The 56192-nt window shown below is 63.0% G+C and carries 54 protein-coding genes, 1 tRNA gene, 2 rRNA genes and 2 pseudogenes (1 of these 59 running past the window's edge); 35 read left to right on the top strand and 24 right to left on the bottom strand.

Annotation, left to right across the window (positions count from 1 at the left end):
- From Q8M13_RS06025 to Q8M13_RS06040, 4 genes are all read left to right on the top strand, one after another.
- Positions 1-395: ribosomal RNA gene (locus Q8M13_RS06025) — 23S ribosomal RNA — on the top strand; the annotation flags it as partial.
- An 85-nt stretch (positions 396-480) separates the two neighbouring features.
- Positions 481-595: ribosomal RNA gene (gene rrf / locus Q8M13_RS06030) — 5S ribosomal RNA — on the top strand.
- A 58-nt stretch (positions 596-653) separates the two neighbouring features.
- Positions 654-730, top strand: a tRNA-Met gene (locus Q8M13_RS06035).
- Positions 731-969: 239 nt separating this feature from the next.
- The gene (locus Q8M13_RS06040; RefSeq protein ID WP_305298879.1) at positions 970-1236 is read left to right on the top strand and encodes a hypothetical protein; all 267 of its coding nucleotides are present in this window, start codon (positions 970-972) and stop codon (positions 1234-1236) included.
- An 11-nt stretch (positions 1237-1247) separates the two neighbouring features.
- On the opposite strand, the pseudogene Q8M13_RS20975 reads toward Q8M13_RS06040, so the two are convergent.
- The 4 genes and pseudogenes from Q8M13_RS20975 to Q8M13_RS06055 form a co-directional block, all read right to left on the bottom strand.
- A pseudogene (locus Q8M13_RS20975) lies at positions 1248-2273 on the bottom strand (recombinase family protein); the annotation flags it as partial.
- Position 2274: 1 nt separating this feature from the next.
- The gene (locus Q8M13_RS06045; protein WP_305298880.1) at positions 2275-2490 is read right to left on the bottom strand and encodes a hypothetical protein; all 216 of its coding nucleotides are present in this window, start codon (positions 2488-2490) and stop codon (positions 2275-2277) included.
- A 25-nt stretch (positions 2491-2515) separates the two neighbouring features.
- The gene (locus Q8M13_RS06050; protein ID WP_305298881.1) at positions 2516-3349 is read right to left on the bottom strand and encodes a hypothetical protein; all 834 of its coding nucleotides are present in this window, start codon (positions 3347-3349) and stop codon (positions 2516-2518) included.
- 103 nt (positions 3350-3452) lie between these two features.
- On the bottom strand, positions 3453-3677 hold the full coding sequence (locus Q8M13_RS06055) for a helix-turn-helix domain-containing protein (protein ID WP_370869963.1): 225 nt from the start codon (positions 3675-3677) through the stop codon (positions 3453-3455).
- A gap of 73 nt (positions 3678-3750) precedes the next feature.
- Here Q8M13_RS06055 and Q8M13_RS06060 point away from each other — a divergent pair, with 73 nt between their 5' ends.
- A complete protein-coding gene (locus tag Q8M13_RS06060) occupies positions 3751-4347 on the top strand; it encodes a hypothetical protein (protein WP_305298883.1) in 597 nt (198 codons plus the stop codon).
- Positions 4348-4776: 429 nt separating this feature from the next.
- Here the strand turns inward: Q8M13_RS06060 and Q8M13_RS06065 are convergent, their stop codons facing one another.
- On the bottom strand, positions 4777-5085 hold the full coding sequence (locus Q8M13_RS06065) for a hypothetical protein (RefSeq protein ID WP_305298884.1): 309 nt from the start codon (positions 5083-5085) through the stop codon (positions 4777-4779).
- A gap of 254 nt (positions 5086-5339) precedes the next feature.
- Here Q8M13_RS06065 and Q8M13_RS06070 point away from each other — a divergent pair, with 254 nt between their 5' ends.
- Positions 5340-5645, top strand: coding sequence for a hypothetical protein (locus tag Q8M13_RS06070; protein ID WP_305298885.1), 306 nt, complete (start codon positions 5340-5342; stop codon positions 5643-5645).
- Positions 5646-5915: 270 nt separating this feature from the next.
- Here Q8M13_RS06070 and Q8M13_RS06075 read toward each other — a convergent pair whose 3' ends face one another.
- Genes Q8M13_RS06075 through Q8M13_RS06095 form a run of 5 tightly spaced genes read right to left on the bottom strand, consistent with a single transcriptional unit; the run spans position 5916 to position 13370 of the window.
- Positions 5916-9371 (bottom strand): DEAD/DEAH box helicase family protein, encoded by a 3456-nt coding sequence (locus Q8M13_RS06075; protein ID WP_305298886.1) that lies wholly within the window; start codon positions 9369-9371, stop codon positions 5916-5918.
- On the bottom strand, positions 9371-9883 hold the full coding sequence (locus tag Q8M13_RS06080) for a hypothetical protein (protein ID WP_305298887.1): 513 nt from the start codon (positions 9881-9883) through the stop codon (positions 9371-9373). The genes Q8M13_RS06075 and Q8M13_RS06080 overlap by 1 nt, the downstream gene beginning before the upstream one ends.
- A gap of 3 nt (positions 9884-9886) precedes the next feature.
- The gene (locus tag Q8M13_RS06085) at positions 9887-11065 is read right to left on the bottom strand and encodes a restriction endonuclease subunit S (RefSeq protein WP_305298888.1); all 1179 of its coding nucleotides are present in this window, start codon (positions 11063-11065) and stop codon (positions 9887-9889) included.
- The gene (locus tag Q8M13_RS06090) at positions 11062-12597 is read right to left on the bottom strand and encodes a class I SAM-dependent DNA methyltransferase (protein WP_305298889.1); all 1536 of its coding nucleotides are present in this window, start codon (positions 12595-12597) and stop codon (positions 11062-11064) included. Before Q8M13_RS06090 ends, Q8M13_RS06085 begins: the two co-directional genes overlap by 4 nt.
- A gap of 5 nt (positions 12598-12602) precedes the next feature.
- On the bottom strand, positions 12603-13370 hold the full coding sequence (locus Q8M13_RS06095; RefSeq protein ID WP_305298890.1) for a WYL domain-containing protein: 768 nt from the start codon (positions 13368-13370) through the stop codon (positions 12603-12605).
- 247 nt (positions 13371-13617) lie between these two features.
- Here Q8M13_RS06095 and Q8M13_RS06100 point away from each other — a divergent pair, with 247 nt between their 5' ends.
- The 8 genes from Q8M13_RS06100 to Q8M13_RS06135 all read left to right on the top strand — a co-directional run bounded on the left by Q8M13_RS06100 (position 13618) and on the right by Q8M13_RS06135 (position 25898).
- Entirely contained in the window at positions 13618-13884 is a 267-nt protein-coding gene (locus tag Q8M13_RS06100) for a DUF3892 domain-containing protein (RefSeq protein WP_305298891.1), read from the top strand.
- Positions 13885-13967: 83 nt separating this feature from the next.
- Positions 13968-15473: a DNA recombination protein RmuC gene (locus Q8M13_RS06105; RefSeq protein WP_305298892.1), complete on the top strand. Its 1506-nt coding sequence runs from the start codon at positions 13968-13970 to the stop codon at positions 15471-15473.
- A gap of 160 nt (positions 15474-15633) precedes the next feature.
- Positions 15634-17586, top strand: coding sequence for an anti-phage ZorAB system protein ZorA (gene zorA, locus Q8M13_RS06110; protein ID WP_305298893.1), 1953 nt, complete (start codon positions 15634-15636; stop codon positions 17584-17586).
- Complete coding sequence (locus Q8M13_RS06115) at positions 17583-18335, top strand: OmpA family protein (RefSeq protein ID WP_305298894.1); 753 nt, start codon at positions 17583-17585, stop codon at positions 18333-18335. The genes zorA and Q8M13_RS06115 overlap by 4 nt, the downstream gene beginning before the upstream one ends.
- A 125-nt stretch (positions 18336-18460) precedes the next feature.
- A complete protein-coding gene (locus Q8M13_RS06120) occupies positions 18461-19729 on the top strand; it encodes an EH signature domain-containing protein (RefSeq protein WP_305298895.1) in 1269 nt (422 codons plus the stop codon).
- Positions 19726-23361 carry a DEAD/DEAH box helicase gene (locus tag Q8M13_RS06125; protein WP_305298896.1) on the top strand — a complete coding sequence of 1212 codons (3636 nt, stop codon included), beginning with the start codon at positions 19726-19728 and terminating at the stop codon, positions 23359-23361. Before Q8M13_RS06120 ends, Q8M13_RS06125 begins: the two co-directional genes overlap by 4 nt.
- Positions 23362-23494: 133 nt before the next feature.
- The gene (locus tag Q8M13_RS06130; protein WP_305298897.1) at positions 23495-24601 is read left to right on the top strand and encodes a DUF4268 domain-containing protein; all 1107 of its coding nucleotides are present in this window, start codon (positions 23495-23497) and stop codon (positions 24599-24601) included.
- 169 nt (positions 24602-24770) lie between these two features.
- Positions 24771-25898 carry a hypothetical protein gene (locus tag Q8M13_RS06135; protein ID WP_305298898.1) on the top strand — a complete coding sequence of 376 codons (1128 nt, stop codon included), beginning with the start codon at positions 24771-24773 and terminating at the stop codon, positions 25896-25898.
- 33 nt (positions 25899-25931) lie between these two features.
- On the opposite strand, the pseudogene Q8M13_RS06140 reads toward Q8M13_RS06135, so the two are convergent.
- Both Q8M13_RS06140 and Q8M13_RS06145 read right to left on the bottom strand, forming a co-directional pair.
- A pseudogene (locus Q8M13_RS06140) lies at positions 25932-26805 on the bottom strand (IS21 family transposase); the annotation flags it as partial.
- 182 nt (positions 26806-26987) lie between these two features.
- Positions 26988-28190, bottom strand: a complete 1203-nt coding sequence (locus Q8M13_RS06145) for a hypothetical protein (RefSeq protein WP_305298899.1) — start codon at positions 28188-28190, stop codon at positions 26988-26990.
- A gap of 101 nt (positions 28191-28291) precedes the next feature.
- Between Q8M13_RS06145 and Q8M13_RS06150 the strand changes: the two genes are divergently transcribed.
- The 7 genes from Q8M13_RS06150 (at position 28292) to Q8M13_RS06180 (ending at position 35407) form a co-directional block, all read left to right on the top strand.
- Positions 28292-28624 (top strand): DUF3164 family protein, encoded by a 333-nt coding sequence (locus Q8M13_RS06150; RefSeq protein WP_305298942.1) that lies wholly within the window; start codon positions 28292-28294, stop codon positions 28622-28624.
- The gene (locus tag Q8M13_RS06155; RefSeq protein ID WP_305298944.1) at positions 28605-28979 is read left to right on the top strand and encodes a hypothetical protein; all 375 of its coding nucleotides are present in this window, start codon (positions 28605-28607) and stop codon (positions 28977-28979) included. The genes Q8M13_RS06150 and Q8M13_RS06155 overlap by 20 nt, the downstream gene beginning before the upstream one ends.
- A gap of 765 nt (positions 28980-29744) precedes the next feature.
- Entirely contained in the window at positions 29745-30449 is a 705-nt protein-coding gene (locus Q8M13_RS06160; RefSeq protein ID WP_305298900.1) for a hypothetical protein, read from the top strand.
- A gap of 593 nt (positions 30450-31042) precedes the next feature.
- Entirely contained in the window at positions 31043-32803 is a 1761-nt protein-coding gene (locus Q8M13_RS06165; protein WP_305298901.1) for an ATP-binding protein, read from the top strand.
- The gene (locus tag Q8M13_RS06170) at positions 32797-33636 is read left to right on the top strand and encodes a hypothetical protein (protein ID WP_305298902.1); all 840 of its coding nucleotides are present in this window, start codon (positions 32797-32799) and stop codon (positions 33634-33636) included. The genes Q8M13_RS06165 and Q8M13_RS06170 overlap by 7 nt, the downstream gene beginning before the upstream one ends.
- Positions 33637-34072: 436 nt before the next feature.
- Entirely contained in the window at positions 34073-34543 is a 471-nt protein-coding gene (locus tag Q8M13_RS06175; protein WP_305298903.1) for a hypothetical protein, read from the top strand.
- A gap of 45 nt (positions 34544-34588) precedes the next feature.
- Entirely contained in the window at positions 34589-35407 is an 819-nt protein-coding gene (locus Q8M13_RS06180) for an acyl-CoA thioesterase II (protein WP_305298904.1), read from the top strand.
- Between the two features lie 3 nt (positions 35408-35410).
- On the opposite strand, the gene Q8M13_RS06185 is transcribed toward Q8M13_RS06180, so the two are convergent.
- Complete coding sequence (locus Q8M13_RS06185; protein WP_305298905.1) at positions 35411-35881, bottom strand: hypothetical protein; 471 nt, start codon at positions 35879-35881, stop codon at positions 35411-35413.
- 93 nt (positions 35882-35974) lie between these two features.
- Between Q8M13_RS06185 and Q8M13_RS06190 the strand changes: the two genes are divergently transcribed.
- The gene (locus Q8M13_RS06190; protein ID WP_305298906.1) at positions 35975-38032 is read left to right on the top strand and encodes a carbon starvation CstA family protein; all 2058 of its coding nucleotides are present in this window, start codon (positions 35975-35977) and stop codon (positions 38030-38032) included.
- A gap of 4 nt (positions 38033-38036) precedes the next feature.
- The gene (locus Q8M13_RS06195) at positions 38037-38243 is read left to right on the top strand and encodes a YbdD/YjiX family protein (RefSeq protein WP_305298907.1); all 207 of its coding nucleotides are present in this window, start codon (positions 38037-38039) and stop codon (positions 38241-38243) included.
- Between the two features lie 52 nt (positions 38244-38295).
- On the opposite strand, the gene Q8M13_RS06200 is transcribed toward Q8M13_RS06195, so the two are convergent.
- On the bottom strand, positions 38296-38571 hold the full coding sequence (locus tag Q8M13_RS06200; RefSeq protein WP_305298908.1) for a hypothetical protein: 276 nt from the start codon (positions 38569-38571) through the stop codon (positions 38296-38298).
- A gap of 382 nt (positions 38572-38953) precedes the next feature.
- On the opposite strand from Q8M13_RS06200, the gene Q8M13_RS06205 reads away from it, so the two are divergent.
- The 5 genes from Q8M13_RS06205 (at position 38954) to Q8M13_RS06225 (ending at position 43771) form a co-directional block, all read left to right on the top strand.
- Complete coding sequence (locus tag Q8M13_RS06205) at positions 38954-39223, top strand: hypothetical protein (RefSeq protein WP_305298909.1); 270 nt, start codon at positions 38954-38956, stop codon at positions 39221-39223.
- A 68-nt stretch (positions 39224-39291) separates the two neighbouring features.
- Positions 39292-40272, top strand: coding sequence for an aldo/keto reductase (locus Q8M13_RS06210; RefSeq protein ID WP_305298910.1), 981 nt, complete (start codon positions 39292-39294; stop codon positions 40270-40272).
- Between the two features lie 206 nt (positions 40273-40478).
- Positions 40479-41045, top strand: a complete 567-nt coding sequence (locus tag Q8M13_RS06215; protein ID WP_305298911.1) for a sigma-70 family RNA polymerase sigma factor — start codon at positions 40479-40481, stop codon at positions 41043-41045.
- Between the two features lie 766 nt (positions 41046-41811).
- A complete protein-coding gene (locus tag Q8M13_RS06220) occupies positions 41812-42399 on the top strand; it encodes a sigma-70 family RNA polymerase sigma factor (RefSeq protein ID WP_305298912.1) in 588 nt (195 codons plus the stop codon).
- Between the two features lie 55 nt (positions 42400-42454).
- A complete protein-coding gene (locus tag Q8M13_RS06225; RefSeq protein WP_305298913.1) occupies positions 42455-43771 on the top strand; it encodes a transporter in 1317 nt (438 codons plus the stop codon).
- Here the strand turns inward: Q8M13_RS06225 and Q8M13_RS06230 are convergent.
- The 5 genes from Q8M13_RS06230 to Q8M13_RS06250 form a co-directional block, all read right to left on the bottom strand.
- Positions 43768-44349 (bottom strand): hypothetical protein, encoded by a 582-nt coding sequence (locus Q8M13_RS06230; protein ID WP_305298914.1) that lies wholly within the window; start codon positions 44347-44349, stop codon positions 43768-43770. The two genes, Q8M13_RS06225 and Q8M13_RS06230, sit on opposite strands and share 4 nt — an antisense overlap.
- A complete protein-coding gene (locus Q8M13_RS06235; RefSeq protein ID WP_305298915.1) occupies positions 44346-45074 on the bottom strand; it encodes a C39 family peptidase in 729 nt (242 codons plus the stop codon). The genes Q8M13_RS06230 and Q8M13_RS06235 overlap by 4 nt, the downstream gene beginning before the upstream one ends.
- The gene (locus tag Q8M13_RS06240; protein ID WP_305298916.1) at positions 45071-45442 is read right to left on the bottom strand and encodes a hypothetical protein; all 372 of its coding nucleotides are present in this window, start codon (positions 45440-45442) and stop codon (positions 45071-45073) included. Before Q8M13_RS06240 ends, Q8M13_RS06235 begins: the two co-directional genes overlap by 4 nt.
- Positions 45443-45533: 91 nt before the next feature.
- Positions 45534-46310: a hypothetical protein gene (locus tag Q8M13_RS06245; RefSeq protein WP_305298917.1), complete on the bottom strand. Its 777-nt coding sequence runs from the start codon at positions 46308-46310 to the stop codon at positions 45534-45536.
- A gap of 134 nt (positions 46311-46444) precedes the next feature.
- The gene (locus Q8M13_RS06250) at positions 46445-46654 is read right to left on the bottom strand and encodes a hypothetical protein (RefSeq protein WP_305298918.1); all 210 of its coding nucleotides are present in this window, start codon (positions 46652-46654) and stop codon (positions 46445-46447) included.
- A 69-nt stretch (positions 46655-46723) separates the two neighbouring features.
- On the opposite strand from Q8M13_RS06250, the gene Q8M13_RS06255 reads away from it, so the two are divergent.
- Positions 46724-46879: a hypothetical protein gene (locus tag Q8M13_RS06255; protein WP_305298919.1), complete on the top strand. Its 156-nt coding sequence runs from the start codon at positions 46724-46726 to the stop codon at positions 46877-46879.
- 102 nt (positions 46880-46981) lie between these two features.
- Here Q8M13_RS06255 and Q8M13_RS06260 read toward each other — a convergent pair whose 3' ends face one another.
- The 3 genes from Q8M13_RS06260 to Q8M13_RS06270 form a co-directional block, all read right to left on the bottom strand.
- Entirely contained in the window at positions 46982-47569 is a 588-nt protein-coding gene (locus Q8M13_RS06260) for an arylamine N-acetyltransferase (protein ID WP_305298920.1), read from the bottom strand.
- A gap of 33 nt (positions 47570-47602) precedes the next feature.
- Positions 47603-48823, bottom strand: coding sequence for an LLM class flavin-dependent oxidoreductase (locus Q8M13_RS06265; protein ID WP_305298921.1), 1221 nt, complete (start codon positions 48821-48823; stop codon positions 47603-47605).
- 83 nt (positions 48824-48906) lie between these two features.
- Positions 48907-49947: a DNA topoisomerase IB gene (locus Q8M13_RS06270; protein WP_305298922.1), complete on the bottom strand. Its 1041-nt coding sequence runs from the start codon at positions 49945-49947 to the stop codon at positions 48907-48909.
- A gap of 106 nt (positions 49948-50053) precedes the next feature.
- Between Q8M13_RS06270 and rlmJ the strand changes: the two genes are divergently transcribed.
- From rlmJ to Q8M13_RS06300, 6 genes are all read left to right on the top strand, one after another.
- A complete protein-coding gene (rlmJ, locus tag Q8M13_RS06275) occupies positions 50054-50878 on the top strand; it encodes a 23S rRNA (adenine(2030)-N(6))-methyltransferase RlmJ (protein ID WP_305298923.1) in 825 nt (274 codons plus the stop codon).
- A 77-nt stretch (positions 50879-50955) separates the two neighbouring features.
- Positions 50956-51333, top strand: coding sequence for a hypothetical protein (locus Q8M13_RS06280; RefSeq protein WP_305298924.1), 378 nt, complete (start codon positions 50956-50958; stop codon positions 51331-51333).
- Positions 51334-51401: 68 nt separating this feature from the next.
- Positions 51402-51962 carry a sugar transferase gene (locus Q8M13_RS06285; RefSeq protein WP_305298943.1) on the top strand — a complete coding sequence of 187 codons (561 nt, stop codon included), beginning with the start codon at positions 51402-51404 and terminating at the stop codon, positions 51960-51962.
- A gap of 53 nt (positions 51963-52015) precedes the next feature.
- Complete coding sequence (locus Q8M13_RS06290; RefSeq protein WP_305298925.1) at positions 52016-54055, top strand: AsmA family protein; 2040 nt, start codon at positions 52016-52018, stop codon at positions 54053-54055.
- Between the two features lie 100 nt (positions 54056-54155).
- Positions 54156-54626 carry a cytochrome c gene (locus Q8M13_RS06295; protein WP_305298926.1) on the top strand — a complete coding sequence of 157 codons (471 nt, stop codon included), beginning with the start codon at positions 54156-54158 and terminating at the stop codon, positions 54624-54626.
- Positions 54627-55298 carry a cytochrome b/b6 domain-containing protein gene (locus Q8M13_RS06300; RefSeq protein WP_305298927.1) on the top strand — a complete coding sequence of 224 codons (672 nt, stop codon included), beginning with the start codon at positions 54627-54629 and terminating at the stop codon, positions 55296-55298. It abuts the gene before it with no gap.
- On the opposite strand, the gene Q8M13_RS06305 is transcribed toward Q8M13_RS06300, so the two are convergent.
- Together Q8M13_RS06305 and Q8M13_RS06310 are read right to left on the bottom strand one after the other, a co-directional pair.
- A complete protein-coding gene (locus tag Q8M13_RS06305) occupies positions 55295-55915 on the bottom strand; it encodes a DsbA family protein (RefSeq protein ID WP_305298928.1) in 621 nt (206 codons plus the stop codon). The two genes, Q8M13_RS06300 and Q8M13_RS06305, sit on opposite strands and share 4 nt — an antisense overlap.
- 65 nt (positions 55916-55980) lie before the next feature.
- Positions 55981-56192, bottom strand: partial view of a hypothetical protein gene (locus tag Q8M13_RS06310; protein ID WP_304806100.1) — the 3' portion only. It continues 121 nt past the right edge of the window; only the last 212 of its 333 coding nucleotides appear in the window; the start codon falls outside the window, past its right edge; it ends in the stop codon at positions 55981-55983.

The following is a 56192-nucleotide window of genomic DNA, read 5'->3' on the forward strand; positions in this document are numbered from 1 at the left end:
TTGGCACCTCGATGTCGGCTCATCACATCCTGGGGCTGGAGCAGGTCCCAAGGGTTCGGCTGTTCGCCGATTAAAGTGGTACGTGAGCTGGGTTCAGAACGTCGTGAGACAGTTTGGTCCCTATCTGCCGTGGGTGTACGAAGCTTGAGAGGATCTGTCCCTAGTACGAGAGGACCGGGATGGACACACCTCTGGTGGACCTGTCGTGGCGCCAGCCGCGCAGCAGGGTAGCTAAGTGTGGAATAGATAACCGCTGAAAGCATCTAAGCGGGAAACTAACCTCAAAACAAGGCTTCGCCGAGAGCCGTGGTAGACCACCACGTTGATAGGCCAGGTGTGGAAGTGCCGCGAGGCATGCAGCTTACTGGTACTAATCGCTCGATCGGCTTGATCGTTCTTATCAAAACTTATGTTTGTGCTTTGTTGATCTGCTTAAACTAGCAGATCTGATGTCTTCTCGTTTTTCATCCGTTTCGTTGACCTGGTGGTTTTGCCGAGAGGTCCCCACCCGATCCCATTCCGAACTCGGTCGTTAAGCCTCTCTGGGCCGATGGTACTTTGTCTTAAGGCACGGGAGAGTAGGTCGCCGCCAGGTCTACCAAACGGATGAAACGTCCAACCCTTCAATCACGATAACTAACCCATAGCTTTGCCGCGGGGTGGAGCAGCCCGGTAGCTCGTCAGGCTCATAACCTGAAGGTCACAGGTTCAAATCCTGTCCCCGCACCCACTACAACCTCACACGTTGAGGATCTTGAGGCCCTCTCGGTAACACCGAGCAGGGCCTTTAGTTTGCCGTGCACCTCGAGATCGAATTTTCCGACGCCGGCCAACGGCTTGAAGTCGACGCGCTCAATGAGCTTCCGAACTTCGCCGACAATCTCCTCCCCATCTTCCCCTTCAAACACTTCATGCAGCCGCTGCGAAAGCAGGCCATAAACCTCCGCGGCCGCTGGATGCGGCACGACCTTGCTCGGGGTCTCGACGGACGCCAGCTTCCGCTCGAGCGCGGCCTTCCGGGCCTTCAAGCCTGAGGTCAGGGCCTCCAGCTCGGGCATCTCCATCATCTCGTTCATGAACATGTCGCGGGCGCGGGCCAGTTTGCGCTCGATCTCGGCCAGTTCGCGCTCGATCGGCGCGCGACTGGCCAGGATCTCCTTGCGCTCGGCGTCGGCCTGTTGCTGGAAGTCCCGCAGCGCGCCCGCCACCGCCCGCGGCGCCAGCAGATGGTTGTGAATACCTTCAATCACCCGGCGCTCGACCGTTTGCGCCGCGATGATCTTGCCGTTGCTGCAGGTCCCGCGCTCGCGATTGCCGCTGCAGGCGTACTTGCCTCCGTTCAAGGTCATGGCGGAGCCGCACAGGCCGCACTTCATCAGCCCCGACAACAGCCGCTTAGGCTTGCGGGCGTGCGAGGCAGGGGCGGCGGAAACCTGGGCCTGGCGGGCCTGGACCTCGGCCCACAGCTCGTCGTCGATGATCCTCAGCTGCGGCGCCGGCTCGCGGATCCACTCCGACTGCGGGTTGAGGACCGAGCTGCGGCGGCCGGTCTCCGGATGCTTGCGATAGCGCCGACGGTTGAACACCCGCGTACCGACATAGAGTTCTTGGCAGAGGATGCCGTCCTGGGCGCGGCGATCGCCATAGATTGCAGTCGGCGACCAGGCGCCGCCGCGCGGCCCGGCTACGCCCTCGGCGTTGAGGGCGTGGGCCAGGGCCTTGGGCGACGCGCCGCTCGCATAGGCGCGGAAGATCCGCCGCACGACCTGCGCGTGTTCTTCGTTGATGCTGAGCACGCCGGTCTCGACGATGTCGTAGCCGTAGCAGCGGCCGCCTCCCGAAAAGCCCTGCTTCACCCGCGCCACCAGCCCCCGGCGGGTCTTCTTGGCGAGCTCGACCAGGAACATCTGGTTCATGGTGCCCGAGAGGCCGACGTGGAGTTCCGAGATGCGGCCTTCGGAGAGGGTGTGGAGCTCGACGTTATGGAAGCTGAGGCGCTTGAAGATGTGCGCCGTGCCCTCCTGGTCGCGGGAGATCCGGTCGAGGGCCTCGGTCAGCACCACGTCGAACCGACCCCGCTCGGCGTCGCTGAGCAGGGTCTGGACGCTGGGCCGGTTGGCGAGCGCCGCGCCGGAGATCCCGCGGTCGGCGAAGGCGGCGACCTCCTGCCACCCGCGGGCCTGGACGACGCTGCGCAGCGCCCCAAACTGATCCTCGGCCGAGCGCTCGTTTTGCAGGTCCGACGAGTAGCGGGCGTAAAGCGCGACGCGCATCTCAGATCTCCCCCCAGGAAATGGTCGTGGCCGATAGACGTTTCGCTGCCAGCCTGGCAAGCGCCGAGATCAGCGGCTGCAGGATCGCCAGCTCCTCGTCGGTGAGATCCTGGGCGGGGAGGGCGGCGCCGACGTCGGTGACGCAGGCCTCGCCGGCGGCGGCGTTATCGTTCGCTCCGCGGATGAAGCGGTCGGCTTTCTTCGGCGGCGGTTGCATGGGCTGGCCGGCGCTATGAAACGGTTTAGCGGCCACCGCGCACCACAACCTTGACGTTGTGCTTGGCCAGAACATGCTGGGCGTCGCGGTAGATCTGGTGCGCTTTGGAACTCGGGACGTAGAGCTGGTTAGGCTTCTCCATCCAGCCGCAACCCTCCAAGTTTGAGGCCGCCCAGTCCTCGCCGAGCGCCTGGATCAGGTCCGTCCGCAGCCACTCCGGAACATCAGCGGTATGGGGTTTGGCAGGCGGCGGAATGCGAATGGGCCCGGCCGGGACCGCGCGGGCCGCCCGGGAGTGTTCGCGGGCCTCGACCTTTTGGACGCCCGGCCCGGCGTTTCCGCCGCTGCGGGCCGGGGCGTCCGTTTGAATATCAGTTTGGCTTCTAGAGTTATTCTTATATGCGCGGCTCATTTTGCTGGGCTGATCGCCTGGGCTGCTGACCTGGCCGGCCAAGTTGCTGGCCTGCCCGGCCTTCCCACCGTCCTCCAGATCCGCAGGATTTTCCGAGCCCACCACCAACATCGTGATGATGGTGTCGTTGGGCGCGAGCCGATACAGCGGCAACCGCGCGCGGGGCATCACCCTGCGATCCTCGGTCTTCACGATCAGCTCCTCGTCCTCGAGTTTGCGCAGATAGTTCGTGATGGTCCGCGGGCTCGCATTCATGAGCTTCTGGAAACGGGGGCTGAAGACGTACACGCGCGCTTCTTCGTCAGCGTAGCTGGTCAGAAGATTGAGGAAGGCCTTGGCGCCGAGCTTGAGCTCGGTTTGGGCCTCGCCCCAGCGCCAGAGCTCCTTTTTCAGCTTGGTGGGGCCGTCGTCGTGCCCGCTGAGCGAACGGCGGTTGGGGTGGGGCATGTCGGATCTCCTCGGCAAAATGTGCTGAGAAACTGATCACGACTGTCTCGGCGTTCGCGATGGCCTGTGGTTGTGCCGGGCGGCCCGCACAACAACTGGACTGTCAGTTTTGTCTAGCTGGCGTCACTAGGTCGGCCGGGGTGACCCCAAGCGCTGCCGCTAAGCGCCCGATCACCAGTAGGCTTGGATTTCGTCGCCCCCGCTCGATCCCGCCCACATAGGTCAGGTCGATGTGCGCCTCGAACGCGAGCTGCTCCTGCGTCATGGCCCGGTCGCGGCGAAGCCTCCGAACATTCTCGCCAAAGACAGTGCGCCAATCCATTGCCATAACGGCGCTGATCGGGCCTATAGGCTCTAGGGAATATAGTCCCTATTTGCGTTGCGCCGTGAGGAGCGGGCCTATGGTTGGGATGTACGGTCGGCTGTTGAGGGTGCTCGATCAGGAAGACGAACCGCGGTTGGCAGCTCGGAACGCGCTCGCGGCGCTAAGGGAGCCGACCCCTGAGGTGCTTTCGGCTGGCATCGCCGCAGATCAGTGGATCGCCGCCATCGAAGCAATGCGCTCCGCCGCGGAGGCCGATGAGATTGGAGAACAGTTGGCTATCGCTGCCCAGCGAAAGCGGCAGTGGCCACAGGTGCGGCGTCAGCTTGAGGCGCTCGGTTGCCAAGTGACTCCCACCGACGTGGACGGTGATCGATGGGAAGTCACAGGTCCGTCGGTCAACGTCGAGGTGGACCTCCACACCGGTGAACTATGCGGGCTCGATGGCCATGTCATTGGGACCGACCCAACGATCCTAGCTGGCGGCTTCTATCGCGTTGAATGGACGTTTGACGACGTCATACACGCCGTCGAGGGACAGATCCGCACCCTTCGGGTGAACAGGGAGAGGCGGGCGCGGCTTGCCGAAATGCGGAAGGCTCATGTGTGGGTGCAGGGCGAAGGCTGGATCAAGAAGGGGACCTTTTTGGCCAATAATCTCGGTCAGAATGACTAGAATGGCGCGTGCCCTCTAGCTCAGTCCCACGACGCCTGACCTATATTGCGCTTAGAGGCTCAGGACGCCGACGACTTGCTCGTCTGTTCCCCTGACATCCCCGAGGCGATCACCCAAGGGGGGCTGGATGAGGCGACGGCTCAGGCCGAGGGCCTCAGCCGAGTTTCTTTGGGTCGCTTAATGGGTGGCGACGAGAAGGCGGTCCGCCGGATCCTCGGCGGCAAGCATATTAGCCTCGAGCTTGAGTTGCAGAGGCTAGCTGCCGTGGGGATAGACCCGCACTGGCGTTCTAGATTGGCACTCTGGTGGCTGCCCCGCGGGGGCGCGGGACCGCCGCAGGTCTCTCGAGCGATCGAAAGAAAAGGCGCTCGCAGAGCATGCCTCTGCGAGCGCCTTTGGTCTCAAAATGGAAGTCTACAGGTCGGCCGCTCAGATGAGCGGCGGCTCACCGATAAAGACGGCATATTCGAGAAAGAAATCACGACATTCGTACTCGAGAAAATCCCTCGCTTCGTGAGATTTTGGACGGAGGGTGTCAGTCGGAATGCAGATCTTCGAACCGACGAGATGATCATAGAACGCCTCCACCCCAAACTGTTCGCGAAAGTCCTCAAACATTTCGCGCGGGAATGCTTCAAAGATGCAAACGGCTTCGGTCGTCACGGCCTGCGCCTGCGGGCTGAACGAGAGCCTGCCAAAGGCAAGGTGATGCTGAGTAAATTGCGGGAAAGTGAACATTTGAGGTCCTTCTGGTGAGGCCCATGATTTGTGCGAATTCTCGATCAATCGCGACGAGAGCGTGTTGTGCCGGACGGGCTACACAACAACCTGCAGCTGCCTAAATGTGGTGAGGCACCGGCAGGCCGCCTGTGGGTCGAACTTCAGATGCGCGCCGCTATCGCCGCGAGCGTACGCTCCGATGGGGCGCTATTTGCCAATCGCATGGTACGCCTCAACCCAGTCTTATGTGCTGCCTCGCCTCGGAGAATGTCATGACGGATGAAGCCGGCCGCGCTCGGAAGCCCCACTCAGAGCCGCTGAAGCATGCCATGTGGCGTCCGATCTCTGAGGCGCCGTTCACTGGAAACCAATGGGGAGATCAGCCCCACCAAACCTTGCAGGAACTTGATGACTGGTACCTGTTCGCGCGGCAGGACGAACATGGCTGGGTGATCTGGGTCGGCACGCTCGACGCTGAGGATTGGATCGGCCGCGATGATCAGCGCGCCTGTTGGGGGAGCGAGCCGCCCACCCATTTCATGCCGCTGCCGCCGCCCCCGACAACTGCAGAAGTCTGATCTTGCCGCGGGTGCGATGCGTCGTCGAACCCGCTGCGCGCCGCACTTATCCCCCCGCCTCGCCTGGTGGCTTCGTGCGTTAGATACACCGCGATCTCTGAAATCAACGCAGCCATTGCGGGCAAAGGCGCTGCCGCGTGCATTTCCTCGCTGTTGGAGACGCAAAACTACTCGTCCGTTACAGCCGCAGCATCAGAGACAATTGACGTGGCGAACCGAGCTTCCCCTACCCAGGTGCTCATCTGAAGGCAGTCGGCACCTCTATTGCTCTTAGGCGGCCGCCCGTTTCTTCACATCGTCCAGAATTGCGATAACAGCGTCAGTATCGACGAGGCTGAAAAGCCCCGACACTCCGAGTGGATTGAAGTCGGTGAACGGGCTTTCGTAGAGCAGGCCTGGGTCCATCTGCCCCCGCTCCGTGAGGTGGTCGATGACCGTGTTTAAGAACTCGATCTGGCTCGCTGAAAGGGCTCGCCCTTCCATGAATGCGGCAAAGGCTTCCTTGGCGGCCTCACGATCCAGGCCGACCAGAGACCGGATAAATAATCCAAGACCGCCCTCAGATTGCAGCCTGACGATATCCTCGGGTTCGGCGACGCCGGCCTGGACAAAGATGCGTTCCAGCTCCAACAGATCCGTAGGCGTCAGGGGCACGTTGCGGCGCAGCTTCAAGATGGCGAGGTGGCTGGCGTTCTCTTGCAGGAAGTGCTGCGCCTTTCTTCTGAACCGATCCATGTCAGCGCCGACACTGGTGCCGCGCAGTTCGATCTCGGTCCCTGCCCCGATCTCATCCTCGAAGTCGGTGCGAATGATCGGTCGCTTCTTGATCTCGATCAGTTTGATCAGCGCGCGCAGTCGACGGCGCACGACTTCAAGCATCGGCGCGGTCACGTCCTGCCAGTAGTCGTCGGATTGCACCTCCTGGATGAACGCCAGTTCCTTGGCCACCATCGGAATGTTGCCCTTCTCCTCGAGCAAGTTCGCGATCGCGACGATCTTGTCCCGCAGTCCGGCGAAGCTCGCCTCCGCCCTTAAGACCGAGAGCTGAGTTCTTAAAATGAGGGCGTCGAACTGTTTAGCGGCGATGTCATCATCAGAAACACTTGACGGCAAACCAGCCAAGTCATGGATCAGCTCTGCCTGGTCATCAAGCCCGAGCCGAGACCAAGCCTCGGGAGCGGCATACTTCTCGACGAGTCGCCGCTTTGGCCGAACCAGGAAGTTGTCCAGGCTCATGCCGCCGACGATGTCGCGTAGGCCACTAGCGAGATCTTCGCGCAAGGTTCGAACTTCATCGTGCAGGCCATCACCCTCCGCAACCGATAGCACCCAGCTCTGGCCCTCGGGGAAGACGCCCGCGCGCCCAGGAGGATGCAGGCCGTCGAGCGCTCCGATCAGTTCGACGCGCGCCGCGAACAAACGTTGGCTCAGCGATGCGCCGAGCGCCCCATCGGTCACGTCGGGGTTCTGGTTGAAGAACTCCAGGTTCTGGCAGAAGTCGAAAACCGAGAAGTAGGCCTTATCCACGCCAGGCCCGAACAGGTCGGGGCAAAGCCGGGTGCCGCGGCCGATCATCTGCCAGAACTTGGCCTTTGAGCGAACGATCTTGAAGAAGACCAGATTGACTACCTCGGGCACGTCGATGCCTGTATCCAGCATGTCGACAGAGACGGCGATGTGCGGCGCTTTGTCTGGCTGGGAGAAGTCGTCTATCAGCGTCTGGGAGTAGGAGTCGCCCGAGATCACCACTCGGGCGAAGGAGCCCTTCAGGTTGGGGTAGGCGAGGTCAAACCGCTCAACGATGAAGCGGGCGTGGTCCTGGTTCTTGGCGAAGATGATGGTCTTGCCCAAGCGGTCGCCGTCCGCCACGCGCTGACCATGGGTCATCAGGTGTTCAAGCACCTTGTCGACCGTGTCGGCGTTGAACAGCCACTTGTTGACGGCGGCGGGCTCGACCACGGCGGGAACGTTGCCGTCCTCATCCCACTCCACAGCGTCCCAGGCTTCCTGCTCGTCTTCGGGAAGGTCATCGTAGCGAATGCCCTCGCGCTCGAACCGCAGCGGCACGGCAACGGCCTTCGGTGGAACCAGGAACTTGTCGCCCACCGCCTCGTCCAGGTCGTAGGCGTCGGTTGGCACGCCACGTTGCAGGTTGAACAGGCCGTAGGTGTCGCGGTCGATCTCGTTCTTGGGCGTGGCCGTCAGGCCGACCAGCAGGCTGTCGAAATAGTCGAAGATCGCGCCATACTTCCGATAGACTGAGCGGTGGGCTTCATCGATGACGATTAGGTCGAAATGACCGGGGCCAAAGCGCCGCGCCTCACCACCCTCCTTGCCGTCGATCAGCCCCATCATGGTGGGATAGGTCGAGACATAGACGCGGCCGGTCGAGGTGCGATCCGAGATCAGGTTCACCGGCGAGGCCGAGGGCAGGAACTTCTTGAAGGCCCCCGCGGCCTGGTTCACCAGCGCTTTTCGATCTGCCAGAAATAGGATGCGCCGCGCCCAGTTGGCCTTCATCAAGAGGTCGGCCAGGGCGATAACCGTCCGAGTCTTGCCTGACCCCGTCGCCATCACCAGCAGCGCGCGGCGTTGCTTGTCCTTTTCGAAGGTCTCGGCGACCCGGCGGATGGCGCGGGTTTGATAATAGCGTCCTGCAATCTCAGCATCGATCGCGGCGCTGGAGAGCGGACGCAGGGTCGTTCGGCGGCGTATCGCCAGCTCCAGCTCGTCCTTGGTGAGGAAGCCTTGGATGGCGCGCGGTGGATAGCGACGATCGTCCCAGATCCAGTGCTCGTAGCCGTTGGTGTAGAAGACGATCGGGCGTTGGCCGGACTCGGCTTCCAGGCAATCGGCGTAGAGCTCGGCCTGGCGTTGGCCGACGCGCGGATCCTTCTTGGTGCGCTTGGCCTCCACAACGGCCAGCGGCTTGCCATCATCACCCCGCAACACATAGTCGACGAAGCCCTGGCCGGGGCTGTTGGGCATTCCGGTGACAGGAACTTCTAGTTCCAGATTGCCCGCGCTGACAGACCAGCCGGCCTCGCGGAGGAGCAAGTCGATGAAGAGGTCGCGGGTGGCAGCCTCGTTATAGTCGTGGTCGTCGGCGCGCGCCGTGTTGGCGGCCTTGGCGGCAGCGACCTCCGCACGAAGCTGGGCCAGTTCGGCTTCCAGCGTGGCTCGGCTCTCATCGCTGGCGCGGGCCTGCGCTTCGGCGGCCTCACGCGCCCGGACCGCCTCGACGAAGCGCGCGGCGGCCGCGTTCAGTTGATCCAGCCGCTCGGCCGGCACGGCCAGGTTCAGCGGCAGGGCGTCGGCCGAGAAGGTCAATGTCCCTGATGGCTTCTCGCCCCGTGCGTAGGTGCGCACCAGCCAGTAAGACAGGTGGAACAACTCACGCGCCGCGGCCACACCGTCGGCGGCGGGAACGGTCTTCGACTCGTGCGCGGCGCGGTTGCCCAGGTCCTTGAGCGCGCGCGCCTTGGTCAGGAGGGGCGCGCCGACCAGCGCCTTGAAGGTCGGTTCGTGGATGCGGGCGGATAAGGTCGACTCATAGGGCGACCGCAGGTTGGCCTCATGGCGATAGAGCCAGTCGACCATGGTTTCCAGAGTCAGGCGAGCATAGAAACACGCTCCTCGCGCGTCGCTGCGCGCCATGCCCTCAACACGGAGCGCCAGCGCATGAATCTGTAGAAACTCGGCGGCCAGGAAGGCGAACTGGGACATCAGGCGACCGCCTTCAGGCTAATCTTCGGGAAGTGCTCGGCGAACGCCGCACGCACCGGCGCCCAAAGGGCGGGGGCCAGCGGCCACTTGCAGTTGACGGTGTTGAGCACCGCGTAGCCGGCGGCGACGAGGTCGTCGGCCAGGGCCTTTTCCATGGCGCCGACAATGTCGCGCAGCGGCACGTGCGCCGCCATCAGGGCCTCGCGGGTCGCGCCGTCGGCCTTGGCCACCTCGTCATAGAGCGGACCGTGGCTGACCAGGTGGAAGGTACAGGCATCCAGCGCGATGCTTCGCTTGTCCAGGTGTTTGCGAAGGGCGTTCTGGGTGGTGACCTTGCCCAGATGCTGGCCCATGCGGGTATAGGGCGCATTGGCGTGCGGGCTGGAGTTGTCGCCGGTGCGGCCGACGTAGAGCAGCTCGCCCGTCGGCGTCTCGACCCGCCAGACATACAGCCAGAAGCCGCGACGCAGCATCGGGCCTGGCAGGGTCAGGACGTGGGTCGCGGGCGCCATGACTTAGAGTTCCCCCCGGAAGGCGCGGTGCTGGAGGGAGGCAAAGAGGGCGTCGAGGTATTTCAAGCTTTCCCGAGACTGCATTATCAAGGCGTCGATACGAGCCACGTCTTGAGAGAAGCGCTCCTGATCTCCGCTTGCCGGGAGCGGAATAGGTGTCTCGGAGAGCTGCTTAATATTGAGAGTTGGCTGCGCTACTGTCCTCGTTTCAGAAATAAAGTAGCGCTGACATGCTTCGCTCTTAAGATATTCCGAGAGATATTCACGATTGATCTTCATTGGATCAGATGGGATTCGAGCCACCGCGCGCGCGATATTTGCCCCGGCGAGCTCCGGAGATGCAATTGCAACTGATCCAATAGAGCCGACACAGGCGACGAGTATCTCATCGCCTTTCAGGCGAGAGCGTTGATATTGGGCTTCGATCTTCGGGTCGATTTGCTTCATGCTGCCCGATCGGAAATCTCCATCGACGATGTTGCCCACCCTAACGAGGCTGACGCCGTCTTGGAAATCATCGCCTGGCTGAACTACGCCATAGTTTATTTTATCCCCTCGTCTAACGAGTTCGGCGAGGAGAACAGAACTGCTCTCTAGATGGGAGATGTGGTTTAGCATACATTCAAGAAGCGCTTGTTTGAGCGTTCCTGCGAACGCAAGCGCCTCCCGCCGCTTGCGGCGCAGGGCGTCGGCTTGGTCGAGGATCGCCGCGATCCGCCGTTGTTCGTCGAGTGGAGGGAGGGGGATTTCCACACCCCTGACCAGATCGATATTCAAGTTCTTGACCGTGGCGCCTGAGGCGAGACGTTCAAATTTTCGATAGGTGTAGGGACTGCTCAGAACCTGAAACAGATAGTCGGGGTCGGTGCCCGCTGTTTTCGGGCTGAGCGAGAGCCATCCATCGTGTATGCAGCCTGAGGTCGCCATAATATAGGGTCGCCCGAAGCTCATCGAGTTTGTTAGCAAGAAATCACCCGGCGCTACGACGCGTGAGCGCGACACTCCTGCTGGTTTGATCTTGCGCTTAGTTGACCGGATGTATTTCGCGCTATCGGTTGCGTCGCTGATCGATACCCAGTTAACCCCGTCGTCCGCTTCTGTGAGATAGTTTGCAATTGGACGGGGCGAACCACCCCGCGCGATCTCAAATAGATCCCCGAGCGCTGCCGAGGTCCAGCTCACCTCACCATCTCCTCAAGCTTGACCAAGCCCTCGGCGATCTCCGCCTCCAGCTTTCTTAGCTGCGCGATGATCACCGCCGGACTGTCGTGCTCGACAGCCGCGTGCACCGTCTCCTTGTAACGGTTGATCGACAGGTCGTAGCTGCCGTCGCCGGCGATATCGGCCTTGGCCACGCAGAAGCTCTGGGCCGTGCGCGGGCGCTCCGACTCGGCGGCGTCGCGGTCCGCCCAGCGCGCCAGCAGGTCGGGCAGGTTGTTCTTGTCGTGCTCGGCCTGCGCCAGGTCCACGGCCGGGGCGACGCCCAGCCGGTCCTCCGCTAACAGCGGCTGGCGCTTGTCGTCCAGAGACCAGCCGTCGGCCTTCATGTCGTAGAACCAGACGTTCTCGGTCCCACCCACGCCGGTCTTGGTGAAGATCAGGATGGCGGTCGAGACACCTGCGTAGGGACGGAAGACACCCGAGGGGAGGGAGATCACCGCGTCCAGCTTATGGTCCTCGACGATCATCCGACGCAGTTCCTTGTGCGCCTTGGACGAGCCGAACAGCACGCCGTCGGGCACGATCACCGCCGCCCGGCCGCCCACCTTCAGCAGGCGCAGGAACAGGGCCAGGAACAGCAGCTCGGTCTTGCGGGTCTTGACGATGCGCTGCAGGTCGGCCGCCGTCTGCTCATAGTCCAGCGAGCCCGCAAACGGCGGATTGGCCAAGATCAGATCGTACTTGTCCTTCTCGCCGGCGATGTCCTCGCTGAGGCTGTCGCGCGCCTCGATCAGCGGATTTTCGATGCCGTGCAGGATCATATTCATCGAGCCGATCCGCAGCATGGTCGGGTCGAAATCGAAACCGTGGAAGGCCTTGTCGTGGAAGTGCTGGCGCGCGGCGGCGTCGCGGAAGATCTCCGGATGCTTGTCGCGTAGATATTCGCCCGCCCCGACCAAGAAGCCGCAAGTGCCCGCGGCGGGGTCGCAGATCACGTCGCCGGGCTTGGGCTCCATCAGAGCTACCATCAGGTTGATGATGTGGCGCGGGGTGCGGAACTGGCCATTCTGGCCGGCGCTGGCGATCTTGCCCAGCATGTACTCGTAGACGTCGCCCTTGGTGTCCCGATCGGCCATCGCCACGTGGTCGAGCTTGTCCACCACCTTGGCCAGCAGGGCTGGCGTCGGGATGGCGAAGCGGGCCTCCTTCATGTGCCGGGCGACCGCGCCCTCGGCGGCGACCTTTTCGCGGATGAACGGGAAGACGTGCCGATCTACGATCCGGTACATCTCGCGCGGCTCTAACCCCTTGAATCGCGACCAGCGCAGATTGTCATAGGGCTCGCCGTCGTCATCGGCGCCTTCGGGGAAGATGCGTCGCTCGATGGGCTTCTTCAGCGCCTCGGCCCTGCGCTCCTCGACCGTCTGCAGCTCGTCCAGGCGCTTGATGAACAGCAGATAGGTCAGCTGCTCCATGACGCTGAGCGGATTGGAGACGCCGCCCGACCAGAAGTCGTTCCAGATGCCGTCGATCTGATTTCTGATCTCGCCCACCAGCATCAAATGCCCCCACGCACTTCGCCCTTGGCGCTGGCCAAGGCGATTTCAAACTCATCTCGATTGGCCACTACGACCGGTGTCTCGGCTGGCGAATCGGTGGCCACGTCCAGACGCAGCCTCTTCTTCAAATAGTAGAGTAGGGCTTTGCGCACCGACAGCGCGCTGCGCCCTTTGGGCATATCGTACTCCCAGGCCACCGCCTCCTGTTGGCTCGCGGACAGGGCGGGATTGGGCCGCAGTTCCACGCTGAAGGTCTCGGTCCAATCCTGATCAGCGGCGGCCGATGCGCCAGCCGAAGCTTTGTCTCGCAGGGCCCGCCAGCGTGATAGGATGAAATCCTTGAAGTCGCCGTCTAAGTGGCAATAGCCACGCACGTGCCACCGCAGACCGTCGGAGCCAAAGGCGTGCGGTGTAATCCGTCGCCACAACGAGTCCGGCCGGCGTGGGCTCATTGACTGATACTGGACTTCGATCGATGCGCCTTCTCGCATCACTGTCAGCAGATCGCGAAACAATAGAGGATCAACTCGCCGCGCAGGCACGGGCATCGCCTGGGCGTCGGGCGCGACGCCGATCCAGGTCTCGTCCAGGCTGATGACACCCTCGGCCTTGGCTCGGAGTTGCGACAGGTAGCGATCCGCGCTGAGAGCCAGGAAGCGCGGCGCGAATTCCGGCGTCGCCACATAGCGCTTGGCGCTGGCGTCGTAGTGCAGATTCGCAGGCGCAAGCTCGCGGTACTGGCTCAGATCGTTCGACGCTTGAGGCACTGAGACCCCAAAGCGGTCAGTGATCTCCGAACGATTTACGCCCCCTTCCCAGAAGGCCCGAAATTCAATGAATTCAAGGCGCTGCTCCGCCCCCCACCGCATCTTTGCACCATCGCCAGCCATCATCGTGCGCACCAAACCAGAATAGAAACTTGACGGGTATAAAAACTATATCCATAAAAATACTATTCCCACCGACCGCTGCGGTCAATTCCGCAACGGCTCCATCGCGAAAGGCGAATGCGAAATGTCTGATCTTCAAGTCACCTGCATCAACAAGACTCCGCGCAATGACCCCCACCAGGGCATCACTTATCTCGGCGGGGCGGGGTTCAAGTACAGCCGCCAGCAAGTCGTCGATTTCATCAATGGGCGTATCCACACGTTCTACACGAAGACGAATGGGGTCCGCGCTGAGATCGGCGTCAACGGCAATGCGCCTAACCAGTGGGTTCAGACCTACGCCGACAAGCAGTGGAACAACAATCTGTTGGCCCTGCCCGAGTGCCGTTGATCGATCAAAAGCCGTGGGGGCTTTGCGCCCCCGCGGCCGTCGCTCGCCACTTCTAAGACTTAGCCGGTCAGGACGCCCCCCAAATGCTCCCTCTCATGATCATCACCACCATCGCGGCTGTGTTGGCCTGCTTGTTCGCGACGCTCAGCTTCTTCCGACGCCAACCGGGGCCGAAAGCCGACCCGGAAGTCGTGGCCAAGCTGGCCGTGCTTGAAACGGGAATGCGGGACATCCCCAGCACCGGGCGTGAAGAGGGCAAGCTGCTGCGCGACGAACTGCGCAACGCGCTATCGACGCATCAACAAGGCCTCGATACTCGGTTGGCGACTTTCGCTCAGGGGCAGGGCGAGCAACTGTCGGCGATGCGTCAGGAAGCCTCCGACGGTCGGGCCAAGCTTGAAGAGGCGCTGGTCGTCGCCACCGACGCTTTCGCTAACACCCAGACCACGCGGCTTGGCGAAACCAACCAGGCTATGAAGGATCTCGCCGAACGGCTCCAGAAGGCTCAGGACACGGCGCGGGAGCTGCAGAAGCAGGCGCTGGACGGCATGGCCATGAAGATCCAGGCCCTCACTGAAGCCAACGACAAGAAGCAGGATGCAATCCGCGAAGCGCTCGTCCTTAGCCTGGACCAGCTTCGCAAGGAGAATGAAGCCAAGCTTGAGCAGATGCGCGCCACGGTCGACGAGAAGCTGCAGGGTACGCTGGAGGCCCGTCTGGGCGAGTCCTTCAAGCTGGTCAGCGACCGGCTGGAACTGGTCCATAAGGGCCTTGGCGAGATGCAGAGCCTCGCGACCGGCGTAGGCGATCTGAAGCGCGTCTTGACCAATGTGAAATCGCGGGGCGGCTGGGGCGAGATGCAGCTGGGCATGCTGCTGGAAGACATGCTGACGCCCGAGCAATATGAGAAGAACGTCCGCATCCGGCCTGATTCCGGCGAAATCGTCGAGTTCGCCGTCCGGCTGCCTGGCAAGAGCGATGACATGGCGCTCTACCTTCCGATCGACGCCAAGTTCCCGCACGAAGACTATGACCGGCTGCTGGTCGCTCAGGACGCCGGACTGGCGGAAGACGCAGAGAAAGCGGGGCTGGCGCTGGAGCGGGCCGTTCGGGCACAGGCCAAGGTGATCTCCGAGAAGTACGTGCATCCGCCGTACTCGACAGACTTCGCGATCATGTACCTACCGACGGAGGGGCTCTTCGCCGAGATCATCCGCCGACCGGGTCTGTGCAGCGAGCTGCAGGCTCAATACCGGGTCATGCTGACGGGACCGACCACCTTGGCGGCCTTGCTCAATAGCCTGCAGATGGGTTTCCGCACTCTGGCGATCGAAAAGCGCTCCAGCGAGGTCTGGCAGGTGCTGGGCGCCGCCAAGGCGGAGTTCAAGAAGTACGGCGATGTCTGGGACAAGCTGAGCAAGCAACTCGCGACTGCGCAGAATACGGTCACCGAGGCAGGCAAGCGGACGCGCGCTGTTGAGCGCAAGTTGCGTGATGTAGAGTCGGTAGAGTTGCCTATCGGGGCCGATGTCTTCGAGGCATTGCCAGACCTTGGCGGTGAAGAAAGCGACGAAGACGTCGCCGCGTAGGGCGAGCCAACTGGAGCTCCTACATCAGGTACGGGCGCCTCGCCCTAACTACAAATTATAGTTGAGCTTTTGCTGTAAATTTGATCACTGGAGGGAAGTCGGAGTGTGGGGGCGCCTCGACGCCATCCGTCCGGCTCGCCCCCAGAGCGTGGGGGCGTAAGTGGAACAGATTCTGGATCTCATTCTGGCGGGGTTGGAGGTTGTCTACGGGCGACCCTGGCTCGCGCTCTGTGTTCTGATCCTGATGTTTATGTGGGCGGGCGCACTCGTTTTCCGAGCGCACCGGCGGGTCGGGCCCTATCTCAAGTCGGCGAGATTACGGGTGAGCGCGCTGCGGACCGCCCTAGGCGATTCAACGGAAGTCGTCGATCAACGTGAGGCCTTCGGCCGCAACTACCTCGATGTGGCGGCGGCTCTCGACGTTGAACAACCAGGGGCACATGCGCTGGTGCAGGCTTGGCGAGAGTTCCATGAGTCAATCATCGACGAAAACGTTTCGCCGATCCGAAACACCATCCGCCCCGGCACCTATTTTCATCGCGCTGCGCCCCGCCTGACTGACCTGGCCTTTGCGTCGAACGTCTTCGTCGCCGTCGGCCTCATCCTGACCTTCATCGGGTTGGTGGTGGCGTTGCATACGGCCGCCGGCAACATGGGTGATCCGAGCAAGGCGCAGATCGCCTTGACGCTCTTGCTAACCGTCGCTTCTGCGAAGTTTCTGACCTCGATAGGCGGCATCGGCGCGTCGTTGTGGCTGCGGTTCGCGGAGCAGGGCCTGGCGCGCAAGGTCAACGCTGAAACAGAAGAGATCTGTGCATTACTCGAGCGCGGTTTGCTTTATGTGCCGCCGCAGCGGCTGGCGGCCGAACAATTGACCGAGCTGCGCGAGCAGACCGCGCAACTGAAGTTCTTCAATCAGGATGTCGCTTTCCAGCTTGCAGACCGGATCAACGCGGGCGTTACCCAGGCCTTCGCTCCGATGGCGTCGTCGTTGACGGCCCTGAATGAGAACATGGCCGCGGTGACTCAAGGCATCGGCAGTGAGGCGGCCAAGGCCATCGCGGACGTCAGCGGCCAGCAGCTGCAAGGCCTGAGCGATACCCTCGCAAGTCTCAGCCAACGACTTGATGCGATGACCACCTCGGTTGGAGCTTCGGGTGATCATGCGGCGGAACAGATACGCGCTGCGGGCTCGGACTTTGCTCAGGCGGCCACAGTTATCCGCGAGGCCTTCGACAGGTTGGTCGCCAACGTCGATGGCATGGGCGGCAAGCTCGCAGAGCAAGGCGAAGCGGTCGCGCGCACTCAGGACGAAGCGCTGACACGAGTCTTGAGTGGCCTCGAGAGCGCTCAGGCGAGGTCAGCCGAGGCCGTCGGCGACGCGGTCAAGGCTTTGCAATCAGCTGGCGCCCAGGCTGCGGAGACGATGCAGCGGGAGGTCGGTGCCGCACTGGCAGAAGGCGTCGCTGAGAGCCAGCGCACCTTCCGCACGGCCCTGGAGGAGGGCGGTGATGCACTCCGTGGAGCCGCGTTAGGGCTTGCGCAGGCGGTAGGGGAGGCGGCCGAGAGTATCGAGCGCGCCTCAGCAGGCTTCGTTCGTAGCGGCGACAGTGCTGCCCGGACGGCCGAGGCAATGGACGGGGTAACCGGACAGGCGAAGACAGCAGCGACGTCGCTAGGCGACGCCGTAAAGGGCTTCTCCACCGCAGCGGCACCCGTTGCGCAGGCCGCCCTGGCCGTCAACGAAGCGGCGTCAAGCATAGCCCGCGCCATCACCACGAGCCGCGACACCAACGCCGACACACTGCGCGGTCTCAGTGCTCTGGCAGATGGCATCAAGGAAACGCAGTCGGCCGCTGAGACGGCGTGGCGCGACTACCGCGCACGGTTCGAAGGTGTCGACAAAGCTCTCGCTCAGACAGCAGAGAAGCTCGGCCAAACGCTCGGCGATAGCTTTGACGAGTTCCGCCGCTTCGCCCAGAGCTTCGACTCCGAAATGGCGGCTGCGGTGTCAAAGTTATCGACCACCGCGACTGCGATTGAAGAATATGCTGGCGCACTCGACGAGTATGTAGATGAAAGAAAAAAGTCGACGCTGGAGGCCGCTGAATGAATGCGGAGGAGGCGTATGAGCATACCGTCGAGGAAGAGAACTATTTCGTGTCCATGACGGACATGATGGTCGGGATGATATTCATATTTATCATCCTCCTCATGTACTATGTGCTCCAATTCAGCACGACTATTTCACGCTTTGAAGACGTCAATGAAGCGCGTGCCAAGATCGCGATTGAATTGAAGGAGGAGCTTGAGAGACGCGGTGTCGCGGTGACGATCGAGGAAAACAGCAGCGTCCTGCGGCTCAAGGACAACGTCCTGTTCGACAGCGCCCAATCCGACGTGAAGGTGGAGGGCTGGCCAAAGGTTGTCTCCCTCGCGGAAAGCCTGCGTGCGGTGCTCCCCTGCTACACCGACGAGGCACCGACGGTCATCCGGCTCACAAGGGGCGTCTGTAGCCCCAGTCCGCACAGGATAGAATCGCTGTTCATCGAAGGGCACACGGACACCGACGGCTTCAGCGGTCTTGGTATGGTCGACAATCTTGATCTCTCCGCCAAGCGCGCTGCCAATGTCTATCGGCGCCTGAAGGGTGCCGACGGCGGACTGGCCCAGGTTTGCACCAAACGGGAAACGGGCCGTTGTGTGCCGGTCCTGAGCGTCAGCGGCTACGGTTCAGACCGGCCCGCCGATGGTGATTTCGCGGCCAAGGATAAGAACCGCCGCATCGACCTGCGCATCGTGATGCGCACGCCGCCGACAGAGGAATATCGCAAGGTCGAGGCCGGGATGGCTGGCTCGTGACCGTCCTAGCCAGACTTCTCGCCGATCCGGCTCACCTGCTTGGCAGAGCAAAGGCGAAGGCTCCCGAGCCGCTCCGCTTGAGACGGGCCGTTGCAGCTATGAGCGACGGGGGCGGAGCCTCGATCGTGGCGGACAACACCGAGGTAATCCAGCTCCGCATTGCCGCCGCGGTGCGGGATGGCTCCGCAGGCCTGAATCGCCTCTCTCGCCGCGACCTGCGTGAAGGTTGTCGAGTCTTTCTTCATCCGCCGCAGCCGCCCGGGCGGATTCATGATGTCGGTGCGCCTTTGATCGAGGAGGTCGTACGGCTTCAGCGACGGGCGGCTTATTTGGCTCTGATTGACGCTTATTTGGACGGGTTCGCCATCGACGATCCCGATGTCTCTCGCCTCGCCGCAGCGTTGGCGGCGACCGGTCGGAACTGGCCCTGGCGTTCAACGGACTTCTGGCCCCAGCGGGTCAAAATCTTCAGGCTCTTCGAACCAACAGAAGCGCCGGCGCGGCTTGCCGCCGCTGTCCTCAACTCGGAAGCACCGCCTCGCGCCATTCTCGACAGCGCGGGTCTCCACTCTGAAGGTCGCCGCAAGGGAGGACTGGCGGAGGCGGCGTTTCGCACGGCCTGCGTCCAGGCTGCAAGCAAGGTCGGAAGACCGGCCGTGTCGATGCAGGAGCGGATTGTAGCCTGGGCGCAGGATGGCGGCGGCGCATTGGCTTTCCCGAGGGCATGGCCCGATTTCACCGCTGCTTTGTTCATGCCCTGGCGGAGGGACGATCCATCAGCCTCGCATAGGAGCCTCCTGATCGAGGCTGCGGTCGGCTACGGTGGCGATCCGCGGGTGAACGAGAGCCGCTGGAGGCCCGTGCGGCAGTCCGTCGGAGACGCCTATGACGTCATCGTCCGTTGGCTCACTAAGGCTTCGGTAGAGCAGTTTTTCGATATCGTCAGTGAGACGATGACTGATCGCCCAGACATGTGGGAGCAGCGCCGTAAATTCTGGACTGCCTACTTGAAGGCCGACATGATTTCGGCTGCGTGGGTGGCCTTCGGTGCCGATGGCGCCTTGCGCGCGAGTCAGGCGGCCCGTCGCAGTTCCGACAGTGGCCTTTCGATGTTCGGCCGCCTCTCGTCCGGCGGGGGTCGGAGTTCCGAACATGCAGCTCTCATCATGCGGATCGGCGATCTCACCGTGGTCGAATGGAGCCACAACGGTCGATGGAACATCTGGCGTCGCAGCGACAGCGGTGCGCCAGGTCTGTTTAGGCACAATTCAAGGGGGCTGCCCGATTACGCCCCACCGGATCTGATGAACGCACCCATGAATGGCACGCATCAAGGCTCCTGGGAGTGGAAGCTGGCTGAAACCATCCGTCAGGAAACGGGATTGCGACCTTGAAAAATTGGTTCGGCGGCAAGTCCACCGCGAAATCCGAGGCACGCTTTCTACATGCTGTGGAAGGCGACGACCTGATCCTGACCTTGGTGAATGGGCTGGACGCCGCGCCTGCTTCTTCATGGCCAGGACTTAAGCCTGAGGCGGCGCAGGCCATCTGGTCGTTGCAGGCCGCGGCCGAGGATGCTCGGACGGGCGATGACGGGCGCGTTCTGGTCGAGGCCAATGAGAGCTCCATTCGCCTGAGACCGTCCTATCTCGCGGCGCTGGATACGGTCAGCGCATCGGCCTTCTCACTGCCTCCGCCGACGAATCTTGGGTTGGATCTGAAGTCCATAGGACGGATCGACCAGGACGACTTTCACCTGCAGGTACGTTGGGTGCGCCCTGGCGGTCAGCCCGCGCGCGCAGATCTGAACGGTGCACTGCTCACCACTCTCGATGGGCTGCGTCGCCTCCCGGAACCGCTGTGGTCGCTCCACAATGCCGCCACGCGCCTGGCTTCGCCGCTGGAGAAAGCTGAACGTTTCAAGGCTCTCGCCGACCTTCGGGCTCACTGGCCGGACGATCCGGCCGCGCCAGTCGACAGTGATCTGTTTCTGCGGGATCTTCGCGTTCACTACGCGTCCAGCTTATCGCTCCGGCTTCGTACGCTGACACCGAATTGCACCGAGTTTGACCCCGTCCTGTTCGGTGCCCGCTCGCTAGCGGATGCCGAAGATTTGGGCCGAAGTCTGGACGAGGAACTAGACAACGTCCTCACGCCCGCCGCGCAGAAGGTGTTTGCGGAGCACCGCTTCCGCAGAGAGCCGGAAGCTCGCCCCGTCTACCTTTTGCGCGATGGCGAATACGTCTTCATCGATCCCGGGCTGCAACCTGCGCTCAACGTCGTTCGGAAGCTTCAGGAACGGCCCGAAGCGGAACGGCGAGCTTTTGTACTCAATCCTCGCCGCGTGTTGCGCGAGCATCTGGGACACGCGCTGTCCGAAGAGATCGGCCTGGATGCCCTCTTTGTCGAGACAGATCAGTTCTCGGGCCGTGTTGCGGGGGTGGACGTCTGGCGTGCGCCGGTCCTGCCTTGGTTGACACCAATCGGGAAGAATCAATGGCTTCCGGAACGCTTCGGATTGCGCATCGGCGAGGACTATTTCTCGCTGCCGCCCGAGAATGTTCTCGCGGTGATCGAACAGGTGGAGGTCGCAGCGGCCGCGGGCCACGCGACGGCGCCAATCGGCGATCTTCTGCGTCCTGCCTCTGACGATGGTCCTCCCGCGCCTCGGGATTTGCCAATCAATGAGCAGACAATTGACGCTGTCAGAAGCCTTGCGCCTTTCGCTCTTGGAGCCTCGCCTCCGTCGGCCGGTCTGGAGGAAGCGCCTGCCATCTGGGACGGGGAAGTCCAGGGCAAACTATTCCTGGTGGTTCGGGAGAACTTCGAAGAGGTCGAGTACGCGCCGCTCGACGCTGCGGGAGAGCCCACTCCTTCGACAGATCAGATATCCATCCCCGATCGATTGCGCGCGTCCCTGAAACTTCACCAGCGACATGGGCTGATTTGGCTGGCGCAGAACGCCAGGGCGAGGCGGCCGGGTGCGCTGCTCGCCGACGACATGGGGCTGGGCAAGACGCTGCAGGCCATCGCGTTCATGGCCTGGCTCCAGGATGAAGCTGCCGCGGGCCGCAGGCCAAGTGCGCCCTTCCTCATTGTGGCGCCGACGGGCCTTCTTGGGACGTGGCGAGACGAAATCGCCAAGCACTTAGATGTTCCCCGTTTGGGCTCTCTAGTACCCGCCTTCGGTTCTGACCTGAAGTCACTGCGTGACGAAGATACCTTCGGTACCCGGGATATCGAGACGGGTCGCGCGTCGCTTAAGGCCGAGTCCTGGCGCGCCGCCGGAGTGGTGCTAACCACCTACGAAACGCTTCGGGACTATCACTTCAGCTTCGCTCGAACGCGTTTCGGCCTGATCGTCTATGACGAAATCCAGAAGCTGAAGAACCCCACCAGCCAGATGACGAGGGCCGCCAAGGCGCTCAACTCGACCTTTACGCTCGGGATGACGGGTACGCCGGTCGAGAACCGACTTCAGGATCTATGGTCCATCATGGACGTGCTGGCCCCGGGCCTGCTTGGCGCCAGTCGGGACTTTGAGCGACGCCATCCCTCAGGTGATTCCGCCGCGTTGGCCCGTTTGAAGGTGCAACTCACCGAGGGGCGGAGTGGCCAACCCGCCTATATGTTACGCCGTCTGAAGAGTGAAGCTCTCGAAGGTATGCCTCAGAAGCACATCCATACGATGTCAGTGGATATGCCGCCAGTTCAGGCCCAAGCATACCGTGATGTCGTAATGAAAGCAGCCGCGGCGGCGTCAGGCGGCAATATGGGGAAGGGTGGCATGCTTTCGACGCTGGCGTCGATGCGCGGTGTCTCCCTTCATCCTCTCGACCCCCGCCAGGCCCCGGCAGACCTCGACATCTACGCCCGAGATTCTGCGCGCTTGTTTCATACGCTGAAGGTTCTTGATGAGGTCGCCGCCGGGCGGGAGAGGGCGCTCATCTTTGTCGAAGACCTCGCCATGCAGGAACGTCTGTCTGGGCTGATTCAGGCGCGGTTCAAGCTTCCAAGTCCGCCAATGCGCATCAACGGCTCGGTGCCTGGTCATAAACGACAGGGAATGGTGACAGCCTTCCAGCAGAACCATGACCGGTTCGACGTCATGATCCTGTCCCCCAAGGCCGGTGGCGTTGGGCTTACTTTGACCGCCGCCAATCATGTCATTCACCTGTCACGGTGGTGGAACCCGGCGGTGGAAGATCAGGCGACAGACCGGGTGTTCAGGATCGGCCAGACCAAAGACGTGCATGTGTACCTACCGTTGGCGGTGCATCCTGACCCGTCGATCCGTGAGGCCAGTTTCGACCTACGCCTCAATGCGCTCATCGAGCGCAAGCGCCAGTTGACGCGGGATCTGTTCCTGCCGCCGGATGCCAGCGACGCGGAGCTCTCCGACTTGTTCCGGGAGGTGTCTCTGGGGGCGGAGGTGCCGAGTGACTCGCCAGCGCGCCAGCCGGATACGGTCGCTGATGCGGGGCGTGCAACTGTTGAGCCGCGAGCTGTGCTTAGCCTGCCCAAAGTTCTGGTCGACGCTGGGGTCCGCCATTGGCGCTGCGAAGCGGGCGCGGCGCGCCCGACCGAGGCTCTGGTTGCTATGTTCGCCGGTAAGGACATCGTTCAAGTGGCTATTCGGGATCCGTATGCGCTCGCTCGATCAAGCGCACGCCAAGCCCAGGTTCGATTCCTCGTGGCGCTCAAGGAAGTATCCCGCTCGCTGGGGGCCGTCACGATCGAGTATGCTCCCGAAGCCGAGGGTGATGCTGATGATGGGGGTGCCCGTCGGGATCTCGGCGCGATTTACTCGCGGGCATTCGGCGGCGGCGGTCCTAGACTGGCGCTGAATCGACGGAGCAAGCGCTCTCGCGATGACGACTTTCATGATCGTTTCGTCGAAATCGATGTCCGCCATGCCGGGGGTGCGATCCGACGGTACGAGGTGACGATTGGTCGAGGTGTCGAGGCACTGTTCGACTCCACCAAGCAATGCACGGTAACTTATGCCCCCCCGTCGGCCGTATGACGCGAGTGCACACCACTGCATGCCCCGCTGGTGGTCGCATGGGCACTGATGGCGTTAACTTTCTGACCTCTGCCTTGCGCTACCTAGGGTCGATCTGCCGGAAGCGATCCGGCGTGCACACGTCAGGGGCGATATGGCGCTTTTTCGAGTAGCGGGCGATGCTCTTGAGCGGGTCCATCAGACAACTTTCGCCAAGGAAAACCTCCTTGAGCGCAGCGACCTGCAGCGGCTTCTGAAAGCGGACATCACGGCCTTGGCGCCGGACCTAATGGTGATCGCTGAGGAATTCGGTGACTGGGAAGACAGCCATCGGCGGATCGATCTTCTTTGTGTGGATCGGAATGCTCACCTTGTCGTGGTGGAGCTGAAGAGGACGGAGGATGGAGGTCATATGGAGCTCCAAGCGATCCGCTATGCGGCCATGGTGTCCAGCATGACCGTCGATCAGTTGGTGGGAGTCCATGCCCGCTTCATCGGCGGTGACGATGCCCACGCGCGGGCCGAGAGCTCCATTGCAGCCTTCCTCGGGTGGGACAGCGTGACCGGTGGGCAGCTTGCCGACGATGTTCGGATCATTCTGGCCGCCGCCAACTTCTCAGTTGAGCTGACAACAGCGGTGCTGTGGCTCAACAAGCAGGGATTGGATTTTACCTGTTATCGTATTGTGCCTCATCGTCTCGGCGAGACCGTGCTCATCGACGTCCAGCAGCTCATCCCGCTCCCTGAAGCCGCCGACTACGAAACCAAGCTGCGAGCTCAACGTCAGGAATCTCAGCGTGTAGAGAGTGCGAGAGGCGAAATTTTCCGGCGTTTCTGGGCCCAGCTGATAGAGCGTTCAAAGGCCAGAACTCAGGTGGTTGCTGGTCGCTCAACCAGCCCCGATCACTGGCTCAGCGGTCCCACAGGGCGAACGGGTTTCACCCTGACATTCAGCATGAAGCAGCACAGTAGCCGGGTGGAGCTCTACATCGATTTTGGCAAAGGGACTGAGGCCGGAACGCTGAAGGCTTTCAGAGGCCTGGAAGCGCGTAAGGCGGAGATCGAAGAAGCCTTCGGCGAGCCATTAATCTGGCAAGATCTGCCGGAGAGCCGCGGGTGCCGAATTTCGTACGAGCAGCCGGGCGGGTGGCGCGCTTCGGAAGAGACGTGGCCAGAACTCCAAGAACGGATGATCGAGGCGATGGTCAAACTCGAAAAGACCATTCGACCTGAACTCGCTCGACCGGCTGTTAGTACCTAGCGCGGTCTTGTGCTGGGGGCTTGCACGGCCTAGCCGACTACACAGCGGTAGAGCTATCCTTGGAGATTGACGTTTGACACGGCAACACGCCACGCCGCTTTTCATTCCCGCGAGTGGGACCGCCGTCACGTTAACTCCACTCACTCTTCAAGGCGGCGCTGGGGCGGTCTTGGAAAACGCCATCCAGTCCCTAGTCTATGCGCATCCGAGCATTCTGCCCATTGGCGAGATCGACCCGACCTTTGCAGGCCCGATCTCAATCTGTCGCGAGCTCGTCACGCCCGCCGGACCGATTGACAATTTTCTTGTCACGCCTTCAGGTCTGCCGATCCTCGTTGAATGCAAGCTCTGGCGAAATGCTGAGGCTCGTCGCGAGGTGGTGGGGCAAATCCTCGACTACGCCAAGGAACTCGCCAGATTTACGGTGTCTGACCTCCAACGCGAGACGAGCCGACGTCTAGGATTGGGGCCGACCGCCCTGCTTGACCTCGTGCGTGCAGCGGATCCCACGGTCGACGAGATCCAGTTCAACGATGCGTTGACCGCCAACCTGAGGCGCGGGCGTTTCCTGCTGCTAATTGTGGGAGACGGAATCCGCGAGCGCGTAGAGAGCATCGCCGAATACCTTCAAGCCCACGCCGGTCTCCACTTCTCCTTCGGCCTCGTGGAGATGCCGATCTACGCTTTGCCTGACGGCAGCCAACTGGTCGCTCCGCGGGTGCTTGCCCATACCCATGTGATCACCCGTAATGTTGTCGCCTTGCCAGATGGTCACACGCTGCTCGCCGAAGACGCGGAGACGGTGGCAGAGATCGATTCCGAAACGGCCGCGCTAGGCGACGCTCGGCAGCAGTTCTGGACGGAATTTATTCAGCACCTGCGCCTCGACGATCCCGAACAGTCCATTCCGAGGGCGCCGCGTCAGGGCTACGTGACCTTCGCACTTCCGGCCCCTGCAGGAACGTGCTGGCTCACCGTCTACCGTGAGATGCGAAACAATGAGGTCGGGTTGTTCCTTTCATCTCAACGCGACACTGCGGGCGAATACGCCGCGAAAGTTATCGCAGAAGACTGGGAGGCGGTCGGTCCGCTCCTCGGTGCCACAGCCAAATGCACTCAGAAAGATGGGCGGCCGCGTATCATCGACACCTTCCGAGCGGGTCCGCTCGATCAGCAGGCGAACCGTGATGCCGCTTTCGCTTGGCTCGCCGAGCGGACCAACACCTTCGTCAATGTTCTTCGCCCACGAGTGAGGTCTGCTGCTGCGGACTATACCCTTAAAGCCCAACTGCCCTAAGGCTTCGATCATCTCATGCCGCTGCATGGAGCCTCATAAGTGGTCATAACGGGCGCAGTCGGCGACCGGCGGATATCGCAGCTGCAACGCCTCAGATGTTGTGATCCCTGGAGGCTTAGGCGGCTCGCGCCGTCTGGCCAGGATGTTCAGGATTAGATCGTCGCTGGAGACGCCAGCGTCCAGGGCCTCGCGCAGTGCCTCGTCGACCGCCTCCAGGGCATCATCGAGCACCGCGGCCAGCACCCGCGCGAAGCGTCGGTCGGCCTCGTCGCCGGCGGGTCAGGGCCGACTGCAGCGACCAGGCCCGGAACGGCGCGCCGTTGCGCGGCGCTCCCGGCTTGCGCGCTAAGACCGGTAGGTATTGCCACGGATCGTAGATCGTCCGGTCGCGGCCGAGTCTGCGCGGGTGCTCGGCCACCAGTTCGCCGTCGCAGAGCACCACGATCCTGTCGGCATAGGCGCGGATCTGCACCGCCGGGCGCGCCGCCCTGGCCGCCACCGAGTAACGGTTGCGGTCGAAGCTGATCAGGCAGGTGGCCTGGGCCACGGCCTCGATCTGGTGGAAGCCGTCGAAAGGGCCAGCAAACGGCACCAGGAACGGCTTCTCGGCCTCAAACACCTCCCAGACCGTCCGATTGGGCTGCTCGGGATGCCGATCGCTCCGGGCCCAGCGCTCGCACTCGGCCACCAGCCAGCCGTTGAGCTCCTCCAGCGTTCTGAATCGCAGGCGCGGCTTGAAGATGGTGTCGCGGGCGTAGCCCACCTGGTGCTCGACCTGGCCCTTCTCCCAGCCCGAAGCCGGCGTGCACGTCACCGGCCCGATTAGATAGTGCGAGCACATCTGCTCGAAGCGCCGGTTGAAGCGCCGCGCCTTGCCGGCGAACACGGCGTCCACCGCGGTCTTCACCCTCGGGAGCCCTTCTGGCCAACGCCCCGTCTGCAGGGCGTGCTTTCGCACGCCCACTGAGAGGCTCAGCGTGGCCAGCGCTGCAAAGAGGCTTGGCGGCGGCCGTGAGCGCGGGCGCGTGCCGGGGTTAACAGGGGGGCAGCGGTTTCGATAGGTTCAGCAGGTCGACAGTCGCTTGGAATCTAGCTGGCTGCGGTCTGTCGCCCGTGGTGCAGCCACTGCCATGCGGCGAGCCGGACCACTCGCATGAGGCGGCTGCCCAACGACCACTCTTCTGCCCCAAGATGATCCGTGGGGGCCAGGCCCATATCGCTCAGCAGGATCCTGTCGCCGTGGGCGATGGCCGAACGCACGGAGTAGAGCTCTGATTTCACGGCAGCGGGAACGTAGCTGGGAAGGTGTTCCTCAATGAACGTTTTGAAAAGCGCGGTCGGCCCGGGTCCAATCGGCTTGCCACACGCATCGCAGGGTTGGCTCTGCACAGGGGCGAACAATGCCTCGATCGCGCTGACCAGAGCGACGTGGGCGGTGGATGACGATAGATGCCAGATGAGCCCTGCGGTCTGCAGCCAGTAAGCCGCGCGGACAAATTTCGCTCGTTTCAACGGGTCTAGTTGATGAACGCGATCAAGCGATGCTTCGAGGTCATCTGGGAGATGGGCTGGACCCAATGGCCGCCGGCCGCCGTAGACTTCATTGGCCGGCGCTCTTCCGAGGACCGGTATGCCGACGTTAGGTGAGAACTGTTGCCCGAAGCCATCTCCGGGGTAGTGGTAGCCGAGTTGGAGAAATTCGCTCGCCGCTATCGCATTGTTGGCGAACCTGCCCAGCACCCACTCCATTTGAATGCTGTGTGAGCCGGCGCTCTTAAACGCGGGCACCAAGGCGCATAGAATTAGCTCTAGTTCGCGAGCTCGCCGTGCATGGCGGCTCGCTCTCACCGCTGCATCGACGCTTCCAGTGTACGTGAACTCTAACGCGAACGGGTGGTCGCCATGTCCAAATGGCGGACGCGGCGCGTCGACTGGTAGTGGGAGGATTGCGAAGTCCCGAGGGCGTTCGAAGTGGCCTTCGACGGCATCGTGGGCAAAGAGGATGCTCCGGCCGACCATCTCTTTGCCTGGAGCCAACAAGAAGGATTCAATGCCGTTCCCGATGGCTCGGATGTCCGTCTTTGTGAGCTCGGCTGTCGTAGAGATTTCGAGGAGTTTTCCCGATTTTGCATATGATAGGCGCAATAGGGGCCGATCATCTCGAGTGTAGTCCACGACGCGCGACGTCGATTGTGTTGAGCTTCCGAAATGATTGAGCAAGAAACTTTGAAGTTCCGCTGAGTCAGTCTCGTGAACCCGCCACTCTCCCATCAACTTGTTGTTTTTTATCATTCTTGGCTCCCCAATCGGACAGGAGCACGATTCCGGTAGCGAAACGGTAGGCCTATGCGGCGGCTCTTGGACCCAGGATTGGGACCAGGTCGACCAAGGCTCTGGTCGACGAGTGTGTGCAGGAGTGGTCGGCCGACAGCCAAGCCGAGATCCGCGTCATCGTCATGAACGCCTTCCGGGCCGAGAAGGATGGCCAGGTAAACCGCGGCGCACTCCTTAACCTTCGCAAGCTGGACATCAAGGATTCGCGCTGGAAGCGGGCGATGGAGGCGGTCGACGATTCCATCGAGGTCCTGGGCACCAAGCGCTACATCCGCTTCTATCCGCGGCCCAACCACCAGGCCGCATGGTCGTCGTTGTCGTTGGACGTGGCGACGGCTTCGCTCCAAGTTTCCGACCTGAGGGGGAAGTCGAATGCAGCTACCAAAAATTGAGATCAGGAAGAACCCGCAGAGCGACGCTGCCTTACTGGAGCCTCGTCTGGGGCCCCTTATCACGGCCTACTTCGAGTTCCTGAAGCGCGCTGCGATAGTTGCCGCGCTCACGGTCGTCGGCGAGTCGATCCCCTTTGTGAAGGCGTTGTCCTGGGTTTCCGGGCTCTTCCTGGTTATGTCGGTGACTTTGATGGTCAACAAGTATGAGCTCGGCTTCGTCATACGCGCCGGCGCGTCGCCTCGCATGCTGAAGGTCGCTTTCTGGGTAGCGACCTTGTTCAACCTGGTCATCGGTTTGAGCCTGCTGATCGGCCTGAACTATGTATCGCTGACGCTCGTGGACGCGTGGGCTTAAAGCCCCAAACCTTAGGCCCTCCAATAGGGAAGCCGAAGTGCATGGGGCGGGATCAGCGGAGCGCCGAGGCTCTGGCCTGGCGGCACCCCTATGACGCTGCCGCGTGGGATGTGCTCCGGTCGGTCCAGCTAGCCAAGCAGCCGCTATGTGAGCGACGAACCTGTCGATCGCCCGCAGCATGTGGTCGGCTGGCACGTGGCGCTCGAGCGAGAACTCGTAGAACAGCGCCGACTGGTCGACTCGACGATCACCCATCATGGCCATCTCTCCTGTCGTCAGGAGAGTGAACCAGGCCCTAGTCATCGCTTCAATCGGCCTTTTTCAACACAATCGGCGCGTTGAGGACGTGGGCGTCTTGGGGTGCTAACCACTATCCGGCGAACCCGTTCACGCCATCGGTCGAGGGCGCGTTCTTCGTAGTTGAAGATGCACGGGGCGCCGCCTCGTCGGCAGTACTCGTCCTCGCGGGGGCAGGTGGGCGGTGGGGGGACGCTTCCGGCGGTCGTCACCGTCGGAGTCTAGCTGCCCTGCCTGCGAATGGCCAAGCCGCGCCGCTCTTTCGGGGGCTAGCCGCGACAACGCACCGGGGCTGGCGCCAGGACGATTCCACTATATGGTAAAGGCTGAGCCGGTCCCCACGGCTCGGCAGCTGCCTTGCGAAGGATCCAAGGTCCACGGGGAGTTTTGAACGTTCGCGACCGTCCCTCATCAAACGGCCGTTGAAACGAGCAGCACGTTTCGTCAGGCCGGCTGAGGAACGAGTGCATGTATTCGACCTATGACGGTGCCAAGCGGCGCGCCCAGACTGTGGCTGCGGTGCTGCAGGGTGCCGAACTTCCTACTCCGCTTCACGTTTGCCAACGCGCCCTAGCTCTGGCAGGCGGCTACCGAGACTGGGATCACCTGCGGCGCACCCTGGCCAAAGGCGTTAGCCGGCAGGCCCAGTTGGATGGGTTTCTCCGACGGCTGGTCTTCGCTCTACCCGACCAGGCCGTTGGGCCGGCCTATCGCTGGGCCGAAACAGTGCTTTCGGATCTCGAAGATCGAATGCGCGGAAAGCCAACATCTGATCGCGAGACCCTCGATTGGTACACCCGGGTCTATGAGTTCGTGTCAGCGATCGGAGTGATCCATCGCTCGCGCACCCCCTTATTGACGCCAGGGTCAGGCGCCGGCCAACGGCTGCGTCAGGACATGGTCTTGGGGCTCTGTATCGGCCCGGCCAAACCGCGTTTCGACCCGGAGAGTTACGTGCTCACGTTCGAGGGATCGCTGGAGGAGCTGATGCCCGAAGACGTGGGGCACCGAAATTTCGGCCGCGAGTTCGAGCGCCTCTGCGCAGCGGGCATCTTCGAATGGAATGGCGAAGCCCAAATTTTGCGGCTCAACCCGCCGCCGGTTGATCAGGTCCGTGCCCACATCGCCAAGTGCCGAGGGTTCGACGCCGAATACTGGCGCGAGGCGGCATGAAGTTGGGCGGGCGTGCTGCCGAAGCTCGATAGTGCGACGCCCTAGTGCTCGCGCGCCGAACTTGTCTCGCGACCTCTTCACGCCGCCCGTACCGGGGGAGCGCTATCTCGTCCCCCGGGCGAACTGGCCGTCGCTCAAGCTATGGCCAGGCCCGAAGGGCCACCAGGACCTTCCAAAGGGGAGCGCCGTCGCTCGGGGACATTCGGCGGGCATAGGCATCGAAGACCCTGCGCAAGCTGGGTGCGGAGGCCGGCCAAGCGGCCGCTATGGCGAGGCCGAAGCTCGCCAGACGTTCGAGGGCGCGGGAAATGTCGTCTACTTCTGCCCCGCGGGCGGCCGCCTCGATAACCTGGTTCCAGCCCAAACGACTGTGAGATTCTGGTCAGATTCAGTACGCACGCCCAGCTCCTGGACCTCTCGTGGCCTCAAGTTGAACGCACTGGCAGCCGGGGCGAAGGAGCGGGTGGCGCGCGCCGTTCCCGGGAGGCCGACAATGGGGGCTTCAACAATCACTTGACCGGGGACCGCCTAAGGTTCGCCTTTTGAGTAGAAGCAAATATCCGGTCGTGGTGCGCAGAGAATGAACCTTAACGTTGCCTGCACAACTGGAAGATGCGAAATGGCCGCGTTGGTTCTCGGTGGGTGCAATGAAGATCGTTTATCTCGGGCGGCAGAGCCGTCGCGCAAGGCCCGAACCCCAGCTGGAAGGTGACGTTCTCGAGTTGCTCGCCAACAACTGGGATGACTTCGGAAATAAGACGACCTTCATGACGACTTGCCGCATCGGCGGCCAAGCCGTCGAGCTCGGCAATGTGAAATTGATGGTGGATGGTGCAGCGACCAGCGAGACCTATCTCGACAGGCTGCGGGAAGCTGGGTGGGATGGCGTCTTCCCCATTCCACAATCCCGCTATTTGTCCCTACCTGGTGAAATCACCCTCTATGAGCAGTTGCTGGATCGCCTTGGGCCTGACGCCGCTCGTGCGGCAGCCGTTAAGCTGCGCGACGCAAGCTATCTTGTGCACATCGAACAGGACGCCGAGGCGCTTGATCTCATCGACAGCGACGCCTTCCGAAAATCGCTTCAGCGTGAAAGGGGCGAGATCAAGTCCTATTTGGACGGATGGAAGCTATTCGCGGCGCAGGCCATGGCCGTGCTTGATCTCGGCTTCCGCTTCCGCGACGTCTTTGACAACATCTCCACGCTAGAGCTGAAATTCAGCTCGCGCGGGATCCTCCCGCACGGCGTCAATGTTCTGATTGGTCCCAACGGCGTCGGCAAGTCGCAGGTGCTGCATCAGATCGTGCGGGACTGGCTCGACGCTTCTGACGAGGAGGATTCGGATTGTGGATTCGTCGAGAAGCCCAACCTCAGCCAGATCGTGGTGGTATCCTACAGTCCCTTCGAACGCTTCCCTGTGGATCTGCTGGCCCACAAGCTTCAGGACAAGGAAGTCTACCGCTATTTCGGGTTCCGCGACCGGTCTGTCAGCAAGACGCGGGGCAAGCTGGGGAGTATCAACCTGACCCATCAGGCGCCTAAGCGGAATGCGGCCGGCTCCCTGCTCGATTGCCTAGCGGATGACCGGAGATACCGAGGTCTCCGGAGCTGGGCAAAGAAACTTGAGACCGCTGAGCGTGTGCTCAAGACGGCATTTTCCTTCGACTATGCGGCCGTAAATGTCGGAGAGGTCAAAGGTCGAGCGAGCGCCTTCTACACCGACACCTCTCTAATTGACCCTCTCGCAATCGACCTGAACGACGAGCGCTATATTCCAGTCAGTTCCGACCGCATCGACGAACTCAATATCGAAAAGCTCCGAAGCCACCTGAATGCGGCGGACGGCGTCACCTTCTTCCTCGACGGTCATCCGGTTGAGTTGAGTTCTGGCCAGAAGCTCTTTTCATTCATTGTCATCAACATTCTCGGGGCAATCCGGCGAGACAGCCTCATCCTGATTGATGAACCTGAACTGTTCCTGCATCCAACACTCGAGATCCAATTCGTCGATATGCTGAAGATGATCCTGGATCGCTTCAACTCGAAGGCGCTTCTTGCGACCCACTCGTTGGTCACTGTGCGCGAAGTTCCAACGGACTGCGTCCACGTCCTTGCCCGTACAAAAGATGGCCTCTCTATTACGGCACCGCCGTTCCAGACTTTCGGCGGCGACATGCAACGGATCAGCTCCTACGTCTTCGGTGATAGCGAGACGTCCAAGCCGTTCGAACGCTGGATCGCTGAACAACTCGAGGCGTTCGGTGATGCCGACGCCCTCATCGCCGCGCTCGGGAATGACATCAACGAGGAACTCGCTGTCCAGATTCAGGGGATGGAGCGCGAAGGATGGTGATGACCCTCATAGGGCCGACGACCTGCAGCCTCGACCTCGTGGACAACGTCGTTTCGGAGCGCACTCGAGAGCCCAACCGCAGCTTCTTTCGATCGATCGCCGGCGAATGGAGGCAGCGCGTGGCCGTGTACATCGCCCAGCGCGGGTCGCCGGGGCATGTGCCGACTTGGCCCGCAATCGCCAGCAAGGCCACATCTTTCAAAACGCTCTATAGCCATCCTGCCGAAGGGTCGTCGCAAGGGGCGATGCTCGCCACGTTGCGAGACCACGAATTAGACCTTTGTCCGGCCTGTGGATCCCCGACTGTCCCCGAAACGCTCGACCACTATCTGCCAAAGGGGAAGTATCCACATTTCGCAGTGACTCCCTTCAATCTGACGCCGATGTGTGATCCATGCCAGCGCCGGAAGAGTGAGAAGACGGGCGATCACCTCACGCCGCGCTTCTTCATCCATCCCTACTTCGACACCTTCTCAATCGATCAGATCGTCCAGCTTAGGATCGCCCCTCCATTCGCTACGCCCACGTTCATGCTCTCCGCTCATTCCGCGCTGACCAATCCGGAGGCTGCGCTAGTCACCACGCACCTACGTGAACTGGAGATAGCGCGCCGATATGTCCGCTTCTTCCGCAACGAGCATCGGCGCTTGATCCGCAATGTGACCAACATGCGCGTCAAGGGGCTAGCGGTACTTGAAAACCTCGAGAGTTGGCAGGCCGGGCACGCTGATCCCACGCCGAACGGATGGCACCACCTCTTCTATGACGCTGTGACGAGCAACGCGGACCTTGTCGAATATCTTGTGAACGATCGTCTCCCGCTCTACCCATGAACGGGCTTGCCGGATGTCTCAGCTGAACCCCAAGTCGACGTCGGAACTAGGCTGCGAACGCCACAGGAATGTCTGTGAGGTTCTGGTTAGATCCAGTCCCCGCACCCAAGCATCCCATAAAGCCCCCAGCTCAACCGCTGGGGGCTTTATGCGTTCCGGACCCGAGAAAGGATGCTCCGAGCACCCCTTAGCTGCCGATGGCCCCCCAAACTCCGTTCATGTGGGCCGAATCTATACTCAACTGATCTATCGTCGGCCGCTTTTGCACTTCGCGACTGACTGTCGTGACGCGGAAACGCCGCCGTTTGGCAATGCGCCATAGGCCGCACCGCCGATTGGCCGAACGCCTTCGTTTCGAGCCGCAATCGCTTTAGGTCCGGCGTAGAGTTGGCAAGTCCGGCGGATTCGGGCGCGCGTTCTGCAATTGGAGGCTTCGATGATCATCGCTGGATGGATTCTTGCGATCCTGGGGCTCGCCCAGGTCGTGTTTTCGGGCACGATCGAGGTCTCGCAACTTACCGAGGGCAATCGCCTGATCGGCCTCGCGCCCAGCGTGATCGCGAACGCCGACTTGGTCGCGCAGCGGGCGATGATCCATCAGGGCGGATGCGCCACGTTTCTTGCCGGCGTTATCTTCATTGGCGCGGCCTATCTGAAGCCGGCGCCTCCCGGACAGCAGTCCAAGGCCTGGACCGGCATCGCGGCCATTGCTGCGATGGTCATGACAGTCGGCGCTGTGGGGGGCTTTGGCGCCTTCCTCTATGCGCTGCACGAACAGAACGCCGACCAGCGGCTGGTGGACGAAATCCGTGTTCGAGAAGCACGCAACCAGTCCACCGATGCGCTGATGCAGGAGGCTGATCGCCGTCTTCGCAACGAAGCGGAGGCCGCTGCGGCCTCCCGTTAGGGAAACTAGCTTGCACCGAAGCGCGGCTCTTTGCATGAGAGCGCCATGAGCGATCCCCTGTTTTTCGACCTGCGCGCGACGCACAATCCTCACCGCTGGTACCTGCCGCTGACTCCCTCTGTCTGCGTTGGCTCGCGGGACAATCTCTTCATGTTCGGCGGCGTCGGCATGGCCTCGGCCATCGTCGCGCTGGAGCGGACCTGCGGGCGGCCGGTGATCTGGGCGACCGCCCAATATCTCTCCTATGCGCGACCGCCCAGCGTCGTGGATCTTGATGTGCGCGTGCCTGCGGCCGGCAAATACAACAGCCAGGCGCGGGTCATCAGCCATGTCGGCGACAAGGAGATCTTGACGGTCAACGCGGCGCTCGGCGCGCGGCCCAGCGACATCTCCAAGCAGTGGCTGACGATGCCTGACATTGCGCGGCCTGAGGACTGCGAGCCCGCCGCTCATTGGCGCGGTGGCGGCGATGATCTGCACAGCCGGATCGAGGTCCGGGTGGCCAAGGGCAATTATGGGGGCACCCAGTCGGGCGGCGAACCGGCCGATGACGGGCGACTTCTGTTGTGGATTCGCTCACGCGAGGGACTGCCGGCCGACTCCAGCCTGCTGGCGATCATGGCCGATTTCATCCCAGGCGCTATCGGCAATGCCTTGGGGCTGAACGCAGGCGGCAACAGCCTCGACAACACCATCCGCTACCGCCGGATCGTGCCGACCGAGTGGGTGCTTTGCGACATCAGGATCACGGGCGTCCACGGCGGCTTTGGGCACGGGGCGATGTATCTGTTCGCCGAGGACGGTGAACTGATGGCGACGGCTAGCCAGTCGCTGATCGTGCGGGTGCGCGAGGGGCGCGACTAGCCTTCAGCCGAGCGCCTGAAGCGCATCGATACGGAGAAGGTCCTTGGGGCGGCCGAAGCGGCGACAGATTTCCGCCTGCTCGGCCGGCGTGGGGATGAAGATGACGCCGGCGTTGAACGCGGCGATCTGGCGCGTGGCTGGCCGGACGGCCGACCAAGCGCCGCTTTCGCAAACCTCAAACCCGGCCATGATCTCGATCGGCAGCGGCGCGATTGTCGTTCGGGCGAAAACCTTCGACCGGAAAAGCGGTGAGGGCGCTCCGGTTTCGAGTTGTGCTCTCCAGGTGATGATCAGGGACGCCGCATCCCGTTCACTGACAATCAGGTCGACGTCGGGCGGGCAAAGACCCTGCACGCCAGCCAGCGCCATGGCCGCGCCGCCGAACACCCACCAATCGTCCTGCAGGGCCGCGCAGCCGGCCGCTACGACCTTGAGTGTCGCCCCCAGATGGGTGCCGATCGCTGATTTCACCATCCTGAGGGTCGTAGAGAGGTTCCCGTTCGGGCTCAATCGGATGTAACCAATGGAGCCGGCCGGGTGGGGCGGCTGGAAGTTGGGGAGTGCGGAATGACGTGGGTTCGCAAACACGGTCCTTGGGCGGTGCTCGCCCTGATCGGCGCCGTGGCGTTGTCGGTCGTCGCGACTGCACGCGGTGAGAACGTCAACGCCCTCTGGATCCTGGCGGCGGCGCTGTCGGTCTATCTGGTCGCCTACCGCTACTACAGCCTCTACATCGCCAAGAACGTAATGCGTCTGGATGGCTCGCGGCCGACGCCGGCGGTAACCCGCAATGATGGCCTGGACTATGTTCCGACCAACAGGAACGTCCTCTTCGGACACCACTTCGCGGCCATTGCGGGGGCGGGGCCCTTGGTTGGGCCGGTGCTGGCAGCTCAGATGGGCTACTTGCCGGGCGTGCTGTGGATCCTGGCGGGGGTCGTGCTGGCCGGCGCGGTGCAGGACTTCCTGGTCCTGGTGATTTCGATGCGCCGCGATGGCAAGTCGCTTGGAGAACTGATCCGTGAGGAGATGGGACCGATCCCAGGCGTGATCGCGCTGTTTGGCGCTTTCATGATCATGGTGATCATCCTGGCGGTGCTGGCGCTCATCGTCGTCAAGGCGCTGACCGGCAGTCCGTGGGGGACGTTCACAGTGGCGGCCACGGTTCCCATCGCCATCCTGATGGGCGTCTATATGCGCTACATCCGGCCCGGCCAGATCGCCGAGGTTTCGGTCGGCGGCTTCGCCTTGCTGATCGGGGCCATCGTGCTGGGCCAGCATGTCGCGGCCTCGCCGACCCTGGCGCCCCTGTTCACCCTGACCGGCATTCAGCTCTGCTGGATCTTGATCGGCTATGGCGCGATCGCCGCCGTGCTGCCGGTCTGGCTGCTGCTGGCGCCGCGCGACTATCTTTCGACCTTCCTAAAGATCGGCGCGATCCTGGCCCTGGCCATCGGCATCGTGATCATGCGGCCCAACCTGCAGATGCCGGCCCTGACGCCCTTCATTCATGGCGGCGGGCCGGTCTGGTCCGGCACGCTGTTCCCGTTCCTGTTCATCACCATCGCCTGCGGCGCGGTCTCCGGCTTCCACGCGCTGATCGCCTCGGGCACCACGCCCAAGCTGATCGACAACGAGGTCAACGCTCGCTTCATCGGCTACGGAGGGATGCTGATGGAGAGCTTTGTGGCGATCATGGCCTTGATCGCCGCCTCCATCCTCGATCCCGGCATCTACTTCACCATGAACAGCCCCGCCGCCGTGGTCGGCACGACGGCCGAAAGCGCCTCGGCCGCGGTTGCGGCGATGGGCCATCCGGTTTCGCCTGAGGTGATCGAGCAGACCGCCAAGGACGTGGGCGAGACCACCATCATCTCACGCGCGGGCGGCGCACCCACCCTGGCCGTCGGCATGGCGCACATCTTCTCCCACGTGTTGGGGGGCAAGGCGATGATGGCGTTCTGGTACCACTTCGCCATCCTGTTCGAGGCGCTGTTCATCTTGACGGCGGTGGACGCGGGCACCCGGGCCGGGCGGTTCATGCTGCAAGACCTGCTGGGAACCTTCGCGCCTGGGTTCAAGAACACCGCGTCCTGGCCGGCCAACATCACCGCGACCGCGCTCTGCGTCGCGGCCTGGGGCTACTTCCTGCACCAGGGGGTGACCGATCCGCTGGGCGGGGTGAATACGCTGTGGCCGCTGTTCGGGATCTCGAACCAGATGCTGGCGGCGATCGCCCTGATCCTGGCGACTGTGGTCATCTTCAAGATGAAGCGTGAGCGCTATGCCTGGGTCACGATAGCGCCGGCGCTTTGGCTGTGCATCTGCACCCTGACGGCCGGAGCCCAGAAGGTGTTTTCCTCCGATCCGGCCATCGGCTTCCTGGCGCACGCCAAGCGCTATGGCGACGCCCTGGCGGCCGGTGAGGTGCTGGCCCCGGCCAAGGACGCCGGACAGATGGCCAAGATCGTCTGGAACGACCGTATCGACGCGGCGCTCTGCGTCCTGTTCATCGCGGTCGTACTGAGCATGATCTGGTTCGGGATCAAGGCCTGCATCAAGGCCTATCGCGCCGACGGCTGGACGGCCCGTGAAGCCGAGCCTGCCATGATCGCGGCGGAGTAGGGCGATGGGCCAGTCGAACCCCTTCGCCGATTTCGCCCGCTGCCTGTGTGACGGGGCGCGGCTGATGGTCGGGGTGCCGAACTACGAAACCTATGTCGAGCATGTCGCGCGGACGCATCCAGGGCAGCCGCCGATGACTCGCGCCGAGTTTTTCCGCAACCGCCAGGATGCTCGATATGGCGGCGGATCGGGCGGCTTCCGCTGTTGCTAGACAAGCGAAAGGCCGGCGTCGCCGCCGGCCTTTGCAAGCTTACTGGGATTTTTTAGTTCGCGGCCATGGTCGAGGACGACGGGATCTGGGCGGTCGACAGGGTGCCCATCGCGACTTCAGTGGTCGCCTTCACGCAGCGCGTATAGGCCTCGAGCGCCAGGGTTTCGCTGCGGGTTTCGCGGAAGCAAACGGTCTTGGCGGCCTTGGTCACTTCGGCTTCGACCTGGGCGGGCGACTTGCCGGCGAGGGCGACGCGGACCGAGCCGGCGTGGGCGGGAGCGGTGATGGCCAGAGCAGCCACGGCGGTCAGAATGGCAGTGCGGATCATAATTTGTATTCCCGGAAAGGGGGTTGAGAACAACCACCTCCCGGCGTTTCCCTCTCGGCGGCGGTTCAATCTGGTCGTGACCGCTTCACCTGGATTTCTTCCTGCCCGCGCCGGCCTGGCTATTCAAGTTAAGATTTTGCGTCGCAGCATTCGCCTGCTGCATTGCAACCTGCGTGGGCGCCGCCGCCTGATTTCGCGGCGTTTTCCTGGTTGGCGCCGCAGAAGGCATCCTCGATCAGCCCTTGGTGTCTGGCCTAGCGGCCGCGGGGCCCTGCTGATGGGCACGGCGATTGCGGTGGAAAACGCCGACGGCGCCGAAATGAAACACTTGCCTTCGGTCGGCCTTCACCTTTGAGTAACCTTCGTTAACAGCCGAGGCCCCATGTTCCTGATCGTTCTCGCCGCCACCACCGCGCTTTCAGGTTCTTATGCCTCAGCCCCGCAAACGACGTCCGTCGTTGAGGCGGTTTCACAAGCGGTTCTGGTTGATTGTCAGGTCACTGGTGCGAACCTGACCGATTGCAGGGCGGTGGACGCCGACGGAACCAAGGCGGCGGCGGCGGTTCAGTTGGCCAGCCAGGTGGAAGTGCCCGAGGCCTTCGCCTTGGCGAATCCGGGCCGCATCCTGATCAAGATGACGGTCAACCCCTAGAGCGCTCTTGACCGGCTTCGCCTGGTGACGCCTTTTCCAAGTGACGTCATAGGAATGGAGCGCGGCGCATGGATCAGCGACAGCTAGGACCCTTCAGTGTTTCGGCGATTGGATTGGGCTGCATGAGCCTGTCCCACGCCTACGGAACGCCGCCGCCGCGCGAGCAGGCCGAGCGGGTGCTGCTGGGGGCTCTGGACGCTGGCTACACCTTCTTCGACACCGCTGCGGTCTATGGCGTCGGGCACAATGAAACCCTGGTTGGCGAAGTTCTAAAGCATCGGCGCAGCGAGTTCGTGCTCGCGTCGAAGTGCGGCCTGACCAATGGCGATCAGCGCGAACTAAATGGCCGCCCGGAAGTCCTGAAGGCGACCTGCGAGGGGAGCCTGCGGCGTCTCCAGACCGACGTGATCGATCTCTACTATCTGCATCGTTGGGACAAGCGCGTCCCGATCGAGGAGAGCGTTGGCGCGCTTGCTGAGTTGGTCGCCGAAGGAAAGATCAAGACGATCGGCCTGTCCGAAGTGTCGGCCGCCACCCTGCGCCGGGCGCACGCGGTTCACCCGATCACCGCCCTGCAAACCGAATACTCGCCCTGGACCCGGAACCCGGAGATCGCGGTCCTCGACGCCTGTCGCGAGCTGGGGGTGACCTTTGTCGCCTTCAGTCCCGTTGGGCGCGGGTTCCTGGCTGGCGGGGTTACCGACCTGGCTCAGCTGGAGGAGGGCGATTTCCGCAAGGGGATGCCGCGGTTCCAAGGCGAGGCCTTCGAGGCCAACCTGAAGATGTTCGCCGGCTTCGCGGATCTTGCGGGGGAAGCCGGATGCACGCCGGCCCAGCTATGCTTGGCCTGGTTGCTGGCCAAGGACCATGCACAGGTGCCGATCCCAGGCACCACGAACCCCGATCACATGGCGGAGAACGCCAAGGCCGCGGCGATCAAGCTTTCGCCCGAGGTCATGGCCAAGGTCGAGGCGCTGGTTAACCCGCAAACCGTGACCGGCCCGCGCTACGCCCCGGCGATGCAGGCTTCCGTGGATACGGAGGACTAACCTAGCGGGCGCCTAGGCCTAGGCGCTAGGCGTCCATCGTCGTCTAGATATTGTAGTGCGCCGTTAGTCCAAGATTGCGCGCGCGTCACGTATGTAACGTATTGATATTATTGTGTCGCCTGTGCGGCGAGATTGTGTAATCGTTGATCTTAAGGATATCTTAACCTAACGCTCAATTTGCGCGCAGCTCGGACGGAAGCGCCAAAGTGAAGCTTGATACTGTCAGCAACAGTCGTCAGTCGACGACCGAGGACATACTGCGGATTTCGCGCTCGGAAGATCGGGCGGGCTTCGTTCGGTTGTTCATCGTCTTCGCGCCCAGGGTGAAGGCCTACCTGTGTCATCAGGGGTTGAGCCCCGAGGCGGCTGAAGATCTCGCCCAGGAAACGCTGATCAACGTCTGGCGAAAGGCTGGGACATTCGATCCATCGAAAGCCAGCGCCTCGGCCTGGATCTTCACGATCGCCCGCAACCTAAGGGTCGATGCGCTCCGTCGAGAGCGGCACCCGTCCTTGCTTGCGGAGGACCTGCGGCCAAGCCTCACCGAACCGAAAACGCCTGAGGAGGTATATGTCGGGAGGGAGAGCGAGAGGGACATACGCAAGGCTCTCAGCGCCCTCCCTGAGGAGCAACTTGAGGTGCTGCGCATGTCATTCTTCATGGGACGCGCCCACGCCGACATCGCTCAAGAGTTGGGATTGCCGCTCGGCACGGTCAAGTCTCGCTTGCGGCTCGCGGTAGCTCACCTGCGCGCCACGGTCTCGCGGCGGTGACCCTCTCCGCTCACCCCTCGGTGGGCGTGCTTTCCGACTATGCTAGCGGCGCCCTCCACACCGCGCCGGGTGTGGTGGTCCTTGCCCACTTGCAGTTCTGCCCTTGCTGTCAGGGCGCAGTACAAACGTTCGAAGAGGTCGGCGGAGCTTTGCTGTATGCGGCTCCGCCGGAGCGCATAGGACTCGCCGCGCTCGGCCGCGTGCTCAAGGGGATCGAGGACGTCAATCCGGTGCACGCCAGGGCAGGATCGCGACGCCGCACGCGAGAATTTTCGAGACGAGTGGTGGGCGTCGAGCTTGGCGCGCGACGATTTATGGGGCCAGGCCGATGGTTGGTCACCTTGCGCGCGTCGCAACGACGAGATTGGCGCCTGTACATGCTGCGAGCGCTCGCCGGACCGCAGCGTTCCGCCTGGCCTGGAGCCGCCGTTGTCTGCGTGCTCAACGGGGGCTTTCGTCGCGGCGGCAGGACTTATCGCGTCGGCGATTTCGCGGCGTTTCCCTTGGGTTCAAGACCACGGCTCGCCGTGATTACAGGTGGAGCGTTGGTCGCCTTAGTCGCCGCCAAAAGGTCGTGGGTCGCAAGGTAGTTGTAGGCTGCAAACTCAAGTTGAGCCTCAACACCTACCTAGAGGCGACAACCTGTATCTTGAGTAGTATTTGCGGTTTGTTGTGATCCAAATTGAAGGCTGTTGCGTATTCGGGTGAGTAGATTGTTTGCGTGTGGCTTGGGGTCTGCGTTCAGCTTAAAGCAACAAAAAACACCTTGGTCGCGTACATGGCCGAGGGGGAAACGCCCATTGTCATGTCGAACTCACCTTTCAAGGATGAGGTCGTTAGACTTATTCCTCAACTGAGGGCCTATGCGACCGCTTTGACGCGATCGCGCAGCGAAGCTGATGATCTTGTGCAAGATGCGCTCATGCGCGCTTGGAGCTATCGAGCCAAGTTCCAACCAGACGCTCAGCTCAAACCCTGGCTGTTCCAGATCCTGCGGAGCCGCTTCTACACGGACATCGCCAAGCGGCGACTGACGGTCCAGGACGTCGATGGCCAGTTCGCCGCCAGCCTCACTTGTTCAGCCGAGCAGGAGTGGCGTGTCGAATACAGCGAGCTGCTGGAGGCGCTGGACACTCTTAGTCGGGATGGGCGCGAAGCGGTGCTGCTCGTCCTCGCGACGGGCCTGACCTACGAGGAAGCAGCTCAGGTCTGCGGCTGTCCGCTGGGGACAATGAAGAGCCGCGTTAACCGGGCCAGGGAGCAACTTGCGCTGTTGCTCGATCCGCCGGTGAACCGAAGTCGCACCATCTACGCGATGCCCGCCTGCGAGCGTGAACCCGCTCGCCATCCCTGACGACCTGAACTCGGGCGTCCGGGAGACCGGACGATCCGTCCGCACTGGAGACAAGATGAGCATCGCCCTTTCCAGGAAGTATCGCGCCGGCCTTTTGGCCGGCGGCCTGCTGGCCGCTCCGTTCGTGCTGGCCTCGCCGGCGCAGGCATCCGAGGCCGAGGAACAACTCGCGAAGATCGAGGCGCAGCTCAATGCGCAGGGCCTGCGTATCAGCGAGCAGGAGCGAAAGCTGCTGGAGCAGCGGGCGCTGATCGAAAGCCAGGGACTGGAGATCCGCGCCCTACGGGAGCAACGCGAGCAGATCCTGTCTGACATCCGCGCGGGGCACGGCGTGGCAGCGCCGGAGCCCGGCGGTTCGGCGCCGGTGCAACTTGCCGCGCGTCAGGCGCCTCCGGCCGCTGGCGGCGCACTGCCCACCGGGCCTGTTGGGGAGGCTCCGCCGTCTCCAGCACGCCGGCTTGAAGAGGACGTCGCGGCGATCCCGCCCGGCATGGGGGTGCTGACCCCAGGCGGCACGCTGATTGTCGAGCCTACACTCGAGTACACGCGATCGAGCGCCAACCGGCTGGTGTTCCGCGGCGTGGAGATCGTCCCCGGCGTCCAGCTCGGGGTCATCGACGCCAACGACGCCGATCGGGATTCCATCGTCGGCACATTGACCGCTCGTTATGGCCTGGGTGACCGCTTCGAGATCGAGGGGCGTATCCCGTATGTCTACCGCCATGACCGGGTGACGACGCTCGCCCAGCGCGACGAGAGTATTACCCGGACCACCAAGCTTGAAGCCAACGACATCGGCGATATCGAGGTTTCGGCCCGCTATCAGCTCACCCGCGGGCTGCCGGGCGATCCGATCTTTGTGGCCAACGCTCGGGTCAAGCCCCCGACCGGCAAGAGCCCCTATGATGTCGAATATGACGAGTTTGGCGTCGCGACGAGCCTGGCGACCGGGTCGGGATTCTGGGCCGCTGAAGTGGGCGTGACGATGCTGTATCCCACTGATCCAGCAGTCATTTTCGGAGGGATTAGCTATCTCTATCACATCCCCCGCGACATCAATAAGGTGATCGGCGAGGTGATGGTCGGCCGGGTTGATCCTGGTGATTCCATCGGCGCGAACATCGGCTTTGGCTTAGCCCTGAACCCGCGGTTCTCGGTCTCGTTCGGTTATAGCCATAACTTCATCTTCGCCACGGAGTCTGAGTATGGCGAGACCACGCAGCGTTCCAACACCCTGCAGGTGGGCGCGCTGCAGATGGGGCTGTCCTATCGCCTGACCGAACGGCTCACCCTGACCAATAGCTTTGAGTTCGGGGTGACCAGCGACGCTCCGGACATGCGGGTGGTGTTCCGGCTACCGTATCGCTTCTAACGGGTCGCCGCGTCCCGGAGCGCCAGGCCCATGGCGCTCTGCAGGCGCAGGTCGATGTTCTGGGCGGCGATGTCCTGCTGCATCTGCGCAAAGCCGGGGATGTCGAGCGTGATGTCGGTGGACTGGCGGATGTCGCGGTTGTTGGCGTTGTTGATCACCAGGTGGGTGAGGTGCTCGCCCGACACGCTGTGGACCACTGCTGTGATACCGCCATCGCCGCCGACGACCAGGCCTTGGACGGCCGGTCCGTTTTGGAGATTGATGCCGCCGGCGGCGGCCGCCGCCGTCAGGTCGGGCGTCAGCATTCCGACCTCGACGGTTTCCACTGGGCCGAGCGCGGTCCAGGTTAGCCGGGTCTGCAGGGCCAGGCTGCCATCGACGAAGGTGCTCATCACCGCGCCAAAGCCGAACTCGGCGCCGCTAGGAAGCTGAAGGCCGCCGCGAATCTCATTCAGTTGGTCGAGGGATAGGACCTCGGCTTCGGCGAAGTCCGAGGTGGCCCCCGCCTGCGTCGCCGGCGAGGCCGCGCAAAGCACTGTCGCCACGGTGAAGGCGAGACTGGCGAGGGGGCGTTTCATCGGAAAATCGGATCGAGCGAGATGATGTCGGTGATCTGATAGATCGGCGGCAACTCGCGAGTGAAGGACGAGAGCGATCTGTCGTCCAGCGGCATTCCCAGCGGCGCGACGGCCCAGGGGCGCCACTCTTCTTCGCGATTATAGCCTGGCTCGCGGGTCGGGCTGTCGTGGATGGCGAAGGCGATGCCGTTCCACATCTGCATGAACTCTTCGCGGTCGTAGATCTTGAGGCCCATGGCCGGGTCGCCGATCAGCACCTTGCCGTCGCGAACGCCTTTGAGCACCACGAAGTGCCGGTATGTACCGGTTCTCACGACGAGCAGAGCCGGCGCCTTGGCCGCGGCGAGCTGGTCGAAGGTCGCGCGATAGCCATCGGCGGTCAGGCCGCGAGCTTCGAGGTATCGCTTCATATCGAGCAGGGAGAAGCCGACCTCGCGAATCTTGGCCTGGTCGCCGTGCTCGTACATGGACTTGAAGATCTGCCCCTCATTGACCCCTACGCCGTAGTGATAGGTGAGCAAGGTCGCTAACGCGGCCGAGCCGCAACTGTAATCGTACTGCTGGCGCACCACCGTTCGGAACGGGATGTCGCGCATGGATATGACGTTGAGATTGTAGTTGGCGCCGCCCTCGACGATCGCGACTTGAGCCGCCGCCGGCCCGCCTGCGAAAATCGCCAAGGCCGCCAGGAGCGGCGCGGCGAGAAGGGCGGGCGCCAGGCTCATAGTGGTGGCGCGGTGGTGACGATGCTGACGTTGATCGTCCCCTGAAGGTTACTGTTGTTGCCGGTGTTGATCACGAAGTTGCCCACGCCGGCGAAGCCGCTGAGCGCACTTGTCGAGAACGCCACGTCGCCGGTGTGCATCGTGTTGGCGATGACGGAGTTGCCGCTGTTGGTGGCGTTCAATTGCTGTTCGGACAGCACGGTGGTGTCGACACCCTGAGCGCTTTCGCTTTCCAGCGCTTCGGTCGACATGACTTCAGGAGCCGGTGGGGCAAGCGCTTCACTATCAAGGGGCGCCGTCTGAGCGAAGGCGGGCGCGCCAGCGCTGCTGACGATAATCAGCGCCATGATCGCTGGTAGTTTGCGCATCTGAATTCTCCGCGGTGGAACCGCTGAATGGAAACGAGCCTGGCCCGGCCGATGGGGGTTCTGCCGGGCCAGTACTCACATCTCTTTGGCGCTATGGGGCGGCGCCGAAGGAGATGCTGGCGTTCGCGGCAAGAGAGGTCGCCGCTTGGTTCAGAGATCCGATGCCGGTGTTGGCGCTGGAAGTCTGAATGCCGGCATAGCTGGCGAATGCTCCGCCGCTATGTCCGATGGCCCCAGTCGTGAAGGTGGTGGGGTTTTCGGCTTCGAAGGTCACCGTAGTCCCGGTGACGCTCGCATCGAGATCCTGCTTGGACAGGGTCGAGGTCGAGGTGTGAACCGAGTTGTCGTTCCAAGTCTTGTTTTCGGTGAAAGACTTGTTGGTCGTGTTGTAGGAGTCGTCGTTCTTGGTATTGACTGAGCTGTCGGTGTTATACGAGTCGTCAGTCTTCGTGGTCGTTTCAGTATTGTAGGAATCGTCAGTCTTGGTCGTGGTGTTGTAGGAGTCGTCAGTCTTCGTCGTGGTGTCTGTATCCACGGAGTTGTCGGTGTAGGTCTTGGTTTCGGTGTTGTAGGAATCGTCAGTTTTCGTTGTCGTGTCGGTCTCTGTCTTGGTGTCGGTAGAGCTGTCCGTCCACGTCTTGGTTTCGGTGGAGCTATCGGTCCACGTCTTGGTCGTGGTGTCCGTGTCCGTCGAGCTGTCGGTATTGTAGGAGTCGTTGGTTTCTGTCGCGGTGGCGGTGCCGTCGTTGCCCACGCCTGCCGCAGCGAAGTTGTTGTCATCAACGTCCATGCCGCGGGCGGCAGCTGTGTTTGCGAGCGCGGCCGCAAAGATGAGCGCGGACGCAGAGACCATAAGCTTCAAAGTCATGGAGCACCCTCCGGGTATCTCGTTGCGAAAGGAGGACGATCCCTCCGCAAGTCAGTACCGAAGCGGTCATGCAATGGTTCGGATCACGTGTCTGTGAATTGCGTCGAGCTGAGAGATCCTCAGCGATTCGAATTCTACGTCCGGTCGAGACTGCGCGCGGCGTTCCGCAGCGCTTCGCGGGCCAGGCTCATGGCGCGATTGGCGACCTCATCGGCCGGCAGATCGTGCAAGCCACGGGGGCGCGGCAGGCTGACCTGGATGGTGATCCCGTCGTCGGTAAGGACGGAAACGCCAACAACAGTAGGGCTCACTGTTACGGACGGGGGCAGGGACAGATCAGTCATCGCGTCTCTCCACATCCCCCGCTGGCCGGGATCTGGGGCGCTCCGGCCTGCAAGTCCAGGCAAGGTTTTATGACTGCGATGATCAACCCGGGCGAGTTCTCAAGCGCCGGAAGATTCGCCGAAAATTTGTGCGTGTTTCGCGCAGATCGCTGGCCAGAGTTCCGCGGCCTCTGGGATGTCGAGGTCAAATTCGCGATGCAAGGCGACGACGAACTCGTCGGCTGAATGAATCACTTCGCTGGTTTTCGCGCCAGGACGGACGCGGCGTATCGTGCGCCCGAGGAGGCCGACGATCCCTTTGGGGGTGTGCCGAAAGCCCAGCGCGGTCTAGGTGAAGATCGAGTCCGGGGAGCTGGCGAGCCACTGGCAGGTCGCGCTGAGTTGATCTGCTTCGGCTGGTTCAAGCTGGAAGTCGAAATAGGGCGCGCCGCCCTGGTCCTGGTTGTGAAACCGCAGCCATGTATCGCCGAGGTCTTCCAGGCGGAACTCATACCCGGCGCAGTGGTGAGCGCCGAAAGCGAGAGGAAAGGGCTCGACTACGCCGTCGCCAAATCCGACGTCGGCGATGTAGGGCCGATCAAGATCCACCCGCAGGACCAGATGGTTGCCGAGCGAGACATCGCCGCGTTCAGCACGCATGACCGCTCCGGCCATCCGCGTGACCGTGAACCCGATATCCTCCAGCACAGCGCCAAACAGGCCGTTCATCTCGTAGCACCAACCGCCACGCCGTCGCGTGACCAGCTTCTCAAACGCCGCTTCGGGCGCGAGGCTGACCGGGCGGCCAAGCAGAACGTCGAAGTTCTCGTAGGGGATCGCCCGCAGGTGCAGGCGGTGCAGGGCGGTCAGGGTTTCCAGGTCTGCGCGGGCCGACCCGGTGAAGCCGATCCGGTCAAAATAGGCCTGAACGTCCATGGGCTATCCTCGCGCTCGACGGCGGGCCGGCCGCTATTCGGCGAGTCCCTTGGGGGGCAGCCCTTGGATCAGGGCGACGATTTCCGGGCGGATCTGGTCGGCGCCCTTTTCCACCATGTGCGATACGATGCGGGCGCCGACGGCCGCGCGGGTCTGGGCCGTGAACTCGGTCTTGTTCTGGCGCACCCACTCCATGGACGCTTGGCGGTTCACGTTGAGCTGCTGGAAATGCGGAACAACATAGCGGGCGATCATCTCGTAGGACCGCTTGGTGTTTTCCCAGTTGGCCCAGTTGTGGGCCATCATCAGGTAACAGCCGAAGCCGCCGCTCTCCTCGACCAATTGCTCGATACGCTCGATCGCCTCGTCGGGCGTGCCGACCACCGCCTGGCCGAGCGAAAGATAGGCCTCGACCGGATCGCCGGCGAAGTCATCGGGGACCATCGGCAGGTTGGCGATTTCGCGGAAGTAGTAGATCCACTTTTCGAGGCCGAAGCGGATCTGCTCGATCGCCTTGTCCTTGGTTTCGGCGATATGCATTTGCCCGACCAACCGCCAGGCGTTGCGGTCCATCACCTGACCGCTTTCCTTGGCGATATCCTCGGCGATCCCCCAGTTGGCGGCGAGCGAGTTGAACCCGGCGGTGGTGGTGGCGCCGAGCGAAAGCAGTCCGATCCCATGCTTGCCCGCCGCCCGCGCGCCGGTAGGAGAAACCTGACTGGCGACGGCGATTTCCACCGACGGCCGCGAATAGGGCGTCATCTGCAGGCGGGCGTTGACGAGTTGGAACCAGTCGCTGTCATGGCTGACCTCTTCGCCCCGCAGTAGGCGCACCAGAACGTCGAGCGCCTCGTCCATTCGGTCACGCTGCTTGGCGACAGGGATGCCCATCATGAAGGCGTCGGAGGAGAGGGCGCCGGGACCGGCGCCGAACATCACCCGACCTCGGGTCATGTGGTCGAGCTGGTTGATGCGATCTGCCAGCATCATAGGGTGGTGGTAGGGAAGCGACGAGACGCCGGTGCCCAAGCGGATGTGCTTGGTGCGTTCGGCCGCGGCGGCGATGAAGATCTCCGGCGAGGCGATCAGTTCGTATGCGGCCGAATGGTGCTCACCGATCCAGGCTTCTTCGTAGCCAAGCTGATCCATCAGCTGGACCAGTTCCAGGTCGCGTTGGATCGCCAGGGTCGGGTTTTCGTCCAGCGGATGGAAGGGCGCGATGAAGGCGCCGAAGCGCAGTTTGTTCCCGAGCATTCCGCCCTCCCTATGTTCTTTTGCGGGAGCCTAACGCCGATTTCTGACAGCTGGCTAGGGTGGCGTACCGCCTTTTCGAAGCTTTACGTCGCGGACTCTTGGGCCGTTTCGAGAAATTTCAGCACCGAGAGTTCGAAGCTCCGCGCCGACCCGCCACGCTTAAGCGGCAATGCGCCCCGTTCATAGGCCTCCAGGATCAAGGGGTGGATGTAGGAGCCCCGACAGACTGCGGCGGTGTTGCCGAGCAGGGCCGCCACCGCCTTCACCGTGACGACCACCTGGCGCTTGGCTTCACCGGCGGTGGCGGACGGCGGTTGCTCGATCAGCCCGCGGGCGGCCGAAAGCGTGCCGGCCCAGGTTCGGAAGTCCTTGGCGGAGAAGTCTTCGCCCATGGCCTCGCGGATGTAGGCGTTGACGTCCGCGGACTCGATGGAATGACGCTCGCCGTCATCATCGAGGTACTGAAACAGGCGCTGGCCGGGGATGTCCTGGCAGGATTTCACGATCCGGGCGAGGCGGCGGTCCTGGAAGCGGGTGCTGTGGAGCTTGCCGCTCTTGCCGCGGAATTCGAAGGTCGCGCCGCCACCGGTGATCTTGGCGTGGCGGTCACGAAGCGTAGTCAGGCCAAAGCTCTTGTTGGTCTTGGCGTACTCCTCGTTGCCTACCCGGATCAGGGTGAGCTCCATCAGGCGCACCACCGCGGCCAGCACCTTTTCGCGAGGCAAACCACGCTTGGAGAGGTCGGCCTCGACCCGAGCGCGCAGGCGGGGGAGGGCGCGACCAAAGGCGATCAGGCGGCTGAACTTCACTCCGCCGCGAACCCGCCCCCAGTCCTGGTGATAGCGGTACTGCTTGCGGCCCCGTGCATCGCGGCCGGTGGCCTGGATGTGACCGTTTGCGTCTGGACAGATCCAAACCGATGTCCACGCCGGGGGGATGACCAGGGCACGGATGCGCGACAGAGTCGCCTTATCCCTTACCGGCCGGCCGGCGGCGTTGCGGTAGCGGAAGGATGGAGGGGCGCCTGGGCGGCTGAGGCCAGGGTCATGGTCGTTCACATAGACGAGGCCGCCGTCGAGGCCATTCGTCTCGGCCATTTGCCGGTCGTCGACATCGCGGGGCATGGAGCGCCTTTGGAAAAACGGCGAGACGTGGCAGAGAGCGCCCTCTCGTCGGACCTCAAACGAGGCCGGATCGACGCGGTTCCTGCGTCGGATAGGGGACTTTGGATTGAACTACCGCCACGCCTTTCATGCCGGAAATTTCGCCGATCTGGTGAAGCATGCGGCGCTTCTGGACCTGCTCGCCAAGATGCAGGCGCAGCCTGGCCCGCTAAGCATCATCGACACGCACGCGGGGCGGGGGCTCTACGATCTGAGCGGTGATGAAGCGCAGCGCTCGGGAGAGGCCGAGGCTGGGATCGGTCAGTTGATGAAGGCCAACGACCTGCCCGCCGCCTTCCAGCCGCTACGTCGCGCGGTTTCGGAGCTGAATAACGGTGGTGCGACCAAGCTCTATCCTGGTTCGCCGCTGCTGGTCGCCGCAGCCCTGCGCCAGGGCGACACCTATCTGGGTTGCGAACTGCGCCCCGAGGAACACGACGTCCTGAAGGCGACGCTTCGGGGAATGCCGGGCGCCAAGACGGTCTGCGCAGACGGGTTCAACGAAGCTGTGGCGAGGACGCCGATCTCCGGGTCGGTGCTGGTCCTGATCGACCCACCGTTTGAGAAGTCGGACGACTATCGCCGGATCGTGACCACCATCAACGGCGTGGCCGCCAGGAACCCGAAGGCGGTGGTGTTGGTCTGGCTACCCCTGAAGGATCTCGAGACCTTCGACGCGTTCGTGCGGGACGCCGAAGACGCCTATGCCGGGGCGCTGCTGGTGGCCGAGGCGCGGATGCGGCCCCTGTCCGATCCCATGAAGATGAACGGCTGCGCGCTGGTCGTGGCCAATGCTCCGGCTGGCTTCACCGATCCGTTGACGGCGATCTGCGACTGGACCGTCAGTCGCTTGGGCGACAACGGCAAAGCGCGGGTCTGGACCGCCGCCTAACCTTCATTTTGCGCCTGCGAGATGTTGGGTTAGGGTTTGTTGCATTGCACAAACCTTGGCTGTTTGGAGGCGTCACCATGGCTCTCGCGCAACTCGACGGGGATATGTCCCCGCAATCCCCCAATCCCTTTTATGTGCCGCTCGGCGCCGCTTCGCCGCTGTGGTTAATGTTCGCTGGCGCCGCGTCGGCGGGCGTCGCCTTCTGGTGGATGACGCGCTGGACGGCGGCCACCCATCTGGAAGCCGCGTTCGGCGCGGTGGACCAGCCGCTGGCCGCGCCGGCGCCTGAGCCGGAAGCTATTGTCTTCGAGGAGCCGGCGCCGCTCGTCGAAGCCGTCGAAGAGATGGTCGCCCCGCCATCGCCGATGGTAGAGGCGGCGTCCGAAGCTGCTGTCGATACGCCAAAGCCGAAGATCAAGGTGCGCCCCGCAACGGACGCACCGCCGATCGCCTAGGCTTGGCGCGGGCGCGCGGAGCGGTCTATGCCTCTCTTGCCGGCTTGCGGCGAGGATGAGGCATCGTGATCAAGCGGGCGTTCGACATTTTGGCGGCTCTTGGGGGGCTCATCGTCCTCTCGCCAGTGCTGGCCGCGATCGCAGTGGCCGTTCGGTTGGACAGCCCTGGGCCAGCCATTCACTGGTCGCGCCGGGTCGGCCGCTTCAACCAGATTTTCCGGATGCCCAAGTTTCGCACCATGCGGACCGACGCGCCCGACGTCGCCACCCACCTGTTGGCCGATCCCCAGGCCTGGATCACGCCGCTGGGCCGGTTTCTACGCCGCGCCAGCCTGGATGAGCTGCCACAGCTCTGGAGCGTGCTGGTCGGCGATATGAGCTTGGTTGGGCCGCGCCCGGCTCTGTTCAATCAAGACGATCTCGTGGCGCTGCGCACAGCCGCCGGCGTTGAGGTGCTGCGCCCCGGCGTGACGGGCTGGGCTCAGGTCAATGGACGCGATGATCTGCCCATCGAGGAAAAGGCCCGGCTGGACGCCGATTATCTTGAGCTGCAAGGGTTCAGCTTCGATCTGAAAGTCATCCTCACGACCCTGCGCGCGGCGGTCTCTGGCCAGGGCGTCCGGCACTAGATTCCAACCGACTGAGGTTTCGTGCGTTCCGGACTGACCTCCGGAGCCTGACATTGCCCCCTGAGCACCCGACCAAAGACCCCGAGAACATCTTCAACCGCCTAGGTGACTGGGCGCGGCGGCATCGGCGCGGCTTGGCGTGGACCGGCGGAGTGATCGCGGTCGTGATGGTCGCCTTCGTACTTTTCCTGGCCTTCTTCGACTGGAACTACCTGCGGGGCCCCATCTCGCGGTTCGCCTCGATGAAGACCGGGCGGGAGGTTGCGATCCTGGGCGATCTGGACGTCAACGCGCTCTCGCTGAAGCCCAGCGCCACGGTCCGAAAGATACGCATCGGCAATCCAAGTTGGGCCGGTAAAGGGCCTATGGCCGAGGTCGAGAAGCTTGAGGTGCAGATCAAGGTCCTGCCGCTGCTGCGCGGCCAATTAGTGCTGCTGCGCCTGGAGGTGGACAAGCCGGTCGTAGCCCTGGTGCGGGACCGTCAGGGGCGATCCAATTGGGATTTCTCCAACGGCAGAAAGAAGAACAAGGAGCCGTTCAAAATGCCGCCGGTCCGGCGGTTCGTCATTGACGATGGGCGCTTGAAATACTCCGACGCCAAGCGGCGCCTGACCCTTGACGCCACCATCAACGCGACGGAGCGTCTGGGCGCCGCCAATCGGGGCTTTGCGATGGCTGGGCGTGGATCCATCAATGGCGAGCCCTTCATCCTCGATCTCGCAGGTGGCCCGCTGCTGAACGTCGACCCGGATAAGGCTTACCCCTTCAACGCCGACGTACGCGCAGGGGCCACGCGGATCACGGCCAAGGGGACGATCCCAAAGCCGTTCGATCTGGGGCGGTTCCAGGCCGATTTCGTCGCCCGCGGTTCCGACCTGGCCGATCTGTACGACCTGATCGGCGTACCGCTGCCCAACACGCCGCCCTACCGGTTGGCCGGGAAGCTTTCGCGCGAAGTGAAGCTCTGGAAGGTCGGCGGGATCGGTGGGAAGGTCGGCGACAGCGACATGGCCGGCGACCTGTCGATCGACACGGCGGGCGAACGGCCGTTCCTGCGCGGCGATCTGCATTCCAAGCTGCTCGACTTCGACGATCTGGGCGCGATCTTCGGCGCGGCTCCTTCCGCGGCGCCTGGCGAAACGGTCTCGGTGGGCCAGAAGGTGGTTGCGCGCGAGATGATCGCAGAGCAACGGCTGTTACCCGATGCGACGCTGAAGGTGGACCGCATCCGCGCCATGGACGCCGACGTGAAGTATCGCGCGGCAAGCATACGCGCGCCGCACCTGCCGCTGCGCGCAGCGTCGGTGCGGGTGAAGCTGAACGACGGGTTGCTGATCGCCGATCCTCTGCGGTTCGACCTGCCCCAAGGCAATATCGCCGGGCAGGTCCGCTTGGACGCTCGCAAGGACGTCCCGGTCTCAAGCATTGATGTGCGCCTGTCGAACGCGCGGATAGAGCAACTCATCCCGATCAAGGCGGGGGGCGGAACGCCGCTCACCGGCAGTCTCGTGGGCCGGGTGAAGCTGAGCGGAGCGGGGAATTCCGTGCATCAGGCGGCCGCCAACGCCAACGGCGAAGTGCTGATCGTGGCGCCTGGGGGCGAAATCCGCGAAGCCTTTGCCGAACTCATGGGGATCAACGTCACCAAGGGTCTTGGTCTGCTGCTCGCAAAGGACCAGAGCAAGGCCGATCTGCGCTGCGCGGTCGCCCATTTCGACGCCAAGAACGGCGTGCTGACCGCCAATCAGATCGTCTTCGACACTGAACCGGTCCTGGGAACCGGGAAGGGGACCATCAATCTGGGAACCGAGAAGATCGACTTCCGGATAGCGGGCCACGCCAAGGAGCCGCGCCTCATCCGGGTGATCGCGCCGATCACCGTCAAGGGGGCGATCAAAAGCCCCAAGATCGGGGTGGAGGCGGGGACCGCAGTGGCGCAAGGCGGGATCGCCGCCCTATTGACCACGCTGACCCCGCTGGCGGTCATTCTTCCGTTCTTGGACCTGGGCCTGGCCAAGGACGCGGCCTGCGGTTCGCTGATCGCCAATGCTGGGCGGGAAGGCGCGCCAGTGCGCACCCCCAAGGCGCGTTAGCCGGCCGCTCGTTGGACGTGCAGGCCGATGGTCGATTGACGCCCAGGTAGGGTCACCCCAAAGTTCGATCCTATCGAATTTCCAAAAGGGGAGGCCGTTGATGTCCCGACGCCATGCCAAGACAAGCCGCGCGGCCATCGCGCTGGTTCTCGCGCTGACCGCCACCGGAGCGCTCGCCGCCTCGGCCGCAGAGACCGCCATCGCCACTCGACAGGCCGGTTACAAGAAGATGGGCGCCGCGTTCAAGGCCATCAACGAGGAGCTGAAGAAGAGCTCCCCGGACATGAAGCTGATCGCGGCCAATTCGGCGATCGTGAATACGCAATCTCAGCAGATCCCCAAGTGGTTCCCCAAGGGCTCGGGCCCGGAGGCGGGCTTCAAGACCAAGGCCAAGCCGGCGATCTGGGCTGAGCCGGCCAAGTTCGCGGCGGCTGGAACCAAGCTGCAGACTGAGGCGGCCAAGCTGCAGGCCTTTGCCTCAGCAGGAAACCTGGATGGGGTGAAGACGCAGGTCCGGGCCGTGGGCGGCTCGTGCAAGTCCTGCCACGAACCCTATCGCGCCGAGGACTAGGTGGCGGGCGGTAGCGCGCCCGGCGAGGGTGCAAGGATTTGGGATGGCCCGACGCGCGTCTTCCATTGGGCGCTGGTGGTTCTGCTGTTGGTCTCTTGGCTCACGGCCGGCGAGAACATGCAGGTTCACCGGTGGTCCGGCTATGGCGTGATCGGCTTGCTGGTGTTCCGCCTGTGGTGGGGCGTCGCAGGCGGATCGACGGCGCGGTTCGCAAGCTTCCTGAAAGGGCCGAAGGCGACCTTGGCCTACGCCCGGACCTTGGGATCGCGCACGCCGCACGGCGCGCCGGGCCATAATCCACTCGGCGCCTGGAGCGTCGTGGCGATGCTTGCGGCCTTGCTGGTGCAGGTCGGGCTTGGCTTGTTCGCAAGCGATATCGACGGACTGGAATCCGGACCGCTCTCGCATCTGGTGGATTTTGACGCCAGCCGGGTCGCGGCGGAATTGCACGAGACCACGTTCCGGATCGTGCAGGGTCTGGTCGTCCTACATCTTGCGGCCATCGGCTACTACTGGCTCTGGAAACGCCAGAACCTGATCGGCGCGATGCTCACGGGCAAGCAGCGGCTGGCGACAGAGGCTCTGCGGCCCGCGTCGATCGTGCGGCTGTTGGTCGGCGTCGTCCTGGCGGTGGCGGTCGCCTGGTTCATCGCCAAGGGCGCGAGGTTCTAGGGCGGGGCGGGCGGTCCGGCGGCGCGCGCCCTGCGAACCGCCTGGGCTAGCCGGGCCTCGTTCAATCCGCCTTCGATCAGATAGGGGCCGACCAGGTATGCAGGCGTCCCGCGCAGGCCCAGCGAGAAGGCCTGGGTGTTGTGGCGGGTAAGTTGAGCCTCGATCTCGGCGGCGTGGGCTGCCTCGTCCGCCGTGAGTTGTTCGACATCCAGACCGGTCGAGACCGCGATCCGGCGAACATGCTCGGCGTTGAGCTTCATGGGAGCTGCCATCAAGGCGCTGTGGAACGCCAGGTACTCGCCCTGGCGATCGGCCGCCAGGGCGGCGTGCGCGGCGATGGTCGAGGCCTCGCCGAGGATCGGCCAGTCCTTGAAGATGACCTGAACCTTCTTGTCGCTGGCCAGGAGCTGCTGAAGGGCAGGGGCCGTCGCCTTGCAAACCGAGCATTGGTAGTCGGTGAAGACGACGATCGTGACGTCTGGATTAGCGGCACCCGCGCGCGGCGAGCCGGCGTCTTCCAGCACCGCCCGCACGACGGGCGTCAGCGTAAGCTTCTTCGCTTCGCGCGGGAGGTTCTGGAAGATGGCGGTCGCCGCTAAGCCGGCTAGGACCGCCATCAACAGGGTCAGTTTAGGGCGGCGTTCGACCAGTGAAAGCAGGCCGCGCCGCGGGGCGTCCGAAGTCACCCGCCGTTGGCGGCGCCGCGCAGGCAGTTCAGCCAGGCGTCCTCACGGGCCTTTTCGGCCTCGCGCAGCTTGGTCTCGGCCTCGCGGACCTCGGCGTCGTGTTTGCGCCATTCCAGCACCGCGCCTTCGCGGGCGGCGCGGGCGGCCTCCATGGTCGGGAAGCGGGCCAGCACGGCGCGGACGCTATAGTTCACCGGCGGACCGACGG

Source organism: Phenylobacterium sp., from assembly GCF_030681155.1.
In the GTDB taxonomy this organism is placed as follows: domain Bacteria; phylum Pseudomonadota; class Alphaproteobacteria; order Caulobacterales; family Caulobacteraceae; genus Phenylobacterium.

What these genes read in the sequence shown, in the direction of transcription:
- Q8M13_RS06045 (WP_305298880.1), bottom strand. Translation starts at nt 2,490, where the DNA reads ATGCAACCGCCGCCGAAGAAAGCCGACCGCTTCATCCGCGGAGCGAAC.
- Q8M13_RS06050 (WP_305298881.1), bottom strand. Translation starts at nt 3,349, where the DNA reads ATGCCCCACCCCAACCGCCGTTCGCTCAGCGGGCACGACGACGGCCCC.
- Q8M13_RS06055 (WP_370869963.1), bottom strand. Translation starts at nt 3,677, where the DNA reads ATGGCAATGGATTGGCGCACTGTCTTTGGCGAGAATGTTCGGAGGCTT.
- Q8M13_RS06060 (WP_305298883.1), top strand. Translation starts at nt 3,751, where the DNA reads ATGGTTGGGATGTACGGTCGGCTGTTGAGGGTGCTCGATCAGGAAGAC.
- Q8M13_RS06065 (WP_305298884.1), bottom strand. Translation starts at nt 5,085, where the DNA reads ATGTTCACTTTCCCGCAATTTACTCAGCATCACCTTGCCTTTGGCAGG.
- Q8M13_RS06070 (WP_305298885.1), top strand. Translation starts at nt 5,340, where the DNA reads ATGACGGATGAAGCCGGCCGCGCTCGGAAGCCCCACTCAGAGCCGCTG.
- Q8M13_RS06075 (WP_305298886.1), bottom strand. Translation starts at nt 9,371, where the DNA reads ATGTCCCAGTTCGCCTTCCTGGCCGCCGAGTTTCTACAGATTCATGCG.
- Q8M13_RS06080 (WP_305298887.1), bottom strand. Translation starts at nt 9,883, where the DNA reads ATGGCGCCCGCGACCCACGTCCTGACCCTGCCAGGCCCGATGCTGCGT.
- Q8M13_RS06100 (WP_305298891.1), top strand. Translation starts at nt 13,618, where the DNA reads ATGTCTGATCTTCAAGTCACCTGCATCAACAAGACTCCGCGCAATGAC.
- Q8M13_RS06105 (WP_305298892.1), top strand. Translation starts at nt 13,968, where the DNA reads ATGCTCCCTCTCATGATCATCACCACCATCGCGGCTGTGTTGGCCTGC.
- Q8M13_RS06115 (WP_305298894.1), top strand. Translation starts at nt 17,583, where the DNA reads ATGAATGCGGAGGAGGCGTATGAGCATACCGTCGAGGAAGAGAACTAT.
- Q8M13_RS06130 (WP_305298897.1), top strand. Translation starts at nt 23,495, where the DNA reads ATGGCGCTTTTTCGAGTAGCGGGCGATGCTCTTGAGCGGGTCCATCAG.
- Q8M13_RS06145 (WP_305298899.1), bottom strand. Translation starts at nt 28,190, where the DNA reads ATGATAAAAAACAACAAGTTGATGGGAGAGTGGCGGGTTCACGAGACT.
- Q8M13_RS06155 (WP_305298944.1), top strand. Translation starts at nt 28,605, where the DNA reads ATGCAGCTACCAAAAATTGAGATCAGGAAGAACCCGCAGAGCGACGCT.
- Q8M13_RS06160 (WP_305298900.1), top strand. Translation starts at nt 29,745, where the DNA reads ATGTATTCGACCTATGACGGTGCCAAGCGGCGCGCCCAGACTGTGGCT.
- Q8M13_RS06170 (WP_305298902.1), top strand. Translation starts at nt 32,797, where the DNA reads ATGGTGATGACCCTCATAGGGCCGACGACCTGCAGCCTCGACCTCGTG.
- Q8M13_RS06175 (WP_305298903.1), top strand. Translation starts at nt 34,073, where the DNA reads ATGATCATCGCTGGATGGATTCTTGCGATCCTGGGGCTCGCCCAGGTC.
- Q8M13_RS06180 (WP_305298904.1), top strand. Translation starts at nt 34,589, where the DNA reads ATGAGCGATCCCCTGTTTTTCGACCTGCGCGCGACGCACAATCCTCAC.
- Q8M13_RS06185 (WP_305298905.1), bottom strand. Translation starts at nt 35,881, where the DNA reads ATGGTGAAATCAGCGATCGGCACCCATCTGGGGGCGACACTCAAGGTC.
- Q8M13_RS06190 (WP_305298906.1), top strand. Translation starts at nt 35,975, where the DNA reads ATGACGTGGGTTCGCAAACACGGTCCTTGGGCGGTGCTCGCCCTGATC.
- Q8M13_RS06195 (WP_305298907.1), top strand. Translation starts at nt 38,037, where the DNA reads ATGGGCCAGTCGAACCCCTTCGCCGATTTCGCCCGCTGCCTGTGTGAC.
- Q8M13_RS06200 (WP_305298908.1), bottom strand. Translation starts at nt 38,571, where the DNA reads ATGATCCGCACTGCCATTCTGACCGCCGTGGCTGCTCTGGCCATCACC.
- Q8M13_RS06205 (WP_305298909.1), top strand. Translation starts at nt 38,954, where the DNA reads ATGTTCCTGATCGTTCTCGCCGCCACCACCGCGCTTTCAGGTTCTTAT.
- Q8M13_RS06210 (WP_305298910.1), top strand. Translation starts at nt 39,292, where the DNA reads ATGGATCAGCGACAGCTAGGACCCTTCAGTGTTTCGGCGATTGGATTG.
- Q8M13_RS06225 (WP_305298913.1), top strand. Translation starts at nt 42,455, where the DNA reads ATGAGCATCGCCCTTTCCAGGAAGTATCGCGCCGGCCTTTTGGCCGGC.
- Q8M13_RS06230 (WP_305298914.1), bottom strand. Translation starts at nt 44,349, where the DNA reads ATGAAACGCCCCCTCGCCAGTCTCGCCTTCACCGTGGCGACAGTGCTT.
- Q8M13_RS06235 (WP_305298915.1), bottom strand. Translation starts at nt 45,074, where the DNA reads ATGAGCCTGGCGCCCGCCCTTCTCGCCGCGCCGCTCCTGGCGGCCTTG.
- Q8M13_RS06240 (WP_305298916.1), bottom strand. Translation starts at nt 45,442, where the DNA reads ATGCGCAAACTACCAGCGATCATGGCGCTGATTATCGTCAGCAGCGCT.
- Q8M13_RS06245 (WP_305298917.1), bottom strand. Translation starts at nt 46,310, where the DNA reads ATGACTTTGAAGCTTATGGTCTCTGCGTCCGCGCTCATCTTTGCGGCC.
- Q8M13_RS06250 (WP_305298918.1), bottom strand. Translation starts at nt 46,654, where the DNA reads ATGACTGATCTGTCCCTGCCCCCGTCCGTAACAGTGAGCCCTACTGTT.
- Q8M13_RS06255 (WP_305298919.1), top strand. Translation starts at nt 46,724, where the DNA reads ATGACTGCGATGATCAACCCGGGCGAGTTCTCAAGCGCCGGAAGATTC.
- Q8M13_RS06260 (WP_305298920.1), bottom strand. Translation starts at nt 47,569, where the DNA reads ATGGACGTTCAGGCCTATTTTGACCGGATCGGCTTCACCGGGTCGGCC.
- Q8M13_RS06265 (WP_305298921.1), bottom strand. Translation starts at nt 48,823, where the DNA reads ATGCTCGGGAACAAACTGCGCTTCGGCGCCTTCATCGCGCCCTTCCAT.
- Q8M13_RS06270 (WP_305298922.1), bottom strand. Translation starts at nt 49,947, where the DNA reads ATGCCCCGCGATGTCGACGACCGGCAAATGGCCGAGACGAATGGCCTC.
- Q8M13_RS06280 (WP_305298924.1), top strand. Translation starts at nt 50,956, where the DNA reads ATGGCTCTCGCGCAACTCGACGGGGATATGTCCCCGCAATCCCCCAAT.
- Q8M13_RS06295 (WP_305298926.1), top strand. Translation starts at nt 54,156, where the DNA reads ATGTCCCGACGCCATGCCAAGACAAGCCGCGCGGCCATCGCGCTGGTT.
- Q8M13_RS06305 (WP_305298928.1), bottom strand. Translation starts at nt 55,915, where the DNA reads ATGGCGGTCCTAGCCGGCTTAGCGGCGACCGCCATCTTCCAGAACCTC.